The organism is Microlunatus spumicola, from assembly GCF_039536445.1.
GTDB classification, from domain to species: Bacteria; Actinomycetota; Actinomycetes; order Propionibacteriales; family Propionibacteriaceae; genus Microlunatus; species Microlunatus spumicola.
In genome coordinates this window covers 320,770-378,440 of sequence record NZ_BAAAYR010000004.1, presented here as the reverse complement: position 1 = coordinate 378,440, position 57,671 = coordinate 320,770, and the positions used below count along the sequence as shown (strand labels likewise).

Genomic DNA, 57,671 nt, shown 5'->3' with positions numbered 1-57,671 from the left:
ACCGTCGGCTCAGTCGTGTAACGGCTGCGTTGTACACCGGGGAGGACGGGCCGAAGCGGACGCAGGTCACCGCCGAGGGACTGATCACCGACCGCGGAGTGATCCGTGATCAAGCTCCCGACATCTTGCTGACGAACTACAAGATGCTCGATCAGCTGCTGCTTCGCGCCGACGATCAACCGATGTGGCAGCAGAGTGCGACCAGCCTCACCTACCTGATCCTCGACGAGTTCCACACTTACGACGGGGCGCAGGGGACGGACGTCGCCATGCTGCTGCGGCGGCTCAGCCTGACGCTGGGCGACTTTGGACGGCCAGCGGCCACGAATGCCGCGGGGAGCGCGCTCGTTCCGGTGGCGACGTCGGCGACCCTCGGCGACAACGACGACCCGCACGTGATGATCGAATTCGCTAGCACCATCTTCGGGCGGGAGTTCGATACCGGGTCGGTCGTCACGGAGTCCCGTCAGCCGCTGGTCGAGTGGGCTGGGCGCCACCAGAAGGTCTACGCACCGCCCGAAGAAGCCTCGATCGACACCGAGGCGATCAACAAGGCTGTACGGCTCAACGGAGCCCCGAAGACCGGTCAGCAGCTGACGCGCGCGGTGATCGGTGGCCTGTACCGCGTCGATCCTGAGGCCAGCCAGCGGTGGTCGGACGTCGAGCTGAGCGATCGGGCCCGGCAGCACCCGATGGTCCAGCGACTCGTGGGGCTGACGGGTCGGGCCACGAGCGTTGGCGACGCGGCCACCGCGGTCCTCGGAGCAGAGTCGGACCCGGCCTCGGGTGCCGAGTTCGTGACCAACCTCGTGGCGGCGCTGAGCCAGCTCCGAGCCGCGCTCGGACGCGACTTCGTGAGCGTCGAAACCCACCTGTGGGTACGCGAGCTGACCCGGATCGACCGCGTCGCCGGCGGGGTGCCGCGCTTCCGATGGAGCGACGACGGCCGGGTGGTGGCAGCCGACGCCGTCGACGTCCTCGCACAGCGGCAGGCCTTTCCCGCTGTCTACTGCCGTCACTGCGGCCGCTCGGGGTGGGGCATCGAGCTCGTGCCGACCGGAAGCAACCTCGGCACCACCAACGCGCACGAGATCCGTGCCCGCCACGCAGTCGGCGAGGGCCGCTTCCGAGCCCTGATCTTCGCTGCGCGCGAGGCGCAGGCCGACGGCCAGACGAAAGGCCTGGCCTGGTTCGACGTGCGCGACCGACAGCTGCTCAGCCAACCTCCCGGGCGTCAGTCGGACCTCATGAGCGAAGGCTGGGTGCTGCCGGTCCTCCGCCTCGTCGAGAACCCCGACGCGGACTCCCGCGACGACCGCTGTCCTGCGTGCGACCGTACGGACGGGATCCGCTTCCTGGGCTCGGCCGTGGCCACCCTGCTGTCGGTCAGTCTCTCTGCTCTCTTCGGCGCCCGATCCGTCAGCAGCACCGAGAAGAAGGCCCTCGTCTTCACCGACAGCGTCCAGGACGCGGCCCACCGCGCAGGGTTTGTGGAAAGCCGGTCGCACACGCTGACCCTGCGGGCGGCCATCCATGAAGCCCTTGACCGGCAACCCGTCAGCCTGGACCTCGTCGTCGACGAGATGATCCGCCAAGCCGGTGAGGACAAGTTCCGGCGCTACCGGCTGCTGCCTCCCGACACGATCGGCCGCAAGCGGTTCGACGAGTTCTGGAGCAAGGCACGCCTGTCGCAGGTGCCCAACACCAGTCGGCAGTGGGTGCGTCGGAGGCTGTTGTTCGACGTCGTCTGCGAGTTCGGCGTGCACTCCCGCGTCGGTCGCACCCTGGAGGCCACCGGAGCTGCCGCGGTCGAGGTCGATGCCGGAAACGCTCAAGCTCTGCTGAACCTCGGTCGGTCGGCCCTGCTCAAAGACGTCCAACCGGAACTTCCCGATGTATCCCCGCCGAGCGACCAGGCCGTTGTCGCGTGGGTCCGCGGCGTGCTCGAGCACCTCCGGACGCAGGGCGCCATCGACCACGACTGGCTCTCCAAGTACATCGCCGACGACGGCAGCCGGTACCGCATCTGGGGAGGTCGCGCCCGCGAGCAGGGGATGCCTGCGTTCCCGTCCGGTCGTGCGGCGCCGGCGTTTCCCCGTATCGGCCCGAAGGTGACGCGGAAGGCCGAGATGCTGCTCGACGTCGTCACCAGCCCCCAGAGCTGGTTCGCGCGGTGGAGCGGCCGCGTGCTGGGCGTCGAGCCTGGACATGGAGCACGCCTGGCCCGTGCGCTGCTCGAGCGGTTGCACGCGGCCGACGTCCTGGCGGCGAAAACCACGAACACGGGCGGGACGGTCTACTCCCTTTCGCCTGCCGCGGTGACCGTGACGGCGACGACGGCCGACGCCATGGACCGCGGCGAGCACGTCCTGCGTTGCTCGATCTGCCGCACCGAGCAGTACGGCAGCGCCACCACCACGCTCCAGCTCGACGGGGCCCCGTGTGTTCTCGTGCGCTGCGCTGGCGTGCTGGAGCGCTCGCCGGAGAGCGACAACTACTATCGCCGGCTCTACGCGTCGTCGGACATGCGACGCGTCGTCGCCCGCGAGCACACTGGCTTGCTCGACGACAGCGTCCGCCTGGCGTACGAGACGGGGTTCAAGTCGAGCGACGACGACCCCAGCGCCCCGAACGTGCTGGTCGCCACCCCCACGCTGGAGATGGGCATCGACATCGGCGATCTCTCCGCCGTGGTTCTCGCGTCGCTGCCGCGAACCGTGGCGTCGTACCTCCAACGCGTCGGTCGCGCTGGTCGGCTGACGGGAAACGCCCTCGACCTCGCGTTCGTCACCGGACGCGGTCAGAACCTTCCGCGACTGGCGGACCCGTCGTCCTTGATCGACGGCGTGGTCAGGCCCCCCGCGACCTACCTCAACGCCGAGGAGATCCTGCGCAGGCAGTACCTCGCGTCGCTGGTCGACAGCATGGCCCGCGACCCGCACGCTCGGCACCCGGCGCGGGCGACAGCAGCCATGCAGACCCCGGAGGACGGCAGCTTCCTCGGAGCATTGATCAGTCTTGCGGAGCTCGATGCTGACCGTCTGCTCGGACGCTTTCTGGCGCAGTTCCGTGACCTGGACGCTTCGGTCACCGCCCGCTTGCGAGCGTGGGCCCGTGCCGATCCAGGCATCCCGCGCAGCAGCGGCTTGGCCGCGCAGGTGATGGCCGCGTCGGCTGAATGGTCACAGGCCGTCGAGTCGCTCCAGCATCGCCAGCACGCGATCGAGCTGGCCTTGCCAGAGCTTCAGCAGCGCGCCTCCGCTCCGGCGCACGGAGAGGACGACGAACGCGCGGCGCGAGCGGCCGAGGCCTCGTTACGCCAGACCAAGGCGGCTCTCGGTGCGCTTCGAGGTGCCTACTGGATCCAGGTGCTCGAGGAGTACGGGCTGCTGCCCAACTACACGCTGCTCTCGGACAACGTCACTCTCGACGTGGCCTTGAGCTGGCTCGACCCGGAGACCCAGCAGTATGACTCCGCGCCGACGCAGCACCGCCGTGGGTCTGGACTTGCTCTGCGCGAGTTCGCTCCCGGCGCGACCTTCTACGGGCAGGGCATGCAGATCGAGATTGACGCGGTCGATCTCGGCACCAACGCCGAGAGCGTGCACGAGTGGGAGCTGTGCGCGGAGTGCGGCTTCGCACGAGAGGCTCCGGACCCGTTGGGTCAGGCGTCGACCGTCTCGCCGCCGTGCCCCCGGTGCGGGAGCGCGGCCATCCAGGACGCCAGTCAGCGGTTCAAGGTGGTCGAGCTGACGCGCGTCTCGGCGCAGGCCCACCGCGACGAGGCGCGGATCAACGACAGGACCGAGGAGCGTCGCCAGACGCGGTTCTCCATCGTCTCCGCGGCGGACATCGATCCCGCCTTCGTGACGCGCCGGTGGTTCGTCGACGGGTACGGCTTCGGTGCTCGATACCTGAGGCGACTCACCCTGCGGTGGTTCAACGTCGGTCGCCGAACTGGGGTGGGACCGCAACGCGGCATTGCGGGTGAGACCGTCGCGGCGAATCTCTTCCGGCTCTGCGTGGGCTGCGGGGTGCTCGACCGCACCACCAAGTCGAACCGGCCCGACGAGCACCGAGCGTGGTGCCGCTACCGCACCGAGCTCCACGAGCACACCGAGAGCCTCGTGCTGTCGCGCACACTGGTCACCCAGGCTGCCGTGATCCCGTTGCCGTGGTCGGTCAGCCTGAGCGACGCACTGGCCGTGCCGAGCCTCGAGGCGGCGATCCTGCTGGGGCTGCGCGAGCGCTTCGGTGGTGCGCCGGACCACATCGGCGTCGTGACCACGGTCGACCCTGTGATCGGGGGTGACAACCGGACCGCGCTGCTCCTCCACGACCTGGTTCCCGGGGGTACCGGCTATCTTGCCGAGCTGGCGACGCCACAGCGTGTGTGGGAGCTCTTGCGCGCCGCGTGGAACGTGGTCTCCACCTGTCCGTGCCAGGACGAGGGGCTGAGCGCGTGCCATCGTTGTCTGCTGCCCTTCGCCCCGCCGGGACGGACAGACGTGGTGTCTCGCTCGGCGGCAGAACGGCATCTCCGGGAGCTTCTGACGCTCGGAACGGATGCCCAGGAGCCGCCGGAGGAGATGACCTGGACCTGCACGGAAGAAGAACCCGTGCCAGCCATCGCTCTCGAGTCCCACCTCGAGCTGTACTTCCGTCGAGCGTTCACCGAGCTCGTCACCTCGCTCTCGGCGGCGGTGACCGAGATCCCGGGACCGAAGGGCACTTCGGTGCAGGCGGTGTTCCCCGGATCGCGCACGTGGCTGCTCGAGCCGCAGGTGAACGTCCTGGACTCTAAGCCGGACTTCATCCTGAGCAGCACGGACACCCAGGTGCCCAAGATGGCGATCTTCACGGACGGCTACGCCTACCACGCGTCGCCGGCGCACCGAGCCACGCTCGCGCTCGACGCAGGCAAGCGCCGCAACCTGCGTGACGCCGGCTACTTCGTGCTCTCGATCACCGCCGCCGATCTCGGACCTGATCCTGCTTCACCTACGTGGTGGTCCGCCACCGCTGCGACCGCTCTGGTAGGGCGAGCGCCCAGCACCGTGGCGTGGCTGCCGCGCATCAAGGAGGGGCCGCTATCGGTCCTGCGAGCCTGGCTGCTCGACCCGAGTGCCGAGACGCAGCAAGCGTGGGCCAACGTCTTGCCGCTGATGCTGGCAGCGGCAGCGACGCCTGTGCAGATCGATATGGGACCGAACCTCGCCCAGAGCGCCCGGCAAGCACTGAGCGGCGGCCCGTTCCCTGCTGATGGCGTGAGCGCCTACTGGTGGCGGCAGGGTCCTCTTGGTGTGCTCGTCCGAAGCAACGGCGCCGGGCTGGAGATGGCTGCGGTGCTGGACGACGGAGCTGCGGCGGTGGATCACCATGACTTCAGGGCCGGCTGGCGCGACTGGCTGAGCCTTGGGAACTCCGTGCAGCTGGCAACGATCCCCGTGAGCTGGGGCACGAGCTCGTCGGAGGCGCTACCCGCGGGCGCTGCCGCGCCAGACCTGGCGACCGTAGCCGCGGCGTGGCGACCTCTGCTGTCTCTGGCTGAGACCGACCTCCAGAGGCAGCTCATCACGTACCTGGCCGAGGCCGATGTCGCACCGCCGAGTGATCTCGGCGAGGAGGTCGAAGGGGTCTTGACCGACCTGAGCTGGCCAGAGCAACGGGTGGCGGTGATCTACGACGACGTGGAGGCGGAGCTCGTCGACGAGCTCGCGGCAGCGGGCTGGCAGCTCGTGCGTCCAGAGGGCGATCTCATCCTGACAGCACTGCGCGAGGGGGAGGGCGAGCGTGTCGCCTAGCACTTTGATCATGGGCAAGCCGATCACCAAGCTCACGTCCGACCTGCGCAAGCAGACGTACGCGTTCCTCGAGAAGCTCACGGAGGACGATTCGTCGCCCGGGCTGCACATCGAGCCGATCAAGAACAGCCGCGATTCTCGCGTCCGTACGGGGCGCGTCAGCCTGCAGTACCGTGCGGTTCTCTTCCGGCTCGACGGGCCGACGCATCCGGCGTACGTCTTCGTCGGCGTGTGGAACCACGACGACGCGATCGTGCGCGCGCAGAAGTCCGAGCTGACGGTCAATCCCGTCAACGGCGTGAGCGAGATCCACTTCCTCGACGTCGACCCTCAGCCCGCGGTGGACGTCAAGAAGCCTTTGGTTGAGGCCGCTCCAGCGAGGTCGTCGGCTCCAACGATTCTCGGTTACACCACGGCCGAGCTTCGCGACTTCGGGCTCGACGGCGATCTCGCTGCGCGCGCGGCCCGTGCCACCAGCGACGACGAGATTCTCGACCTCGCTGAGCACGCTGTCGAATGGCAAGGTCTGGCCCTGCTCGACCTCTCGGCAGGAACACCGCCCGAGGTCGTTCGCGAGAAGCTCGGGCTCGACCGACCAGTCGATGCACCTGGTGGTGAGGTCACCGACACCACCATTCTCCGCGGCTTCGAGCACCCAGCCGCGAAGCTGACGTACACGTTCATCGAGGACAACGACGAACTGCGGCGCGCGATCGAGCAGGAGGACTTCGGCGCCTGGCGAGTTTTCCTCCATCCCGAGCAGCGTCGGTACGCGACTCAAGCGACAAGCGGGTCGTTCCGGCTGACGGGAGGAGCCGGCACGGGCAAGACCGTGGTTCTCCTGCATCGAGCGGATGATCTGGCGCATCGTCGCGGTGGACGAATCCTGCTGACCACCTTCACGACCAACCTCGCAGGTGAGCTCTCTCGCGGTCTCCGTCAGCTGGCTCCTGATGTCACGCAGACGCCGGCGCTGCATCAAGAGGGCGTATTCGTCTCGGGCATCGATGCGCTCGCCAGTGCCGTGATCAAGTCTGCGGGTGGTCGGATCCTCGGTGCTCGGAAGACTGTGCTGGGCGCTGAGGACGGGGGGCTAGGTCGGCGAACGAACACGGTCGAGGCATGGCAGTCCGCCGTCGCAGCGGCCGGCACCGACCTGCCACTTCCGCTTCAGAGTGTGGCCTTCCTCGATGCCGAGTACGCCGAGGTGATCCTGCCGCACCGGCTCATCGATCTCGCCGGGTACCTGAAAGTTCGACGACCCGGCCGTGGAGTACGGCTCAATCGGGGGGAGCGGACCGCGGTGTGGAGGGTCATCGAGTCGTACCGACTGAGTTCGCGGGCTGCTGGCAGCATTGACTTCCGTGAGGCTGCGGCGATAGCCGCTGCGTACCTCGACAGTGAGGCCGAGACCGGACATCGTCGGCTGTTCGATCATGTGCTCGTCGACGAGGGGCAGGACCTTTCGCCGCCGCACTGGCTCCTCATCCGGTCGCTCGCGGCCGTCGGTCCCGACGACGTCTTCATCGCCGAGGACTCACACCAGCGGATCTACGGGCGCCGCATCACCCTCAAGCAGTTCGGCATCGCGGTGGTCGGCCGCTCTCGACGCCTGACGCTGAACTATCGAACGACCGCGGAGATCCTCGACTTCGCCATGCGAGTGCTGGAACCCGGTGCCTACCGCGACCTCGACGACGAGATCGAGAAGTCGAGCGACTACCGGTCGGCCCGGGGTGGACCAGCCGTGGGTCTGCGGCCGTGCGCCAGCCTGACGGAGGAGCTGGCGACAGCAGCCGAGCAGGTGCGTACCTGGACGACGGAGGCCGGGTTGTCTGACCAGCCTCTCGAGTCCATCGCGATTCTCGTCCGTGACCAGTACAACCGCGACCGCGTCGTGACGGGACTCGCTGAGCGGGGCGTGACGGTGCGTTCCATCGATCGCGAAGGAACGGTAGGTGGCGCACCAGTTGTGATGACGATGCATCGGGCGAAGGGGATGGAGTTTCGGGACGTCCTTCTCTTCGGTATCGGTGCTGACTCGATACCGCGAGGGTTCAGCGAGTACGAGTACTCGGAGAGCGAGGTGTCCGACGCGCTCCTCCGGGAGCGCTCACTCCTCTACGTCGCTGCCACCCGTGCGCGCGATCAACTTGTGATCACGTGGGCGAAGCAGTCGAGCCCTCTGCTTCCGGCCAGCGCGTGAGGTCATCATCGCTGCGCAAGCCAAGCGCGGTCATCCATGCCCCTGGGCATCGCGTATGCATCGGGGACGGTCCGATGTGCGCGGCCCCCAGGGGAGACAGTCGTTCGGCGAGAGTTGCTCGCAACAGTGGGAACAGCTGGATTGAGGTCTTTCTTTCGCCGAATCTGAGCGCCAACGACGCAGCATTCACCACTAGTATCGGTGAGGATCCCAGCGAATCGTGACAGTAAGCCAGTCGTTGACGCCGCAAGAGTTGTTGAAGTTGCGTGAGAGTGCATGGTCGCGACGTATCGAGTCGGTGTCACTGGTAACGGAGGACCTTCCTGAGTCTCAGTTTACTGAACAGGCTTTGACCGCGTTCGGTCGCGTCTTGCGTCGGGCCGAGTTCACGCAGCATCCGCAGCTTCTGCGCAGGTGGCCAGCCGTTCAAGTGGTGTCGACCGTACGAGCGGCCGTTGACCACTATCAGCAGGGCACGTTCTGGCCTAAACTAGGCGGGCTGATCGGTATAACTATGAACCAGGGACTTCAATTCGATTGGGGGAACGCGTTTTTACGCAACCTTCGCGCCTTGGGCTTGCCTACCTTCGATCTGGTAGACGACCCGGGTGCGAAGTACGTGGGACGCGTGCTGATGCATGCTGGGATGCCGACGTATTGCCTGAACGATTACTTTGACCTGATAGCCGAGCGGCGCCGACGAATTGCACGACTCGAACCGGACGCGTTTGTGTCTTGGGCCGGAGGTCAAGCAGCTGCCGGTCGCCTGACTTCGGTTGATACTCCCGTGCGCCGGTTCATGCGCTATGGGGGGGAATACGCGGTCGACGTCACCGACCGGACCTTCGAGTTGATAGACGTTGTTTCTGCGGGAGGCGATGGGTCGGAAGTTCCGCTTCCGGATCGGTTCAGGCTGGCGGCCCAGCGATGGGCATTGCAGGAGCGAGCGCAGGAGACCTCTCGTGGAGGGGCCGAGGCGTCCGCTACCCTTCAGCCTCAGCTGGCGCTCGACCCTTACGGTCAAGGAGTCGTGCTTCGTCTGCCGCCCGTGCCCGATTCGGACGGCCGGGCGACGTGGGTCATCAGGCTTGGCAATCGCTCCGAAAGGGTTGCCGCTCGGGCAACGTGGCCGGGCAAGCAGGAGGCGCCGAGCCTCGATGTACCCGTACTGGCTCCCGAGCGGGCCGCATCGGTAAGCCTATTGGGATACGAGCAGCACCAGGCCACGATCACCGTCGTCGACGATCAGGCGCCGATCCTGGCTTTCGGGGAGGACGGAAGGTTCATCCCGGCCGGTCTGCCGCTTCCCGGGATGCCCGTGTGGCTCCTTTTTCCAGGCGATCAGACCGCTCTTGAAATAACAGGACACGGACACGTTGCCGCAGAAGGAAATCTTTCTACGGGCTGGATGGGATGGAGCTTGGTTCTCGCCGATCTCACCGGCTCCACGGCGATCTTCGCGTCTGGGAGTTCGCGAACGGTCCGGCTGTCTAGTGCGGTCCGAATCCTTGCAGGCGAGCCCCTGAAGGGGTTGCGATCTACCTCAGGCTTTCCAGTCTTCCCGCTGCGGCCGCGGGTTGAGCTCCCTGCACCCAGTGGTTCGAACGCTAGCTGGACGGTCGACATCTTGGATGCTTCCCTCAAGCAGGTGGCGAGCCGCCAGGTCACTACCAGCGAGGAGGCCGAGACGATCTGGTCGACGCTTCCAACCCATCTGGTGGGCTCCTACACCGTTCGAGTGCGTGGTCCGTGGGGCCGTGGCGCCACCCGTCAACTCGAGCTTCTGGAAGGCGTGACGCTTCGCGTCACTCCTGCCTGGCGACGAATGGCGCGCGGCGGCCTCGTACCTGCTTCCGCGACACTGGCACTGTCGCCAAGAGTGTGGGCGAGCAAGGAGCGCATCGAGTTCGGTGCTCAAGACCTCGTTGACGATGTCGAAATTCGCACGGCCGACGGCTCGGGCACCTACCTGCTCGAGCCCGGACACATGTCGATCTCCTACCAAGACACCACGAGTCCGCCGACGCCCACGGTGAATCCAGTCCGTTTGTTCACTGAGGACATCTTGGATGACCCGGGAACCCTGATGGTGCACGTCGGCGAGGCGGCAGAGCCTGTCGTGTTCGTGCGGAGCAACGGACGGGTACTTCAGCAGCTGATCCCGGGCGCGGCGCGGCGAGGCATCTATCCATTCCGGTTGAGCCAGGTCACGGATACGATTAGGACGAACCCCTACGTGTCGTTGTCCCTGGATGCTGAGGGCGTTGTGGCGGTGGCGGCCCTTCAGCCGCGTCGCCTTTTTTCCGAGGTGAGGGTTGAGGGCAGGTCCTTGCTTTTCGAGGACTGTCACGAAACGCCGGGTCTGACAGCCGCAGTGTATGCCTGCCGCGCGCCTTGGCGTGGCGCAGCCACCCTTTTGATTGCAGATGGCTGTGCCGAGCTTCCGGAACACCTACTTGATGCCGGTCCATTGCTCGTCTCCGTGGTGATCGATGACCCATGGGTGCCAGCCGCAATTCCGTCGTGGCCGCAAGTGGGATCCGCGATCTTGCTTCCAGACGAAGGATCTTTACGCGTCGAGGACGAGGAGGAGGCGGTGATCTCGGCGTGGCTGGCCGGCCTATCGGACCTGCCTACCCAGGTCAGGGACTTGTCTAAGTTATGGATAGTCCTTGCACGTCGACGGAACCTAGCGTTGGGCGAACGAAAGCCGTCAGTCCTGGAAGACTGTGTTGCACGACTGCAACGGCAACCTGCTCCCGCCCTTGCGGCCGTGCCGTTGTCCGCCCTTGAACCCGCGGATCTCCCAGCGCTGCTCATCCGCTCTGGCCTGCTGGTGCATCCGGGGGGCGTCTCCGACGTCGTCGATCCCGGTGCCGACTTCACCCGACCCAGCTCATTGATTGCGACCGCTCGCTGGGTATCGGCCCTGTTGCGGCGCGCGGGGGATCCGACGGTCCTGGATGCGCTGAACGACGACGCCGTGACCGTCTGCGGTACTGCGTTTGATGAACTTCGCGAGGGCAACGATCCGACTCCCCGAGCTGGAAGGTTTGACGAGAACGCAGCGGTCTACGCCCGGCTGGACGATCAGGCCCGTGCCTACCTACGGGCAGGGCTGAGACTTGTTCCCAAGGGGCTGTTGGACGCCGACAGCCGCGTACAAGCCTCACTTCAGCTCCTGGAGTCAAGGAAACATCCGCTACTAAAGGCGGTCGTTACCGAGTCGCACCGCAGATCTGCGCAAATCGAGGCTCTGCTTAGTAGCCTGGGGGATGCGGATGGTCTAGCCGCCTTCTGCGCTCGGAAGCATCCCACCAACCAGGGAGGATGGCGAGCGCTGTCCTCTCTCAGCCTCGGTTTTGCGCTCGTCGGTCGGCATGCTGCCCACGGACGTCACCAAGTGAATACGTGGCTTGGGCTGCACGAGGGGGAGTGGGCGGATCTCGGTAGTGTCGCTCCTGATCTTGTCACGATCGATCTCGTGCTCGCTGAACTGATTGTCTCGCGACAAGCCGTGCGCACAGCAAAGGATTTACAATGACTGCGAACATCAATGCCGTAGCGACGGCTGAGGCTATCAAGGCTCAGTATCGTCGATATCTGCAGTCGCTGATGACTGTTCGGGATCCCGTTCTCGACGCTGCGCTACATCGGGCAATCACGGATACGAGCCTATTGGACAAGGGGCCGTACCTAGAGGCTACGCCGCCCTATGCTCCAGGCGCGACGCTTCAGGACCTCGTCAATGAGGGGGTGCTTGAACAGTCGTTCTTACGACTTGCGAGCGAAGGCTTACCGATGTCCCGGCCCCTCTACAGGCACCAAGATGAGGCGGTCCGCAAGGTTGCTGGTGGACGTAATGTCGTTGTGTCAACGGGGACAGGGTCTGGAAAGACCGAATCCTTTCTGATTCCGATTCTGTCTAGCTTATTGAGGGAGGAGGCGGCTGGACGGCTGGGCCCTGGTGTGCGGGCATTGCTACTCTATCCGATGAATGCGCTCGCCAATGATCAAATGAAGCGCCTGCGAACGCTGCTGAGTCCGGTTCAGGGCATCACGTTTGGTCGCTATACCGGCGAGACAATCAACGACCCGTTAAGGGCCGAGCAGATGTTTGAGCAGCTGAATCCGGGCGAGCCGCGGCTGCGGAACGAGCTTCTAAGCCGGCAGGAAATCCGGGACACACCACCGCATCTGCTGATCACGAACTACGCCATGCTGGAATACTTGCTGCTACGTCCGCAGGACAGTATTTCGCTCTTTCCGACTGACGATGACGGAAACTGGCGCTTCATCGTGGTTGATGAGGCGCACGTATACGACGGGGCACAGGGGGCGGAGATCTCCATGCTGCTCCGCCGGCTTCGCGACAGAGTTGCGCCAGACCGCAAACTGCAGTGCATCGCGACGTCGGCCACAGTCGGCGCTGAGGGAAGTCCCAGTGCGGTGACGAAGTTCGCGCAGGACCTCTTCGGTCAACCTTTCGAATGGGTTGAAGGCGACCCAGACCGCCAGGACCTGGTCCGTGCGGCCCGGCTTGCGGAGTCGTCTGGATCTCTTTGGGGACCACTAAGCTCCGCCGACTACCTCCGACTGGTATCACATAACGACAGACCTGGCGCCGTGCTTTCGGAAGCGATAGGTCACGGCTATGTGGCTGACAATCCGTCCTCGGCGCTCCGACATGAAGCGTCGCTCACAAAGCTGCGTGCTGTGCTAACTCGTGAGCCAGCGACGCTGACGTCGCTCGCGCAACAGATCTTCCCTGAGGAAGCGGACCGAGAGGCAGGGCTAGCCGCGATGGTTGACCTAGCCAGCGGCCTGGCGTTCCAGGATGGGACTCCAGTGCTCTCGGCCCGCTACCACCTGTTTTTGCGAGCTACCGAAGGAGCCTTCACCTGCCTTTCGGACTCCGGCCCTCATGTGCAACTCGCTCGTCATGAGCGGTGCACCACGTGCGAAGCTCAAATGTTTGAGATCGGCTCATGTAAACGATGCGGGGCGGTTCACGTGTTGGGGCGAATCGAAACTCGGGCCAAGCAAGCCGTTTTGATTCCGCGGAGGGCTGCCGAGCCCGCCGTATGGCTCGTACTGGAAGACACACTCGCATTCCAAGACGAGGATGAGGAAGCCGCCGTCGACCACGTCGATGGGCTCGTGGGTGACAAGGCTAAGCTTTGCCCGGCGTGCGGGACCCTAAACGATCTGCAAGCTGCGTCATGCGCGTCGGCCCTCTGCGGGGCAACGACATTGAGGACCGTAACCCGGTTGAAGGAGCGCGGCGAGGAGATAGCGGGATGTCTTGTGTGCGGTGGGCGCGGCCCCAGTACGGTGCGAGTATTTGAAACGGGCGCGGACGCCGCAGGAGCGGTCATCGCCACCTCGTTGTACCAGAACCTGCCGGCGAGCGATCGAGCGAGCGACCTAGACCAACCCGGCGAGGGGCGCAAATTACTTATGTTCAGCGATAGCCGACAAGGCGCGGCCTATTTCGCCCCTTATTTTGAGGATTCGTACCGGCGGCTTCAGCGGCGTAGGCTCATCGCAGCGGGCTTCCAAGAAAGCCGCTTCACCGAGCCCAGAGCTGTCGACGAAGTCATTGACGAAACTCGCACGCGAGCGGCAGCTGTCAAGATGTTTGGACCGGGCTTGACTGCACAGCAGCAACGGCGGGAGATTGCCCCCTGGGTGATGGCGGAGGTGCTGAGCACGGATGATCGTCAATCGCTCGAGGGGCTTGGGCTGATCCGCATCACGCTTGACACAGAAGGCTTGGTGCCGCCGAAGCCTCTACTCGCTCTGGGACTCGACGACGCCGACGCAGTTTCGTTCTTGCAGGAGTTGATGCGGACCCTCCGGCAACAGGGTGCGGTAACGATGCCGGACAACGTTCCGCCGAACGACGAGGTGTTTGCTCCTCGGCTTGGACCGATCTATGTCCGTGGTGAGGGGCCAGAACCGCTGCGCAAGGTACTTTCCTGGCTGCCGGGCCGGGGAACCAACCGTCGCATCGACTACGTCGGTCGTTTGCTCAGGCAACTGGGGAGTGACGAGGACCCCCGTCGAGTGCTTGAGGGGGCATGGAAGTACCTGAGTAACGACATCAGGCCGATCGGATGGCTGACGCGAAGCACGGACAAGCTGCGAGGGCATGTGCAGCAGGTCGACCACCGGCTTCTTCGGCTGGAATGGCTAGGGGAGGGCGTTAGCGTCTACCGGTGCGGCCGCTGCCGACGGATGGCACCTGTCTCGGTGAGAGGCGTCTGCCCGGCGCTGGGTTGTGAAGGTCGCCTGGAGCCGTTCGTGCCTCCGACGCTGGAGAACGAGCGTGACCACTACCGCATGATCTACCGGTCCATGAATGCCGTGTCGCTTACCGCCTCGGAGCACACGGCGCAGTGGCAGAGCATCGAAGCTGCCCACATCCAGCAACAGTTCATCCGTGGCGAAGTCAACGCACTGTCCTGCTCTACCACGTTCGAACTAGGGGTCGACGTTGGTGAGCTTCAGGCCGTCATGATGCGCAACATGCCACCAACTACCGCGAACTATGTTCAGCGCGCAGGTCGGGCTGGCCGCAGGGCTGGTGCGGCCGCACTCGTCGTTACATACGCCCAACGTCGCTCACATGACCTCACGCGATACGCGAATCCCGAGACGGTACTCGCTGGCGTGATGAGGCCGCCGTACATTCCGTTGGAGAATGAGCGATTGGACCGCAGGCACGTTCACTCCATCGCGCTCGCCGCATTTTTCCGGTGGTATTTCGAGGCGACCGGAAGAATTTCTTCGAGCGCTGGGGATTTCTTTCTCTCGCAGACCGTAGATGAGGCGCCCCCTGTCGATCTGGTCCCAACATTTTTGCAACCCGTACCGACCAGAGTGAGAGAGTCTCTGCAAAGGGTAGTGCCCGAGGTGGTCCAGGAGGAGTTAGACCTTGCAGGTGATGGCTGGGTGAGAAAGCTCGTGCACCTACTTGATGAAGTTCGAGCGGAGCTCGCTGCCGATGTCAGTCTTCTCGAGCAACTCCGTGACCAGGCAGCGTCGTCTCGAAAGTATTCATTGGCGCAGCGTTATGAAAGCGTCGTTAACACCCTTCGCGGCCGTCCGCTCCTTGGCTACCTCGGGAACCGCAACGTGATTCCTAAGTACGGCTTTCCGGTCGATGTCGTAGAGTTACGCACCAATTACAGCATGGCGCAGCACGGGCTAGGTTCCCGACTTGAGCTTTCTCGTGATCTAGCGCAAGCCATTCACGAATATGCACCGGATGCCACTGTCGCAGCCGGTGGGCAAATGTGGACATCCCGCGGTATCTACAAGCTACCCGGCAAAGATCTCGTCCAGATCAGCTACCGGATTTGTGAACGATGCGGTTTATATCGCGAGTCGCATGACAACGTGGACCCCGCGTGCTCCAGGTGCGGCCACGTTGCTACTTCGGTCCTCCGGAAGTTGGTCATTCCAGAATTCGGGTTCGTCGCCGCTAAAGAGCCCATCCCTGTCGGATCGCGGCCTCCGCAGAGGTCCTGGTCGGGAGCCTCCTACGTTGTGAAACAGTCGGAGGACGCGCGGGATCGGACGATCCAGTTGCCTGGAGGTCAAATCAGCGCCACGGTGGGGCCGCGGGGTCGCTTGATGGCGGTGGCTGACGGTCCCGGCGGGGCTGGGTTCTGGGTCTGCGACTGGTGTGGGTGGGCGACGGCTGCCGCACACACCCGTAAGAAGCCGACTTCGCATGAGCATCTCTTCAAGTCTGACAAGTGCAGCGGCCCAACCAGGCTGCTCAATCTTGGACATCAATTCGAAACTGATCTGCTGCGACTCGAGGTTCAAACGGATTTAGGATCGGTTGATGAAGCAACCTGGAATTCTGTCCTATATGCATTGATTGAATCAGCTTCGGCCTTGTTGGAAATCGCAGCCAGCGACGTCAACGGAACAGTCACCGCAGAGGGAATCGGCACCTACTCCCTCATGTTGTTCGACACAGTTCCAGGCGGAGCTGGTTCGGTGATCAAGATCTACGATCATCTCGAAGAGACATTGCGAGCGGCCCTTCGTCGCGTCAGCGAGTGCGATTGCGGAAGGGAGACGTCTTGCTACGGATGTCTGCGCAGCTACCGAAATCAGCGCCAGCACGACCTGCTATCACGCGGGGCCGCTGGCGACCTTCTGAGTCTGCTGCTTTACGGGTCGCTTGAGCACAGGCCTGATGGGGCTGTTGAGTTCGTAGATCTTGTATGGGCGGACCTCCTTGGCCAGGCGACCGACGAGGTTGAACGGGCAGTGATTTTAGGGCTTGGTAGTACACATGAAGACTTACCTCGTCTTGGGTATGAGACAGATGAGGGGGTACCAGTCGGGATATCATGGCCCGACCGACAGATTGCTGTGGACCATGAACTAACCGACGAGGAGCGAGACCGGATGCACAGCGCAGGCTGGAGGCTAGTGCCGCCTGAAGCGGAGGCAGTAATAGCCCTGCTGCGTTCGTCGTAAGCAAGGTCGTTCCATCCTCCAACGTGTTGTTGGGATCCGTCGGCTGCACCCAGTTCGTCAGTCTTAGTTAGTCGCCGGCCCCGGTGATCTCCCTCCGGTTGGTTCTGAAGCGGACCTCCGTCGTGCCAGGCAGTTGAGTGCAGGTCCTGCTCAGAAAGAGCCATGCCTCACGACACCGTCGTTGGCCGCCGGCACTACCGAAAAGTCGATTGAGCACGCGCACCGCTGTTGCCTCTGCCTACCTCGACAGTGAGGCCGAGGTAGGACGTCTTCGGCTGTTCGAACACGTGCTCGTCGACGAGAGCAAGACTTACCCCCCGCCCCACGTGCTAATCATCCGATTGCTCGCCGCAGTCGGTTCCGACGACGTCTTCATCGCCGAGGACTCACACCAGCGGATTCACGGGCGCCGCATCACCCTCAGTCAGTTTGGCATCGCGGTGGTCGGCCGCTCTCGACGCTGAATTACCGAACAACGGCTGAGATCCTCGACTTCGCCATGCGGGTCTTGGAGCCCGGTGCCTACCGCGACCTCGACGACGAGATCGCGAAGTCGAGCGACTACCGGTCGGCCCGGGGTGGACCAGCCGTGGGTCTGCGACCATGCTCCAGCCTGACGGAGGAGCTGGCGACAGCAGCCGAGCAGGTGCGTACCTGGACGACGGAGGCCGGGTCGTCTAACCAGCCTCTCGAGTCCACCGCGATTCTCGTCCGTGACCAGTACAACTGCGACCGCTTCGTGATGGGGCTTGCGGAACGGGGCGTCAAGGTGCGCTCCGTCGATTGCGAAGGAACGGCAGGTGGCGCGCCAGTCGTGATGACGATGCATCGGGCGAGGGGATGGAGTTGAGAGAAATCCTTCTCGCCGGCATGGGCGCTGACTGCGCCACCGCAGGGCTCAGCGAGTATGAGTGCTCGGAGGACGAGGTGTCGGACGCACTGCCGAGGGAGCGGTCTCTTCTCTACGTCGCCTCCACGCGCGCACGGGATCAGCTCGGCGTGACGTGGGCGAAAGACTCGAGTCCGCTGCTGCCAGCAGGCTGACCAGGTAGCGCAAGCCGGCGAAGGCGGATCACTCAACCTTCGAGTTCAGTGCGTGATGAGGTCGTACACGTCTTTGGCCCGGCCCCAAGGCACTCGAGTGACCCAGGCAACCTTTGATCGATGACCGCGCAGCTCGCGGAGCTCGACGTCAAGGGCGCGCAAGCATCCTTCAACCCGGCGGAGAGCGCGCGGGTCCGATTGCGTTCGGTCTGCCTCACCACGTGAGGTTGAGACGAAGGCGGAGTCGGGCACACTATTGCGCAACAGGTCACGCTCGCGAACGAGGTCCGACCGCAACTCATCAAGCTGCGCCAGCGCCTCTCGCATCTCCTCGACGTTGGCCGGAGCGAGTCGAAGGTAGACGTGGAGCGTCGCCAGCTGAGCGATAAACGCGGTTCGCGACGACCTAGCGATCTGGATGGCGGCTCGTGACGCGCCTTTGTAAAGCCCGGAGGTACCCAGCTTTACGAGCAAGATGCCGCCTGCCATGCCCAGGCCGCCACTCGCAAGGCTTCCACCACCCAGAAGTGCGAGCCCCGCGCTCGTCGCTGCCGCCCCGGACAGGCCGAGAAACGTTGCCCCGATGAATCCACCGATAGCGGGCGCTGCTGTCCCGAGCGTCAACGCACTGACGGCAACGCTGCCGATAGCAATCGCCAGCTTCGTCGTCCCGGCGACCGACCCCCTCATCAGCTTGGTCAGCTGCTTCCGATGGCCCTTCCGAATCGCACCGATCGTGTCAGCGTCCATCCGATCGTCGAAGGTGAGGAGAGCTTCGGAGTAGCCCGCGTCATCCAGCGCGAACTTCAGGTCCTTCGAGGGCCAACCAGCACTCGTGATGGTGTCGATACAGACCCTTAGCCGTTCCTCGTCCGGGAGGAGTTGGGACAGCTCGTCCTCACAGCGAAGAAGACCGAGGAGGACCCCCGCTTGGCTTCGCCCGGCTCGAACCAGAGCACAGGCGGCCGCGAGCTCAGGATCTGCTTCCAAGAAGGTCGTCACGCGTTGCTCGAGCTCCATCACGCCGTCCAGCACCCCTCGCGTCTTGGGATCTGAACCGTGAGCGTCCTTCGCCAGCACGGTGAGGGTGACTACCTCCGCCGCGAACAGCTGCCGTGGGCTTGACTGGTCGAGAGAGCCTGTGCTCAAAGCAGATCCTCGGGGAGTTCGGATAGGGGTGCCGCAGGCAGCTCCGGGGTGCCGTCGGACGAATGGTGTCACGCTGTCACGGCGTCGACAGGAGGATCTGACATCTCGTGCCCTTCGTCGCCATCCCCTCGCTCGAGGGCAGGAAGGCTTAGGTCATGCCTGCGGCGTCCTGCTCGAGTACTCGCACTCATCGGCGTCCAGACCAGTTGGTCGAGGCGTGCGGGGACAGCGAGCCCCTCGCGAAACCCGTCTTGAAGGGGACAGGAGCACCTGCCTGGTCGAGCAAGGGGAGTGCCAGCCGCTAAGGCGTTCGTGTCGCATGGCTGTTCGCTCGCTGACCTAGCCACCCCCAGAAGCGGGCGCCGACGGCTTGTGGGCTCGGGCTCGGGGACCTACCTCGACTTGTCCTGATTTAGCTGTAGCAGGCGCGCACCGGCTGTCTGTTGTTGCTCGCCCTGGGCACACGAGCGAAGACGGGATGGACACGCTGAACTAGTGTTCAGCATCGTTCCAGTAGGTTACTGAACTTGAGTCCCATTTCGCCTCAAGTTCGTCCTCGGTGTGTACTCGGTAAAAGGCTTCTAAGACTATGCCTCGTGCGAGCGCTAGCCGACGAGTGGCCCCGCCGGTAGTGAAGTACTCCTGAAGCCATTCACGTCTAGGATCCTCACCTGAAGCCTGCCTGCTACCAATTTGGTCAAGAGAGACGACGACCTGGTCGAGGATGTCAAGCAATGCATCCGCTTCGTCCGCCGTGAGCCTTATGTCCTTCTTCTCGATCATCGCACCCTCACGGGGTTCAGGAGCTCCACGTCGCCGCGGATGAGGTTCTCAACTCGACCCATGGCCGGGTTGAACTGATCCAGAAGCTTTTCGGTTGGGACGTCGAACTCGATCACGCTGTGTCCGCGACCTGGCTTAAGACCCAGGCGAGTCACCGCCTGTACCGGCGACAACAACTTCTCTTTCGCTTTGGTTACGAAGACACTGTTCTGATCGCTCGCAATGATGCGGCCCTCCTGCATGATCTTATCCGCTGCGGATTTCCGTGTGTAGTGCCTGACCCGAGTCAAGCAGTCGTTGTGAACTAGAAGCCAATGATCGCCAGTCAGGACGTAGTAGTTGTGGAGGCCCTCGACCTCGAAGTTGTGCACCGTCGCGCTCTCGCCCGTCGCGTTGACGGACAGCACCTCAATGGTGCTGCCGTCCGGTCGAACGAGCAGGTCGCCCTTCTCGAGCTCGTCGACAGGAACGTAGCCCTTCCCTTCGACCATGAAGGGGTGCTCACTGGTCGCGGTGACCTTCTCGCCGTCTTCAACGACGACGTCGTAGGTCGGCTTGTCCTCGTGGACGTAGGCGCGGACGACTCGGCGCTTCTCGGTCTGGCTCGTGTCCGGGTTGTACGCCATCACCTCGTCGTCAGTGGTGACGTCCTCGATGGACTTACTCGACCCGTCGGCGAGAAGTACTTCCGTGCCAGCTACGAAGCACCCGTCGCTGGCAGCGGCTTCGACCTTGCCGAGGATCTTGTTGGTCGGAGCCCCGTGCCCAAGGCCCCCCGTGACTCCTTCGAGCGCTGCGTTGCCAGCTGTCGCGCGAACAAGTCCGCTCACGGTCTTCGGACCGGAGCCGGTGAGGTAGTTGCCTCCTCCGCTGAACGCGCCTTCGGCAACGTTGCTGCCGACGTTGCTGAGCACGGTCTTCGCGCCGGTGCTCAGTGCCGTCTTCGCGATTGCTCCACCGACGCCGAAGCCGACGGCACCAGCCGCACCGGAAACGGCGACCTGCCCCCAGTTGACCTCGCCGGTCGTCGCCTTTTGGATGATCGTGTCGGCGCCCGCTGAGACGAGCATCATCCCGGCCGGACCGCCGACGCCCGTCGCGATGAGGACGGCTCCGCCGACCACCATGGCGCCACCCGCGACGTACTCCCAGTTGTTCTTGAACCAGTGCCCGACGCCGTTCGCGACTGTGCTGACCGTGCTCTTCACGGCGTTGTACGTCCCGACGATGCCGTTGCTGTTGCGATAGTCGGCCAGCTGCTGATCGGTGACGGGCGACAGACCTAGAGGGTCGCTCGCATGGACCGGGTCATTAGTGGCGAACCCGTAAGGGTTGTTGTCCCAGGCTTGCGTGAGGTTGTCGATCGGGTCGACCGAGAGAAAGCCGCGGGCGGTCGAGTCGTAGACGCGGGCGCCCATCCACTCGAGGCCGTCGATGGCGAGGCCGCCGGACGGGTCGATCGCAACCGAGGGCCCAAGGGCGGTGGCGCCGCTCGCTGCCCAGGGATCAGTCCCGGTCGAACGGGCGGTGCGCCAGCCCGGAGCGGTCCAACCCCTGCCGACGCCGGTGACGGGGCCGGTGGAGAGGATTGGGGTGTCACCGGCGAGGACGGGCGCGCCGGCGTAGGCGGCGGTATCCCAGAAGAACTCGGTGCCGTCGACGGAGGCGAGCTCGCCGAGGGCGTCGGCGTGAACCGTGGTCTTACGGACCCGATCGCGGTCGTGGTGGACGACGCCGGCGAGGTAGCCGGACGGGTTCCACAGGAACTCGCGCGCCCGGCCCCGGTGGTCGCGCTCGGCGGTACGGCGCCCGGCGCCGTCGTACGAGTACCGCGTCTCGCGGCCCTCGGCGTCGAGGGTGGAGAGCATCTGCCCGGCGGCGTCGTAGACGTGCTGGACGGAGGCCTGGTCCGTCGACTCGGCGACGAGGCGGCCGTCCGCGTCGTAGCGCCAGCGGTTCGTCGAGGAGATGGTCGAGGTTCCGCTCGTCGTGCGGATCCGGGCCTCGATCAGCTGGTGGGCGCCGTCGTACGCGTAGTCGGTCGCCGTGCTGACGCTGCCGTCGCCCTTGACGATGCGGCTGATGCGGCCGTCGGCGTCGCGGTCGATCGTGGTGCGGGTCGAGCCCTCGCCGTCGGTGATCGTGTGGCCGACGACGAACCCGTCACGGTGCTCCCACGACTGGATGAGCCCGCCGGCGAGGGCGGAGATCAGTCGGCCGGCGACGTCGCGGTCGAACGCCGCGCGCCCGAGGGCGCTCGAGTCGATCGAGGTGAGGTTGCCGGCGAGGTCGTAGGCGTAGGCGGTGGTCGTGCCGTCGGGCGTGACCATCGAGGTGCGGCGGCCGTCAGCGTCGTACGTCCACGCGACGGAGCGGCCGTCGCGGGTGCGGCGGACGAGCTGGCCGCGGCGGTTCCACTCGAGCTCGTGCTCGACGACGGTGCCGTCCTCGCGCGTGGTGTCGACCGTGCGGACGGTCCGGCGACGCAGGTCGCGAGTAAGGGCGGTGACGGTGCGCCCGTCAACGGCCATGGTCGCGGGGCGGCCGGAGGCGTCGTACGTCCAGGTGGTGCGCCGGCCGTCCGGGGACTGCTGCCAGACCTGCCGCCCGCTCGCGTCGTAGCCGGCGCGTGTGGTGCGCCCGATCGGGTCGGTCTCGGCGACGCAGCGGTTCATCGCGTCGAACTCGCGCAGCGTCACGCCGCCGAGCGGGTTGACGATCTTGGTCGTGCGCCCGTTGGCGTCGTAGACGTAGGTCGTCTCGCCGCCGTTTCCGTCGATCGCGGCTACGAGCTGCCCGGCCGCGTCGTAGCGGAACCGGCGGGTGCCGCTCTGCGCGTCGCGCCACTCGACGACCTGACCGGCGAGGTCGTAGGTCCAGCGGGCCGTGCCGACACCCGGTGCGACGTGCTCGACGATGCGGCCGCAGACGTCGTACGTGGAGCGGGCGACCTCGCCGGTCGGCAGGGTCTCGGTGACGGGACGGCTGTCGACGTCGTAGCCGATCGTCGTGACCGCGCCGAGCGGGTCGGTCACGGTGACCAGGCGGCCGCAGACGTCGTAGGCGTAGCGGGTCGTCGCGCCCATGGGGGAGACGACCTCGAGCGGACGGCCGGCGGGGTCGCGGCGGATGATCGTGAGTCCGCCGTCGGCGTCGAGCGCCTCGACGGGGCGACCGCAGCGGTCGTAGGTGTAGATCGCCGCGGAGCCGTCGGCCTGACCGACCTTCGTCAGCCGGCCGAGAGGGTCGAAGCCGGTGCGCGTCGACGCCTCGCCGTCGCCGACCTCGACCTCGTTGTGGCCGGCGTCGAGGTCGACGCCCACGCGGACGCTGGTGGCGTCGATCGAGGCGATTGGGTTGCCGGCGCGGTCGTACTCCTGACGCCAGGTGCCGCCGGTCGGGTCGGTCGTGGAGGTCAGCCGGGAGAGGGCGTCGTGGGCGAACTCCCACCGCGAGCCGTCGGGCAGCTCGACGGAGGCGAGGTTGCCGAGGTCGTCGAGCTGGCGGGTGATGGCGCGGCCGAGCGGGTCGATCGTCGCGGCCTCTTCGCCGTGCGGGCCGTACTCGACGCTGGTCCGCGAACCCAGCGGGTCGGTCGTCGCGGCGAGGCGGCCGCCAGCGGTGTACTCGTAGCGCCAGACGCCCCCGTCGGGGTTCCGGCGCTCGGCGAGCAGGCCCGAGACGGGGTCGTAGGTGTAGGTCGTGGCGTGCCCGGACGGGGTGATCGCCGCCGTGACACGGCCGAGGTCGTCGCGCTCGAGGCGGGCGGTGCTGCCGAGGGCGTTCGTCGTGCCGACGAGGTCGCCGTGCGCGTCGTAGGAAAAGCGGACGACGACGTCGATCGGGTCGACGATCTCGGTGAGCAGGCCGTCGGCCCAGGCGAGGCGCGAGAGCCCGCCCTCGGGGTCGAGGATCGTCGAGGGGTTCCGCTGCTCGTCCTCGTAGGTGTACGTGGTGACGGCGCCCTGCTCGGTCACCACGGTGGTGACGCGGTCGAGCTCGTCGTAGCCGTAGGTCAGGTCGGCGCCGGAGGGGGTGACGGTCCGGACACGGCGGCCGCGGGTGTCGTACTCGTGCACCGTCGTCTGGCCGTCGCGCTCGGTGAGCAGGACACGGTTGCCCCAGCGGTCGTACGAGGTGGACTGGCGCTGCTCGTCGGCGTCGACAACGCCGATCAGGCGGCCGCGATCGTCATGGAGCCACGTGTTCGAGCGCGTGCCGTCCTCGTCGGAGACGACGGTGGTGCGCCCGGGCAGGTAGACGTAGCGCGTGGTCCGGCCGAAGGGGGAGCGCTGGGCAGTGACCCGGCCCTCGGCGTCGTAGACGTTCTCGACCTCGACGACACCGTCCGCGTCGACGACGGCAGCGATGAGGCCGTCGGCCCAGCGGTAGGTCCGGGTGCCCGCGGGCCCGGAGGCCGAGACAAGCTGGCCGTTGGTGTCGTAGGCGTACCTGACGGTGCGACCGTCGGCGCTCTGTGCGGAGGCGATGCGGTCGGTCTCGACGTCGTCCCAGTCGAGGCTGATCCACTGCCCACGGGCGTGAACGATCCGGGCGATGCGTCCGGCGTCGCGCTCGAGGGTGATGAAGCTGCGCGAGTCGAGGGGTCCGGTGCCGAAGGACCGCAGCGTGCCGCCGGAGGTGAGTCGCCACCAGGAGCCGTCGTTGCCGGTGACCAGGAGGTCGTCCGAGTCGTCGTCGCGAGCGAGCCACAGGCTCTCGTTGACGGCTCGGTCCCAGCCCTCGCCGAGGCGCGGGAAGTGGATCTGCCGGCCGTCCGGCAGCGTGAAGCGGGCGACACCGTCGTCGTCGAAATCCAGGCCGGCGTCGCAGATCGACGACCAGCCGGGACCGAAGGCGTGGTCGGCCCGGTCGAACGAGTTGTACGTGCGGCCCAGCGTGAGCATGGAGGCGGCGCCCGGGAAGGTGAGGTCGGCCTCGACCTCGAGGAAGTTGCCGGTCGCCGTGTTCACCGGGTCGTCGGCGTACCCGGTGGTCGGCGGAGCGCCGTACGCCTGCGGCGCGTCGATCTGCAGGTCCTGGCGCGAGACGTTGAGGTGGTGCGCGTTCAGCGTCGCGGCGATCGCGCTGTTGGAAAGGGTCGAGACGTCATGCTCACCGCCGGCGGCCTTGAAGGCGTTGGCGACGGTGGTCGCCCACTCCACGTCTTTGTCGTTCAGCGTGAGCCACTGCCGGAAGCCGAGGAAGACGCCGCCGGCCTCGAGGCTGCCCCAGTGGCAGCCGAACCGGAAGTCGAGATAGGCCCCTTCGAGCTGTGCCGGAAGAGGCTGCAGGCGGCCGTTGGCGCCCTGGGATCCCGTCGCGAACCTCCGGAGGTTCTCGGGGCGCGCGGAGGACGTGCCGCCGCCGCCTCCTCCGCCACCTGAGCCGGAGGCGCCGGCGGGAGGGGGCGGGGTGTCACGGGCGCGCGCAGGTGCGGGTGAGACGGTCACGGGGATCGGGTCAGCCGGCGGGCCCACGGGCGGGTCGTCGCCGCCGGTCACCGCGTCCACCCCCTTGTCCCAGAGGCTGCGGTTGTCGTGCTCCTTCTTCCACGCCTTCGCGATGTCGCGCCGCTGCTGCTCCTTGCGCGCCTCCTCGGCCAGCCGGTCCGCGCCGGTAGCGACGTCGCGCAGGCGTCCGGCCAGCTCGGTCGCGTCGGCCGCGGCGGTCAGCGCGTTCTGCGCGAAGAGCTGGGAGAAGTGGCCCTTGAAGTCTTCGGAGCCCGTGTGCACGAACCCCCACCGTTCGCCGACCTGACCGTCGACCGATGAAGCCGCCGAACGGCACGCCGTGCTCAGCGCTTCGGCAGCGCCGAAGTCGAAGGGGACGGGTTCGTCGATCGCGCCCAGGTCGGGCATGCGGGTCTCCAGAGGTAAGAGGTGAACGGCCGCGCGGTCTTTGGCGCAGAAGTGTCGAGCAGGCGGGTGTGCGTGCTGCGCGCCCTTCGGCAAGCTCAGGGAACGTTGCCATCGGGCGCGCAGCACCGACCTTCTAGGAGCTAGCTGCCGCCGCCGGCGGTCATGATGTTCGTCGAGATCTGCTGGAGCTGGCCGCGGAGCTCCTCGAGCTCGATCTTGGCCTTGTCGAGGGCCGCCTTGGTCTCGGGCCAGGTGGAGCTGCGGAAGCGGTCGGCCAGGGGGCCGTCCCAGTTGTTCGGGTCGGAGAGCGCGGTGCCCTGGGTGTTGAGGTTGTTGATCTCGTTCGTGAGCCCGCCGTTGATGATCGCCTGCATCTGGGTGATCGCCGACTTGGCCTGCTCGCTGGAGAGAACGCGTCCTGCTGGCATGTCGTACTCACTTCCTGGTCGACCTCCGTCGACCCGTTGGCTCGGTGAGACGGGCCGGCCCGACGCGAACGTCAGACGCATAGCCCGTCGAAGCCTGATCCTGGCACGACAGGGGGGCGCCTCCGCTACCTTCAGCGGAACCACGACAACACTTCAGGCGGACGGACAACACCTCGGCCCAGCCGCGACGGGTCTTCCGCGGCTAGCGTCTCTGCATGCACGGCGCCCGCCCCGGCCTCGTCCACGAGGCACCCCGATGACCACGACGGTTCCGGGCCCCGAAGCGCCGGCCCTCGACCCGCGCCGGGTGCGGCTGATCATCGGCGTGCTGCTGCTGAGCATGCTGCTCGCTTCGCTCGACCAGACGATCGTGTCGACCGCGCTGCCCACGATCGTGGGGGACCTCGGGGGGCTCTCGCACCTGTCGTGGGTGGTGACGGCGTACCTGCTGACCTCGACCGTGTCCACGCCGCTGTGGGGCAAGCTTGGCGATCTCTACGGGCGCAAGACGTTCTTCGTCGCGGCCATCGCGATCTTTCTCGTCGGCTCGGCGCTGGCGGGCGTCAGCGACTCGATGGGCGGGCTGATCGCCTCCCGGGCCGTGCAGGGACTCGGCGGCGGCGGGCTGATCGTCAGTGCGCAGTCGATCGTGGGCGATGTGGTGTCCCCGCGGGACCGGGGACGGTTCCAGGGGCTGTTCGGCGCCGTGTTCGGGGTGACGAGCATCCTCGGCCCGCTGCTCGGCGGGTTCTTCGTCGACAACCTCTCGTGGCGCTGGGTCTTCTACGTCAACCTGCCGCTCGGGGCGGTCGCACTGATCGCCACGGCCTTCGTGCTGCCCGGCGGGCTCAAGCGGCAGCGGCGGAAGATCGACTACCTCGGCACCGGGCTGCTGGCTACGGGCGTCACGGGCCTGATCCTCGTCACGACGCTGGGCGGGACGACGTACGACTGGACCTCGGGACAGATCCTCGGGCTCGGGGCGGTGGCGGTCGTGCTGCTCGTGGTCTTCGCGTTCGTCGAGCGCCGGGCGGAGGAGCCGGTGCTGCCGCCGAAGCTGTTCGCGAACCGGGTGTTCCTGACCGCGGCGGCGGTGGGGTTCGTCGTGGGCTTCGGGATGTTCGGGGCCATCACCTACCTCCCGCAGTACCTGCAGATCGTCAAGGGCATCGACCCGACGACGTCCGGGCTCGCGCTGCTGCCGATGATGGCCGGCACGCTGCTGAGCAGCATCGGGTCGGGTCAGCTGATCACGAAGACGGGCCGCTACAAGGTCTTCCCGGTCGCGGGCACCGCAGTGATGAGCGTCGGGCTCTTCCTGCTCTCGCGGCTGACCGTGGACACCGGGACGCTCTACAGCTCGTTCGCGATGTTCGTGCTCGGGCTCGGCCTCGGCGGTGTGATGCAGGTGCTCGTGATCGCCGTGCAGAACGCCGTCAGCTACGAGGACTTGGGGACGGCGACGTCGTCGGCGACGTTCTTCCGCTCGATCGGCGGCAGCTTCGGGGTGGCGGTGTTCGGCGCGATCTTCTCCAACCGGCTCGGCGTGAACCTCGAGAGCCGGCTCGCCGACCAGCCTCTGCCGCCCGGGTTCTCGGCGGCGAGCGGCGCGTCGCTGGCGCAGCTGGGCCAGCTGCCACCGGCGGTGCGCGAGGCGTTCGTGGGGGCGTACGCGGACTCGCTGCAGACCGTGTTCCTGGCAGCGGTGCCCTTCGCGGTCGTCGCCTTCGGACTGACCTGGCTGCTGCCCGAGGTGCCGCTGCGGGGCACGACCCAGGCCGTGGACCCGGGGCAGCGCTACGGGATGCCGACGGACCGGACGTCGCTCGAGGAGGTCGAGCGGGCCATCGCCGTGCTCACGCGCCGCGAGAACCGGGAGGACGTCTACCGCCGCCTGGCCGCGCGCGCCGACGTCGAGCTCTCGCCGCAGGCGTGCTGGTTCCTCTACCGCGTCCAGGAGCACGCGGACGACCCGGACGCGCTCGCCGACGTCGTCGACCAGGCGCCGGTCCGCCTCGGCCGGATCGTCCAGGACCTGACGTCGCGCGGGCTGCTCGACGCGAACGTCGGTTCCGACGGGCGGCTGCGTCGGGCGCAGCTGACGGAGCAGGGGCGCGGGGTCCTCGCCCGCCTCACGGACGCGCGTCGCCAGGGGCTGGCCGAGCTGCTCGGCGGGCACACGGTCGATCAGCACCCGGAGCTCGCCGACCGGCTCCGCACGCTCGCCCACGAGCTGCTGGCCGACGACGACACCCTGCTCCGAGAGGCGACGCCGGCCGCGGCGCGGTGACGGTCGGAAGATGTGCCCTTCAGTCCGCTCGCCCGCGGTGCGTGCAGCGGCCCGACCAGGTTCAGAGCGGCGCCCGAGACGGTTCTGCTGTATCTACTCCTTGGAGCAGTCAGCATCCCCAGGGCGCTCGGCCAGGGCTGCGAGCCACTCACTCTCGAACTCGCGCGTATCGATGGGGGTTGTCGTGAACTCGTCCTGGGCATCGATCGCGTCCGGGAACGGCATCAAGCCCTCGGACAACCCGGTGTCACCCGTCTGCCTGTCCGGCCCCGCCCACTGAACGCGGCCGTCCGCGTACTTCTGGACCTTCCGCACCTCGAGGCCGTGCTCGATCTCGATCAGGTACACGACCGGATCGCCCGGATTGGCGTGGTGTCAGTAGGCCTTGAGGCATCTCGTCATCTCAGCTCGGCCACGTCATCGAAGCAGCGTCGAACGAAATCCAGGACGGTCTGCTCCGTCGTGGACGTCCCGTGGACCTCGCCAACGGACGGGGGACGAAGAACGCTCCTGAGCGGAGTCGAGCCTGAAGAGCTCAGTGGCCTTCGTCTTCCGGCGGGAAGTCGGCAAGGGCTTCCAGGAGCCCGTCCAGGTAGTCGACGTCCCCCTTGTCGAGGGTGCCGGCGGGGATCTCGAAGAGTGGCGCCACATCGGCCTTCGTCATGAACGGCGGCAGAAAGAGGGTGCTGATGGCGTTCAGCTGCGCTTCTCGGACAGGCCCCGGCTCCTCGCCAGTCGCCATCAACGACAGCACCCTGACTACCAGGCGCTTCTGAAAGTCCGACATCGCCGAAGCCCAGTCGACGGCTGTCTCCGCTGCCTCCTCGCGGGTCTCGGCCAAGTCCGAGACCACCTGAGTGAGCAACCAGCCCACGTACTTACCGCTGACTGACATCGGAGACCTGGGTACTGCGACGGCCACGAAATGTTCGTGGCGGTTGCGGCCTCAACTCGGTACCTCCTGCTGATTGCAATCCTGCGGGTCGGCCTCGGCGCGTTGACGACGGACCAGGGTCAGAAGCCGGCCTCCGGGTCGATGACGCCGAGCAGGGGCTCGCCAGCGACGAACCGGCGGACGTTCTCGGTGACCCGCTCGGCCAAGGCGGCGTCGTGCGCCTCGGGCGGGTTGGCCACGTGCGGCGTGATCAGCGCGTTCGGCAGGGTCCAAAGGGGGTGCCCGTCGGGCAGCGGCTCGGGGTCGGTGACGTCGAGGGCGGCGCCGCCGATGCGGTTCTCGGTGAGGGCGGTGACGAGCGCGTCGGTGTCGACCAGGCCGCCGCGCCCGACGTTGACCAGCCAGGCGTTGGCGCGCATGGCGTCGAGCTCGGCGGCGCCGATCATGCCGCGGGTCTCCGGCGTCAGGGCGGCGAGCAGGACGACGAAGTCCGCCTCGGGCAGCGTCTCGCGGTAGTCGGCGCGCGCCACGGTCATGTCGGCGCCCTCGGCCGGGCCGGAGTCGGTCACGGCGAGCACCCGGCAGCCGAAGGGCGCCAGCATCGGGAGCAGGCAGCGGCCGATGCCGCCGTAGCCGACGAGCGCCACCGTGCTGCCCGCGAACATCCGCCCGGGGTGCCGCTCCCAGGTGGTGGCCCGGGCGGCGACCGGCAGCTCCTTGGCGCCGGCGAGCATCAGCGCGAACGCGTGCTCGGCGACCTGCGGTCCGTACGCGCCGGCCGCGCTGGTCCAGACCGGATCGGTGGTGATGAGGCCGTTGGACGTCCAGCGCTCGACGCCGGCGTGCGGCAGCTGCACCCAGCGGGTGCGGTCGGTGACCAGCGCCGTGCTCTGGGCCGGGTCGTCGGTGTCGCTGTGGAACACGACCCCGACCGCCTCGTCGCGCCCGACGACCTGCCCGCCGCCGTCGCGCACGGCCTGCTCGAGGCGGGGGTCGGGGTCGGGTCCGACGTGGATGCCGGGGGCCTGGTCGTCAGTCGCGGGGGTCACCGGTCCAACGTAGGGGAGCGAGCGGGTGCCTTCGTGGGCACGTTCAGCGGACTGCCGTCCGGGACGGACCCGGCGGGCCGAACCCGGCGCAGAATTCAGCGGGCTGAACGGCCCGTTCCGCTCGACGGAAGGAGATGGTCTGGTGTCAGGCGACGAGGAGGTCGACGTGGTGACAGAGGTCCGGGCCGAGGAGGCTCGGCTCGACCCGACGGGGGACCAGGACAGCCGTCGGGGAGGTGCCGCCGCGGAGTCGGGGGTCACGGCACCCTCCCCGGCGGCGTACCGGGCGGGCCTGGTCCTCGAGCTGCTCGCCAAGCGCAGCGAGCCGCTCCCGCTGACGGCTCTGGCGACCGAGCTCGAGCTGGCCAAGTCGTCCGTGCTCAACCTCCTGGTCAGTCTCGAGGCGTCCGGGATGGTCCGCCGGACCCCGGCCGGCTGGGTGCTGGGGTTCAAGGTGCTGGAGCTGAGCCGGGCGGCGCTGACCTCGACGGAGGTCGTCGCCGAGTTCCACCGAGCGACCTCGGCGTCGCGGGAGCTGAGGCGCGAGACCGTCGTGCTGGCGGTGCTCGACGGGACGGACGTCGTCTACGTGGCCCGCCACGACGGGCAGCAGCCCGTGCGCTACGTCAACGAGATCGGCACCCGGAACCCGGCCGCCGTCACCGCGCTCGGCCGGGCGATGCTCGCGGGCCTGCCCGACGAGGAGCTGGACCGGCGCCTCGGCGACACCGCGCAGCTGCCCATGCGCACGCAGCGGTCGCTGCGGACCGTCGACCAGCTGCGCGCGGACCTGCGCGAGGTCCGCCGGCGCGGCTACAGCATCGACGACGAGCAGGGCGTGCCGGGGATCCGCTGCTTCAGCGTGCCGGTCGGCTCGCCGGGCTCGCCCACCGCGGTCAGCGTCAGCTTCGTGGCCGACCGGCAGACCCTCGAGCTCGAGACGGCGGTCGTCGCCGGCCTCACCCGCCTGGCCGCCCGGCTGCGGCGCGCCGAACCTTCCTGACCCCGCACCACCTCGCGCAGCGCGACCTTCCCCAGGAGAGCCCTCTTGACCACCACGTCCACCGACCGGGCCGCGACCTCGGCCGCGCCGATCACGCCGCTGGAGGGCGACACCGTCGCCCGCGTGACCCGCCGGCTGCTGCCGCTGATCATGCTGCTCTTCCTCGTCGCCTACCTCGACCGGACGAACATCTCCGTCGCCGCGCTCACCATGAACGCCGACATCGGGCTGACGGCGACCGCGTACGGGGTGGGGGCCGGGCTCTTCTACGTGACCTACATCCTCGTGGAGGTGCCGAGCAACCTGGCGCTGAACCGCTTCGGCGCCCGCGTCTGGATCGCCCGGATCATGATCACCTGGGGCATCGTCGCCGGCTGCATGGCGCTGGTGCAGGGGGACCGCTCGTTCATCCTCGTGCGGATGCTGCTCGGCGCGGCGGAGGCCGGCTTCACGCCGGGGATCATCTTCTACCTGTCGCTCTGGTTCCCGAGCCGGCACCGGGCACGGGCGACCGCGCAGTTCTACGTCGGCTCCGCGCTGGCGACCTGCCTCGGCGCGCCGATCAGCGGCCTCATCGTGAGGATGGACGGCGTCGGAGGGCTCGAGGGCTGGAAGTGGCTCTTCATCCTCGAGGCGATCCCGGCCGTGCTGCTGGCCTTCGTCGTGCTGCGCTACTTCACCGACACGCCGAAGGACGCGGCCTGGCTGCCCGACGAGAACCGGACCTGGCTGATCTCGGCGCTCGCCACCGAGCGGAAGGCGCTGGAGACGCAGCGGACCTTCTCGGTCGGGCAGGCCCTGACCAACCCGGGGATCCTGCTGCTCGCCCTCTTCCTGTTCTTGTACTCGTTCAACAGCATCGGGCTGACGCTGTGGATGCCGCAGGTGATCAAGGGGACGTTCGGCAACCCGAGCAACTTCACCACCTCGCTGCTGACGGCGATCCCGTACGCCTTCGCGGTCGTGCTCATGCTGGTCGTCGGGCGGAGCGTGGCCCGGCGGGGGCACGCCCACCTGCACATGGCGATCCCGATGGCCGGCGCCGGCGTGCTGCTCGCGCTCAGCGTGGTGGCCGGGCCGACGTTCCTGGGGTTCGCGCTGCTCGCGGTGTCCACCGGGCTCGCGTGGTCGGCGATCCCGGCGCTGTGGCAGAGCGCCACGTCCTTCACCACCGGGGTCGCCGCCGCCGCGGGCGTCGCCCTGATCAACTCGCTGGCCAACGTCGCCGGGCTCGGCGTCACGCCGCTGATCGGGAAGGTCAAGGACCTGACCGGCGGCTTCTCCGCCTCGCTCCTGATCATCGCGGCAGCCATGATCGCGGCGTCGGTCGTCGCGCTGGTCTCCCGGCGGTTCACCTCGCCCGGCCGCCTGGCCGCCGAGGTGCAGGAGCACGCGGAGACCGAGCTGCCGGGCACCCGGCGGTAGGGCCGCCCAGCGGGAACGCCTGATCCGGGGCGGGCTCCCGCCCTCAGGGCAGGAGCGCGAGCTTGCCGCCGGGGTGGCCGGACCGCAGGAGGTCGAGGGCGGCGCGGGCGTCGGCGAGGGGGAAGGTCCGGGCCATCGGGACGACCAGGTCGCCCCCGGCGGCGAGGGCCACGAGGTCGGCGCGGACCCGGTCCCGGAACGCGGCGCTCTCCGGCATCGCCCCGCCGATCATGCGGATCCCGTCGGACTGCGCCCGACCGGCGGCGGCGATCGTCACGATGCGGGCCCGGTCGGGCACGAGGGCGAGCGAGGCGTCGATGGCCTCGTCCGTGCCGACCGCGTCGAGCCCCGCCGCGACCCCACCGGGCGCCGCCGCGCGGACGCGGTCGACGAGCCCGGGGCCGTACGCGACGGGGATGCCGTCGAAGCGGCGGACGACGTCGAAGCTCTCGGGGCTGGCCGTGCCGATCACGCGGACGCCGTGGCGGCGGGCCTGCTGGAGCACGCTGACGCCGACCGCGCCCGACGCGCCGTGCAGCAGGATCGTCTCGCCGCCCTGCGCGCGCACGACGTCGAGCATCTCGGCGGCGGTGGTCCCGACGAGCAGCAGGTTGGCGGCCTCCGCGAACCCGAGCTCCGCGGGCTTGGCGAAGACGTCGCGCGCCGGGACGGTGACGGCGGAGGCGTAGCCGCCGCTGATCCGGAAGGCGAGCACCTCGTCGCCGACCCGCGCCGTCCCCGACCCGATCTCGGTGCCCTCCCCGACCGCGGTGAGCACGCCGGCGACCTCGAAGCCGACCGGCGCGGGCAGCGCGCTCGGGTCCTGGCCCTGGAGGACGCGCTTGTAGTCGGCCGGATTCATGCCGGCGGCGCGGACCTCGATGGTCACCTCGCCCGGTCCCGGGGCCGGGGGCGTCACCTCCTGCAGCTCGAGGCCGTCGAGGTCGCCGTAACGGGTCGCCACCCAGTGCTGTGCCACGGCACCATCTAACTGGGTCGTGCCCGACCGATCAGGAGCGGCTCCCGTCGCTGGACGGGCCGGCGAGGCGCGGCGAGGGTGCTCAGTCCTCCGGCTCGAGGGCGTCGTGGACGGCGTCGAGGTGGCCGAGCGCCTTCACGACGGTCAGGAAGGTGCCGAGCCCGACCGAGGGCTCAGCGTTCTCCACGCGCCGGATGGTGGCGCGGCTCAGGTTGGAGCGTTCGGCGAGCTGGTCGACGCTGAGGTCCTGGCGTTCGCGGAGGGCGGCGAGCTGGGCGCCGAGCTGCGCGGCTGCGCGTCCGGTGCGGACGGGTCGGGGTCGGGAGGCCATGGCGTGACGAGGCTACGGGGCCGGCGTGGACCCGGTCCGGCGGACGACGAGGTAGCCGGAGGGCGCGTCCTCCTCGTCGGTGGCCGGTCGGCCCGCCCAGAACACCGTCTCGAAGCCGGCGCGCGTGAGCCCGTGCTCCATCGTCGGCGCGGACAGCCACCAGACGTCGAACGCGATCCCCAGCCCGGTGGTCAGGCCGCCGCGGCGGGCGGAGTCGTCGCCCAGCTTCCAGGCGGTGACGAGGTGGCCGCCCGGCCGCACGACGCGGGCGAGCTCGGCGAGGGCGGCGGGCCGCTCGTCGGGCGGCAGGTACATCAGCGAGTACCAGCAGACGACACCGGGCAGGGAGGCGTCGGCGTACGGGAGGTGGCGCAGGTCGGCGACCTCGAAGGTGAACCCGGGTTGGTCACGTCGTGCCACCCGGACCATCTCCCGCGACAGGTCCACGCCGCTCGGGCGGAGGCCGACGAAGGCCAGGTAGGGCTCGAGCCGTCCCGTCCCGCAGCCGACGTCGGCCACCTCGGTGCCGAGGCCGGCCTGCGTGACGAGCGCGGCAAAGAGGTCGAGCACGCTGCGGTCCCGCGGGCTGGCCTCCAGCGCGCCCGTCAGCCGTTCGACGTAGAAGGCGGCCAGGACGTCGTGCGCGTCGCGGAGCTCGTCGGTCGCCGGGTCGTGCCCGTGCCCCGGCTGGCGGGCGCCGCTCACGACGGGGTCAGGCCGGGAGGTCGTACGCGACGCCGGTCAGGTCCTGGCTGACGTCCCACAGCCGGATGCCGCTGGCCGCGTCGCGTGCCCGGCCGCTCATGCCCACACGGACCGGAGGCCCCTGGACCTCGCCGACCCCGGACGGGCCGAAGTAGTCGCCGGGCACGACGTCCGGCATGGTCGCGGCGTAGAGGCTGGGCAGCGCCCCGGCGGACGCGGGCTGGCCGACGGCCTGGCTGGCGGCCTTCGCGAAGCGCGCCAGCGGACCCCTGCTGCCGGCGAACCCGGTGTAGAGCTCGGTGTCGGACCCGCCCGGGTGCGCGGCGGCCGCGGCGACGGTCGAGCCCGCACGGTTCAGGCGGCGGACGAGCTCGCGGGTGAAGAGCAGGTTCGCGAGCTTGCTCTGCCCGTACGCGAGCCAGCGCTGGTAGTGCCGCGTGGACTGCAGGTCGTCGAAGGCGATGCGGCCCATCCGGTGACCCAGGCTGGAGACGTTGACGACCCGCGCGGCCTGCGCCTGGCGCAGCGCGGGTAGCAGCAGGCCGGTCAGCGCGAAGTGGCCGAGATGGTTGGTGCCGAGCTGACGCTCGAAGCCGTCGGCCGTGGTCTCGTACGGCACGGCCATGACGCCGGCGTTGTTCACGAGGATGTCGAGCGGGCCGTGCCAGGACTCGCCGAAGCGGCGGACGGAGGCGAGGTCGGCGAGGTCGAGGAGCGCGAGGTCGGCGGTTCCGGGGCCGTCGCCGAGCTGGGCGCGGACCTGGTCGACGGCCGCCTGGCCGCGTTCCTCGTTGCGGCAGGCCAGCGTGGTGAACGCGCCGTGCCGGGCCAGCTGGAGCGCGGTCTGCAGCCCGAGGCCGCTGTTCGCGCCGGTCACCACGGCCCGCAGGCCGGTCAGGTCGGGGATCTGGTCCGCGGTCCAGCCGCTGCCGTTGCTCACGTGTCCGAGGGTAGAGCCCGCTCCCGCGCCGGTGCAGGGCTGAGCAGGCGTCGCCAGCCGGCCCAGGCGACGAGGGCCGCGACCACGAGGAGCGCCAGCGTGGACCACGGTGGCGTGTCGAGGACGGTCAGGTTCGTGACGGTGGCGCCCACCATCAGCAGGGCCAGGCCCGTCGCCGCGAGCGCGCTGAGCCGGGGGACCAGGACCCCGACCGCCCCGGCGACCTCGAGACCGCCGACGACGTAGCGCAGCCACTGGCCGCTGCCGATCTCGCCGAACATCCAGACCATCGCCGGATCACCCGCCAGCTTGGAGGCGCCCGCCCCGAGGAAGACGAGGGCGAGGAGGCCCCGCCCGACCCAGGTCGCGACGGCGAGGGCCCGCGGGTGCGCCGCGGGTGCTGCTGCTGTGGTCATGGGGGCTCCTCGGCTCCAGGGTTGCTGGTGCGTGAGGAGACCGGGCCCGGGCCGGGAAGTCATCGCCCTTCGGCGGGCTCGGTCCTATAAACGGCTGGGGGAGTGCCGACGGCTCAGACGGCGCCGGCCCCGCGGGCGTTGTAGACGACAGCACCGGTGGACGCGACGTGGTCGGCGTACGCCTGCCAGGTGGCGACGGCCTCGCGGCGGAGGACGTCGGTGGTGACGTCGATGCCGCGGGCGCGGAACTGGTCGCGCCAGTCGGCGACCATCGGGCCCTCGTCGAAGCCGGTCAGCTGCTCGAGCTCGGGGCCGTCGCCGGCGACGACGAGGGAGCGGACGCCCGACCAGAGCGTCGCGCCGTAGCACTGGACGCAGGGGCGCCAGTTCACGACGAGCTCGTGGGCGGGCAGGTCGTCGCCGCCGAGGTCCCAGCTGCCGACGCCGGCCTGGGCGAGCCCGAGGGCGACGACCTCGGCGTGGCCGGAGGAGATGCCGGAGGCGAGGACGACGTTGACGCCGACGGAGACGAGCCGGCCGGAGTCGCGCTCGACGACGACCGCCGCGAACGGACCGCCGTTGCCCTCGAGGAAGTTCCGTCCGGCGAGCGCGTGCACGAGGCGCATCCGGTCCTCGAGCGTGGGCAGGACCTCGGGGACGTCGGCGATCTCGTCGCTGACCCAGGCGGGGAGGGTGAAGCCGAAGCTGGTGGCGACCATGATCAGGAGGCTAGTGCAGCGGCAGCGCGGCCGGCTCCGGACATGACGAGAGTCAGCCACTGCCTGCTCGGGGGTTCAGGTAGCGGCTGACTCTCGAGGGAGACATCGCCTGGGGCGAGGGTTCATTACACCATGGGTGAAGTGACCTGCTTCACAAAGCGTGCCTGCTGAGAGTCCTAGGTCGCGAGCCGATGACGCCCCCTGAGCCTGTCGAAGAGCCTCGAAGAGGTTGGTGTCTTCTAGACCGTGGAGGAGCCAACCCCTGCGGGGCCCCCTTCGGCAGGCTCAGGACACCGCTTCGACAGGCTCAGGGGGCGTTCATCGTGTTCCGGTTCAGCGACCGCCGGAGAGCAGGACGTCCTTGGCGAGGCGGGCGAGGGTGACGGCACCCACCGCGCGGAACGGGTGCAGGGGATCCGGGTCCGAGGAACCCGTGGGCCCGCCGAGCTCGGTGTGGCCGAGGGCGCTGAGGACGACGTACGCGTCCTCGCGGCTCCAGCCGTGCTGCTCCACCATGAGCGTGTAGAGCGACTCGTACGCCATCACGATCGAGTCCTGCACCGGGTCGCCGAGGCCGACGCAGACCCACTCGTCACCGGTGTCGACCTGCGGCCCGCGGATCGTGCGGCCCTTGACCAGGTCGACGCTGAGCGTCGCCGTGCCGGCGATCTCGATCGCGACGAAGGTCGACTCGGCCCGCGCCATCACGGCGTGCAGGTCACCGACGCTCAGCAGGGCACCCGGGACCTGGACGGGGAGGTAGACCGTGCTGCCGACCTTCGCGTCGGTCAGGTCCATGTTGCCGCCGGTCGGGTAGGTCGGCATGACCGTCGAACCGTCGACGGCGGCCGGGGCGACACCGAGGCAGCCGATCATCGGGGCCGCGGCGCAGTCGAGGGTGTCGGTCAGCTGAACCCTCCCGTCGCGCACCGGCACCCGGCGCACGAAGAACTCGGGCCCCATGACCTCCGACAGCGCACCCGCCCCCGGGATCGAGACGGACCAGCCCTGCTCCGCCACGTCGATCGCGTGGATCGTCACGGCGAGGACGTCGCCGGGCTCGGCGCCCTCGACGTACACGGGCCCCGTGACCGGGTTGATGGTGGCGGTCACCTTCGCCAGGTCACCGAACTCCTCCATCTGCGCGTACGCGAGGTCGTCGGTCTCGAAGGTGATCCGGTCGCCCGCACCCGGGGTCACCCGCAGGACGGGCTCCCGGGTCGGGCTGAACGACGGCGTACCCAGGTGCTTGCCGAGGAAGTGCTCGCTCACGCCTTCTCACCCGCCGTGCGCAGGTCGCCGTCGCTCTCGGCCACCGTGAACGGGTCCGCGGCGTGCTCCGACAGGACGCCGGTGCCCTTGCGGACGTAGTACAGGAGGACCAGGGCGCCGATCGCGAGCCAGATGACGCCGCCGATCTTGGCCGAGGCGTCGGCGTTCCACAGCACGAACCCGATGATCAGGAAGCCCAGGACCGGCGAGACCCAGTGCAGGAACACGTTGCGGCTGCGCTTCTTGATCGCGTAGTAGCCGACGACCGAGACGTGCAGCAGCAGGAAGCTGGTCAGCGCGCCGAAGTTCACCAGGGTGGAGATGATGTCGATCTGGCCGACGAACACCAGGCCGAGCACCAGCGTCAGCCCGGCGACCACGAGGATCGCGCGCTGCGGGGCCTTGCTCTTGGGGTCGATGTGGGCGAGGAACCGGGGCAGCCGGCCGTCGCGGCTCATCGAGAACAGCAGGCGCGACGTGGCGCTCTGCGCGGCGACCGCGTTCGCGATGCCGACGGCGAGGGCGTTCATCGCGAGGAACGCGACCATCCACCCGCTGCCGCTGATCGAGCCGACGATCCCGAAGAACGCGTTGTTGACCTCGTCGTCGCCGAACTGCGTGGTGCCGGGGACGAGCATCGCGGCGAGCCAGGTCTGCGTCACGAAGAAGACGGCCACCAGCACGAGGCCGGTGATCATGGCGACGCCGGCGGCCTTGCGACCGCCCTTGGCCTCCTCGCCGAGCGTCGCGATGCCGTCGAAGCCGAGGAAGCTCAGCACGGCGATGGAGAGCGCCGCGGCCGCGAGCTGCGGGGTGAAGAGGTCGGCGTTGAAGAGCGGCGTCGTGGTGAACACGGCGCCGTTCGTGCCGCGGCTGATGGCGACGATCGCCATGATCACGAAGATCACCACGAAGACGAGCTCCGCGGCCAGGAACAGCCGGTTCACGATCGCGGTGAAGGAGATGCCGACGTAGTTGACCGCGGTGTTGATGATCAGGAAGACGATGATCCACAGCGGCTTGGGCACGCCCGGGAAGATCCCGGACATCGACTCGGCGGCGAAGACGTAGAGCAGCGTCGGCACCAGCAGGTAGTCGAGCAGGATCGTCCAGCCGGCGAAGAAGCCGAGCACGGGGTGCAGCGCGCGGCCGACGTAGGAGTAGACGGACCCGGCGATCGGGAACGCCTTGCTCATCTGCGCGTACGAGAGCGCGGTGAAGATCATCGCGACCAGGCCGATGATGTAGACGAGCGGCACCATCCCGGACGCGGCGTTGAACACCACGCCGAAGATCGCCCAGGGGGCGATCGGGACCATGAACACCAGCCCGTAGACGATCAGGTCGGTGGTCGAGAGGGTGCGGTTCAGCTCCTGCTTATAGCCGAACTCGGCGAGGTCAGAGGAGCCGGTGTCGTTCCGGGTGGCCATGGGTGTCCTTCGGGATATGAGGCTGGGCGAGCCCTTCGGCAGGCTCGGGGAACGTCGACGGTGCGCTCGTGCTCAGGGACGCGGTCGGTCGTGCTCGCGGAGGAAGGACCCGACGACCTCGGTGAAGGCCTCGGGCTCCTCGACGTGCGGCATGTGGCTGGACTCTCCGAAGACGTGGGAGCGGACGTCGGGGATGGCGTCGACGAACGGCTGCCAGACGATCGGCCTCGCCTCGTCGTACGCGCCGGCGACGACCAGCGTCGGGACCCGGATGTCGGCGACCCGGTCGACGACCGACCACTCCTTGAGGGAGCCGACGACGTGGAACTCGCTGGGTCCGTTCATCGCGTGGTAGACGGTCGGGTCGTCGTCGATCTGGTCGAAGCTGGCGGCGACCTCGGGCGGGTTCGGCACGACGCGGCACACGTGCCGGTCGTAGAAGACCTTCTCCGCGGCCTTGTACGCCTCGGAGTCGGTCGTGCCCGCGGCCTCCTCGGCGAGCAGCGTCGCCTGCACGTCGGCGGGCAGCTGGTCGCGCAGCTCGTTGGCCGCCTGCAGCCACAGCGGCATCGATGCGGGGCTGTCGCAGATGGAGAGCGAGAGGATGCCGGCGTCGTCGGACAGCACGACCTCCGGGCCGAGCATCCCGCCCCAGGACTGGCCCAGCAGGTGGAAGCGGTCGGCGATCCCCAGGTGCTCGACCAGTGCCCGGAGCTCGGCGACGAAGAGCTCGACGGTCCAGAAGGACGGGTCGGCGTCGGGCAGGTGCGTGCTGAGCCCGCAGCCGAGCTGGTCGTAGTGCACGACCGCCCGGCCGTCACCCGCGAGCGAGGTCATCGCCAGGGTGTAGTCGTGGGCGGCACCCGGCCCGCCGTGCAGGACGACGAGCGGCGCGGGGCCGGTGCCGGCCGGGTCGATCGTGCCGGTCACGCGGTACCAGGTCTCGTGCCCCCGGAAGGGCATCGTGCCCGTCGTGACGGGCAGGTCCTGCGGCCCCACTTCTACACTGCTCATGTCGGTCTCTCCCCGAGGCTCGTACGGCAGCGGCAGTCAAACACGGTAAAGGTGTGGTCTCAATACCTTTGGACGACGCGTCTCGTTACGGTCTTGTAGCAGGTCGCCCCGCGAGCGTGACCGAGGACGTCGCCAACCGCCTCGTCACCGCGATCGCCGTCGGCGCCTTCTCGCCGGGCGAGCGGCTGCCCTCGGAGCGGGACCTCGCCACGCGGCTCGAGGTCAGTCGGGTGACGGTCCGGCAGGCGCTGCAGCGGCTCGGCGAGCTCGGCCTCGTGGTCGCGCGTCGCGGGCGCAACGGCGGCACGTTCGTCACCATGCAGGCGTGGGAGGACGTGGCGCCCGACGAGGCGCGCCGGACCCTGGAGTCCGAGCTGCCGCGGCTCAAGGACCTCTTCGACTACCGCTGCCTGGTCGAGGGCCTGATCGCGCGGGCGGCGGCGGAACGCCGGACCGAGGAGCAGCGGGTCGAGCTGCGCGAGGCGCTGGCCGCCTTCGCGACGACGGGGGAGGACATGGCGCTCGCGCGCGCCTGGGACCGTCGCCTGCACGGTCTGGTCTGCGCCGCTGCGGCGAACCCCCACCTGACCGCGCTGAGCGCCCACCTCACCGCCGCGGCGACGCTCGGCTTCGGGGCGGAGCCGTACGAGCGGGAGTTCTTCGCGACGGCGCTGCACGAGCACGAGGAGCTCGTCGGTGCGGTCGTCGCCGGGGACGCCGAGCGGGCCCAGGAGATCGCCCGCGGGCACTTCGCCCTCACCTACCTGACGATGGAACGCAGCCTGCAGCGCGCCGCCGCCCGCTGAACCCTCCGCCGTCCCCGTCCGGGTGCCCGGAGCCCCTCTGGAGCACCCTTGCCCGAGGGAGATACTTGATATGTCACCCAATCAAGCAGGGAGGGCCCTCATGGCCACCGATCGCATCGCACTCGTCACCGGCGCCAACCAGGGCGTCGGGCTCCAGGTCACCCGGGAGCTCGCCGCCCACGGCGTCACCGTCCTTCTCGGCTCGCGGGACCTCGCCCGCGGTGAGGCTGCCGCCGCCGACATCCCGGGAACGACGGCGATCCAGATCGACGTCACCGACGCGGCCTCGATCACTGCGGCGGCCGAGCGCATCCGGAGCGAGTTCGGTCGGCTCGACCTGCTCGTGAACAACGCGGGCATCTCGAGCACGGCCGGGGGCAACCGGACGCCGGAGCAGGTGGCCGCCAACGCCAAGGCCAGCACCGTGTCGCTCGACGAGGTCCGGGCGGTGTGGGACGTCAACGTCTTCGGCGTCCTCGCCGTCTACCAGGCGATGCTGCCGCTGCTGCGCGAGTCGGACGACGCACGGATCGTCAACGTGTCGAGCGGCGTCGGCTCGCTGGCCTCGAACGCCGACCCGAGCTTCCCGTACCACTCGATCTACGGCCCCGTGTACCCCGCGTCGAAGGCCGCCGAGAACGCGCTCGTGCTGGCGATGATGATCGAGCTCGAGGACACCGACATCAAGGTCAACCTGGTGTCGCCGGGCTACACGAGCACAGCCCTGAACAACTACGCAGGCACCGAGTCGCTCGAGGACGGGTCCCGCGAGGTCGTCCGCGTCGCGCTCCTCGGCCCGAACGGTCCCACGGGGACGTTCACGCGCTGGGAGGGCTCGACGATCCCCTGGTGACGGCGGCGGCGGCGCGGGCGAGGCGGGAGGCGTTCAGGACGCCTCCTCCTCCGCGTCGGCCAGCCGGCGCAGCAGGTCGCCCAGCCCGTGCGCCGCGCGGCCGGGCATCCGGGCGGACGTGGTGACGACGGGGTGCAGGGCGCCGACGGCCTTGCCGCCCGCCCGGGTGACCCGCCGGGCGAGGACGCGCTCCTCGCCGTGGACCACGGACGGGAAGCCGCCGGCCGCGGCGTACGCGGGGTACGCGACGGCCAGGTTCGCGGCCCACACGTGGTCGTGGCCCTCGGCCGTCAGGCCCGCCTGCAGCAGGTGGTCGTACGCGGCGAGCGCGCCCGGGTCGGCCACCCAGCCGTCGAGCGCGACGAAGCCGGCGACGAGGTCGGCCCCGGTGCGTGCGGCGACGTCGAGCAGCCCGACGACCCAGTCGGTCGGGACCACCGAGTCCGCGTCGGTCGACAGGAGCCAGGTGCGGGACGGGGCGAGGCGCGGACTCGCGGCCATGGCGGCCTCGACGAGCCCGGCCCGCACGGCCCCGACGGTGTCCGAGCTCTCGTCGACCAGGACCAGGTGGTCCAGGCCGGTCGTCGCCAGGTAGGCGGAGGCCCTGAGCGCGGTCGCGTCGCGGCTGCGGTGGGCCGCGAGGGCGATCCGGACCCGGGCAACCGCGCCCGTGCGCAGCGCGTGCTGCGCGGCGGCGACGACGGAGCGCAGGCAGGTCTCGACCGAGGCCTCCTCGTCGCGGGCGGGTACGGCCACGACGACGTCGAAGGGTTGGACGGGCTGGATGGGCCGGACGGGCTTCACCGGCTGGACCGGGGGGAGCGTCACGGACGCTGGTCCGGGCTCCCGAGGGCGGCCGAGGCCGCGTCGAGGTTGTGCTGGAGCGTGTAGAGCTCGAGGTCGGGGATCACGTGGGCCACGGCGTCGTCGAGGGCGAGGCCGGTCGGGCCGGTGAGCAGCCGGGCGTTCGCGAGGATGCGGTGCACGGCCTCGGCGACGGCCGTCCGGGCCTCCAGCGCGACCGGCGTGGTGTCCACCGCCGCGTCCTCCAGCAGCCGCGCCGCTGCACGGACGGCGGCGGCCGCGACGACGAGGTCGGTGCGGATCGCGCCCAGCCGTACCTGCTGCGCCGGGCTGGGGCGGGGGTGGAAGGCGAGCAGGACGTCGAGGACGCGGGCGGCGCCGCCGGTCCAGCAGGCGGCGACACCCAGCCCGCCGGCCTGGAAGCCCGGCCGCCCGAGGTAGAAGCCCTCGGGCCCGCGCCGGGCCGTGGAGGGGACGAGCAGCTGGTCGACGCGGATCTCGTACGTGCGGCTCGGGGTCATGGCGGCGGTGCGCCAGACCGTCGGGTCGACGGGGAGGCCCGAGGCGTCGAGGTCGACGAGGACGTGGCGGTCCTCGTCGAACCACACGGGGACGAGGGCCCGGTCGACGAGCCCGGCTCCTGACGCGAACCGGAGGGTTCCGGAGATCTCGAGCTTCTCGCCGTGGTCGACGACGGTGAGCCCGGTGCGGGCGGACCGCGAGGCCCAGACGCCGTAGAGGGCGCCCGATTCCGGGACCGCTCCGGCCTGGTCGAGGATGCGCAGCGCGTCGACGTGGCCCTCAGTGAGGCGGGCCAGGGGGACGTCGGTACGCCCGAGCGCGATGAGCTCCTCGACGAGCGCCGGCCAGGCCAGCGAGGCCCAGGCGACGCCGTCCGCCAGCCCGGCGACCGCGGCCCGCTCCGGCACGAGGTCGGGGCGGTAGCGGTCGTACGCCTCGGGGAGGGACCGGGCCGGCGGGAACGGCTGGGTGGTCGTCAGCGGTCCGGTCACGACCTTCCTTCCCCGCTCGCCGGACGGCGGATGCGGGTCGGGACGATCATGACCGGACGCTGACGGACCATGATCAGGACGCCGTGGTGTCCGTGTTGTTGATCGACTCGATCTCGACCTCGGCGGTGGCCTGGATGAGCGCCAGCAGCTCCGGGTCGAGACCCGGGGCGAACTCCTCCTTGCGCTCCGGGGCGATCGTGATCGGCATGCCGCCCTCGGGCATGATCTGCGTGCTCAGCTCGGTGCCGTCGTTGCTCGGCGAGGCCCCGCGGTAGAGCTTGGCCGCCTGGCTCGCGTCGTCGATGTCGAAGGTGTACTGGATGCTCTGCAGGCCCTGGTCCACGAGCTTCTTGACCTCCGGGAACTGCTCGGCGTTGGTCTTCGGGATCGGCAGCGTCTTGCCCCAGTCCACGCCGAGGGACTCGAGCGCCTTGGCGAACGCGTTCTCGTGCGCCTGGTCGCGGACGATCAGGTAGGCGATCGTCGAGCGGGCGGCCTTGTTGTCGGTCATCTGGTAGATCCGGCACTTCTGCAGCCGGCCGGTGCTCTCGAGCATGAGGTTGTAGAGGAGGTCGAGCACGAGGTTGCCCGAGTTGTAGACGTACGAGCCGCTCCACGGGTTGCCGGCCGCGTCGACGGGCAGCGCGCCCTGGGCACCCACCAGGAAGTGGTGGATGTTGCCGGTGTCCTTGGCGATGCTGAGCGGCGTCGCGCCCTTGGCACCCGGCTCGTCGATCGGGTCGCTCTTCTTGCCGTGGTAGCCCGGCGCCCCGTCGAGGAGGCGGGCGATGGTCGTGCCGATCAGCTCGACGTGGCTGATCTCTTCGGTGCCGACGCCCTGGAGCAGGTCCTTGAAGGGCTGCGAGGAGGGGTCCCCGCGGAAGTTCATCGACTGGAAGAGGTACTGCATCATCGTGCGCATCTCACCGAACTGGCCGCCCAGACCCTCCTGGAGGGCGTTCGCGGCGGCGGGATCCGGCTCGTCGATGGCGATCTCGTTGATCAGCTGCTGGCGGTGGAGGTACATGCTGCTCCTTCAGGACGTGCGTGAGGAGCGGCTGACCGTCGCTGCAGAACCGCGGGCCCAACGTAACCCGAGCAGTTTGATCCGCCCGGGGCAGGGGTACAGACGGCGTCAGCGGCCGCGTGCGGGCGCCTCGCCGCGACGACGGAACGGCGCCTGGGCCACGGAGCGCGGGAGCTCGGGGTCGACGCCGTCCGCGCCGTCCGCCCCGTGCCCGTCGGCGGGGACGGCGGGACGGGCCAGCAGGTTGGCGGCGACGTCGGTGAGCTTGAGGTTCGCGTTCTGCGACTCCCGGCGGAGCAGGTCGAAGGCGGCCTCGGGGCCGCAGCCGAGCCGGCCCATGATCAGCCCGGTGGCCAGGTCGATCGTGCGACGGGTGTCCATCGCCTCGATCCGGTCGTCCAGCTCCAGCGACGTGCTGACCAGGGTGCTCGCCAGCCCGACGCCGCCCGCCACCTCGAGCGCCAGCTCGCGCCCGTGGCGGCGCTGCTCCTCGTCGAGCCCGTCGACGGCGCCGGCGTAGACCTTCACCACGCCGACGACCTGCGCGCGGCCGTCCAGCACCGGCACCGACAGCGACGTGTGCACGCCCAGACCGGCGGCCTCGACCCCGTACGGGCTCCAGCGCGGGTCGCGCGCCAGGTCCGGGACGTAGGTCTCGCGGCCCTCCCGGAGCGCGTGCAGGCAGGGGCCGACCCCGATCGCGTACTGGACCTGGTCGACCTCCGCGGCCAGCGCCGTGCTGGACCCGACGGTCAGCGGGTCTCCGCCGGCGACGGCCGTCGTGATGGCGACCCCGGCGACGTCGCCCAGCCGCTCGTGCGTCCGTGTGGCCGCGTCCTCCAGGTAGCCCTCGACGAGGGTCAGGACCTCCGAGGAGGAGACGCCCCAGGACCGGTCGGTCGGTGAAGTGCTCGTCACCACCGCATGATGACCCGCGTCCCCGCCCGCACCCAAACCGCGCCCGTCAGGCGGCACCGCGGGTGACCGTGTCGAGCAGGAACTCCTCGTCGTCGTGGTGGATCCGCTGCGTCCACCCCCGCGCGACGAGCTGGGCGACGAGCTCGGTCTGGGCGCCGCGGCCGCTCAGCCACGCGTCGTCCGGGGCTCCGTCCCAGTGCACGGCGACGAGCTCGGCGGCCGGGGCCGCGAGCCGGTCGACGAGGGCGACGGTCGCCGCCCGGACCGGGTCGGAGAGGTAGTAGAAGACCTCGCTCAGCAGCACCAGGTCCGGCGCGAAGCCGTCCTCGTCGGGCGGGTCCGGCAGGGCCCGGTGGCCGACCGCGACGGGCAGCCCGGAGCACCGCTCGGCGGCGAGGGCGGCGGCCGTCGCGGACGCGTCGCTCGCCACCACGCGGTCGCACCGGGCGGCGAGGTCCGCGGTGAGGTGGCCGGTCCCGCACGCCGGGTCCCAGGCGCTCGCGTAGCGCGCCCGGCGCAGCCCGGCGAGGACGACGCCCCGCTTGCGCTGCTCGTAGAAGCTGCCGCCGACGTCCCAGGGGTCGGGGTCGGCGCGGTAGTAGGCGTCGAAGTCGGGCGGTCCGCTCACGGGGTCTCCTCGAGGGGCAGGACCAGCAGCTGCCGGTCGTGGTGGGCGAGCATGGCGGGCGGCACGACGGCGCCCCAGCCCGGCCGCTGCGGTTCCAGCTGGGTGGCGAAGGCACGGACGGCCGCGTCCCACGCCCGGTCGTCCGTCCCGTCGACGGCCACCGTGACCAGCCGACCGCTGAGGTCGACGTCCGGCGCGGACCAGTAGGTCATCCAGACCCGGAAGTGCCAGACGGGGATCCCGAGCCGCGCGCCCACCGCGGCCGCCGCCCGGCCCACCGCCCGGTGGTCGGGGTGCGGGTCCTGCGGGTGCGGCGCGAGCAGCACGAGGTCGTCGGTGTCCCCGAGGTCGGTGACGGTCGTGGTAACCGCGTGCACCAGGGCGTCCTCGGCCGTCTCCAGCCCGCCGTCCGGCAGCCCGTACGCGGTCCCGGCCTCGACGTCGAGGGCGGCCAGCGCCGCCCGCCACTCGACGAGGCGCGCCTCCGCCAGCCCTTCCGGGCGGACGCCGACGTCGTCGAAGCAGGCCTCGCCGGCCGTCGCCGTGACGGCCAGGGCCCGGCCGCCGGAACGTCGCCAGGCCGACAGGAGGCGGCCGGCGCCGATGGACTCGTCGTCCGGGTGCGCCGACAGCACGAGCAGCCGGTCCCGGCCGGGGACCAGGGCCCGCAGATCGGCGACCGACCACCCGTCCGTGGCCTCGAGCCGGTCGCGCCAGACGGCCGGGTCGTGGCCGGCCCCGGTGACGGGACGGCTTGCTGCGGTCACGAGGCGGAGGCGGTCCGGTGCCCGGGCACGAGCTCCTCGTACGTGGTGGCGTTGCGCACGATGCGGGCGTGCTCCTCGTCCGTGATCGCCCGGCGCACCCGGGCGGGGACGCCGGCCACGAGGGAGCGGGCCGGGACGATGGTGCCCTCGAGGACGACGGAGCCGGCCGCGACGAGCGAGCCCGTGCCGATGACGGCGCCGTTGAGGACGGTGGCGTTCATGCCGATGAGGCAGTGGTTCTCGATCGTGCAGCCGTGCACGACCGCCGCGTGGCCGACGCTCACGCCGAGGCCGATGAGCGCGGGGAAGTCGGTGTCGGTGTGGACGACCACGTTGTCCTGCAGGTTGCTGCCGCGCCCGAGGACGACCTCGGCCATGTCGCCGCGCACGACGGCCCCGTAGAAGACGCTCGAGCGGGCGTGCAGGCGGACCTGCCCGACGACGGTCGCGTTGGGGGCGAGCCAGGTCGTGGGGTCCACGACGGGCTCGCGGTCGCCGTACGGCAGCACCAGCGGCATGCGCGGAATCTAGCGCCGCCCGCGGTGACCAAGATCAGCGGCCCTTGACCCTGCGGTGCCCGCCGTCCACGCGCACGGTCCAGCCGCGCCGGTCGAGGTGCTCGAGCAGCGGGATCGCGACGCGGCGGGTGGTGCCCAGGGCCTGCCGGGCCTCGCTGGTCGTGAACGGCTGGGGGAGGGCGGCGAGCGTGCGCATGGCCTGTGCCGGACCGGTCGGCAGCAGCACCATGTCGGGGGCGAGCCGGACCACGCGGCCGACACGTTCGGCGGCGGCGAGCTCAGGCACGCCGAGGCCCCAGTCGTCGAGCTCGGGACGTTCCGGGGCGGCGAACGGGTCGGCCGCGAGGTGCGCCTCGAGCTTCACCAGGCCGGCCTCGGCCGGGCCGAGGTCGTTCCCGGCGTCGGGCCGCGAGACGCGTCCGTCCGCGTACGCGAGTCCCGCCGCCTCGACCAGCGGGGCGAGCAGCGCGCGGTCGGGCAGGGCCAGGCGTCGGCGGGCGGCGTCGGCGGTGAGCCGGGGATCCAGCGGGGTCGTGCGGGCCTGCTCGTCGACCGCCGCGACCAGCCCGGCCCGCCAGCGGTCCCACGTCGCCGGGTCGACGAGCCAGTCGCCGACCGTCCGCACCCGGGAGGCGTCCTGCGTCGGCACGCCCGCGGCGACCAGGTCGGCGGCCCGGACGGCGCCGGTGCGGCGGACGCGGTCGGCCAGCACGGCGGCGGGGTCGTCGGCGTGGGCGAGGTCGCGGGCCCGGGACGCGGCGGCCCCGCGGCGGGTGAGCGCGGGCGGGGCGGCGTCGAGGACGACCGCGGCGGCGCCGACGGCGTGCCGGCCGGGGTCGCGCAGCACGAGGCGGTCGCCCGGCTCGACCGGCAGCGGTTCGTGGAGGGTGAGGCGGACCATCGCGCCGCCCAGCGGGCGGAGCCGCACCGGCACCGCCGCGGTGCCGAGGTGCGCGACGAGCTCGGAGGGGAGGTCGGCCGTCTCGCCCTGGTGCGGCCGGACGCGCACGTCGACCACGCCGGTCCACGCCCAGGCGCCGGGGGTCAGGAGCGCGTCGCCGCGGCCGACCTCGGCGACGTCGGTGCCGCGCAGGTTCACGGCGACGCGGGCCACGGCCGGAACCGCACCCGCGTCGTCCCCGAGGCTCTGCAGCCCGCGCACCGTGACCTCGCGGTCCCCGAGCGCGAGCGTGTCGCCGACCGTGAGCGTGCCCGCGCCGAGGGTGCCGGTGACGACGGTCCCGGCACCGCGGATGGTGAAGGACCGGTCGACCCAGAGCCGGACCCGGCCGTCCGTCCGGGGCGAGGGCAGGGTCGCCGTGAGGCGGACGAGCGCGCGGCGGAGCTCGTCCAGGCCGGCGCCCGTGGCGCCCGAGACCGCGACGCCGTCGACGGTGCCGAGGCTCGACGCGGCCAGGTGCTCCTGCGCCTCCGCGAGCGCGGGCCCCGGGTCGGCGAGGTCGCTCCGCGTGACGACCAGCAGGCCGCGGGTGAGGCCGAGGGCGTCGACCGCGGCGAGGTGCTCCTCGGACTGGCGCCGCCAGCCCTCGTCGGCCGCGACCACGAACATCACCGCCGGCGCCGGGCCGAGGCCGGCGAGCATCGAGCCGATGAACCGCTCGTGCCCGGGCACGTCGACGAACGCGAGCACCGTCGCTCCCGGCCCCTCGCCGACGCGGGTCCAGGCGTACCCGAGGTCGATGGTCATGCCGCGCCGCTTCTCCTCGGCGAAGCGGTCGGGCTCCATGCCGGTGAGCGCGCGGACCAGGGTGGACTTGCCGTGGTCGACGTGACCGGCGGTGGCGACGACGTGCACGTCAGGCCCGGTCGGTGGCGGGCTCGTCGGCCTCGACCGTGCGGACCGCGACCGCACGGATCGCGTCGGCCAGCCGCGCGTCGTCGGCGGGGTCCACGCAGCGCAGGTCGACCAGGCAGCGGCCCCGTTCGGTCCGGGCCACGACGGCCCGTTCACCGGTCCGGAGCGCGACGGCGTACGCGGTCGGCAGCGCGACGGCCCAGCCCGGCAGCGTGAGCCCGGGAGCGCCGCCTCCGCCGACGGCCCCGTCGGAGGTGACGACCTCGGCGGCGACGGTTCCGTGGAGCGCAGCGGCGAGCGCGTCGCAGCGGCGGCGGAGGACGTCGGGGTCGGCGTGCAGGGCACGCCAGGTCGGCGTCTTCGGTCCGCGCAGGGTGGCCTCGAGCGCGGCGAGGGTGAGCTTGTCGACGCGCAGCGCCCGGGCGAGCGGGTGGCGTCGGAGGCGCTCGACGACCGCCGTACGCCCGAGCAGCAGCCCGGCCTGCGGCCCGCCGAGGAGCTTGTCGCCGCTGCCGGTGACCAGGTCGGCCCCGGCGCGCAGGGCCGTGTCGGCGTCGGGCTCGTCGGGCAGCAGCGGTTCGCGGGTGAGCAGCCCGCTGCCGAGGTCGGCCACGACGGGTACGTCCAGGCCCGCGAGCGCGCCGACGTCGACGGAGGAGGTGAAGCCCTCGACGCGGAAGTTGCTGGGGTGGACCTTGAGGATGCAGCCGGTATGCGGCCCGACGGCGTCGGCGTAGTCGGCCAGCTTGGTGCGGTTCGTCGTGCCGACCTCGCGCAGCCGCGCGCCGGTGGACTCGATCAGGTCGGTCAGGCGGAACCCGTCGCCGATCTCCACGAGCTCGCCGCGGCTGATGATCACCTCGCGCCCGGCGGCCAGGGCGGTGGTGGCCAGCACGAGCGCGGCGGCCCCGTTGTTGACCACGTGCACGGCCTCGGCGGCCGGGACGGCGGCGGCCAGCGCGGCGATCGCCCCACGACCGCGCCGGGCCCGCGCGCCGGTCGCGAGGTCGAACTCGACGTCGGTCGCGCCCGCGGCCTCGACGAGCGCGTCGAGGGCGAGGGGGGACAGGGCCGCGCGGCCCAGGTTCGTGTGCAGGACGACGCCGGTCGCGTTGATGACGGGCCGGGTGCTGGCGGCCTGCGCGGGGAGCGCGTCGACGGCGGCGTCGGCCACCTCGGTCGGCGCGATCTCGCCGGTCCGGGCGCGCTGCTGGGCGGCGACGACGGCCTGCTTGACCAGGTCGGGCCCGAGCCGCCCGGCCGCCGCGCGCAGCCGGGGGTCGCCGAGGACCTGGTCGGTCCGGGGCACCGAGCGCCGAGGGTCGGCCGTCATCGTCACGTCCCGATCCTAGGAGCCTGCTGAACGATCACGTCCCGGCTGCGGCGCACCAGGGCGGGCGATCTGCGACCCCCACATCTGGGGCCGTATCCCGATACGACCTCCCAGATCCGGGGACCGCACCTCGCCTGCCCTGGCACGTCCTCGCGCGGAACAGCATCGCTCAGCAGCCTCCTAGGAAGCAGTGCCCAGCGCGCCCGGAGCCTCGGCCGCGGGCAGCAGCTCGACGCGGCGGCGGGGGACCGCGGTGTCGTGCTCGCGGGCCCACGCGACGAGCCGTTCACGGACGTGGCACCGCAGGTCGAACAGCGCCGACGCGTCGACCGCGCTGACGAGCACGCGTACCCGGACCAGCCCGCCGACCGCGTCGGTGACCTGGAGGGCCTGGTTCCGGCCGTCCCACAGGTCTGTGGCGGCGAGGACCTCCCCGAGGTGCGCGCGCAGCCCGTCGACGTCGGCGCGCCAGTCGAGGTCGATCTCGACGGTGCCGAGCAGCTCGGACGTGCGCCGGGTCCAGTTCTCGAAGGGCTCCTTGGTGAAGTAGCCCGAGGGGAGCACCAGGCGACGGTCGTCCCAGAGGTGCACGACGACGTAGCTCAGGGTGATCTCGTCGATGCGGCCCCACTGGCCGTCCACCACGACGACGTCGTCGATGCGGATCGCGTCGCTGAACGCCAGCTGGATCCCGGCGAACACGTTGGCCAGGGTGGACTGCGCGGCCACGCCGACCACGACGCTGACCAGGCCCGCCGAGGCGAGCAGGCTCGCGCCCACCGCCCGTACGCCCGGGAAGGTCAGCAGGGCCGCGCCCGTGGCGACCAGGACCACGACCGCGACGGTCAGGCGCCGGATGACCAGGACCTGGGTGCGCAGGCGGCGGGCGTTCCGGTTGTCGGTGACGTCCGTGCGGTAGCGCTGCAGCCCGAGGTCCTCGAGGAACAGCAGCAGCGCGCCGACCAGCCAGGCGACGGTCCCGATGGAGGCCAGCCGGAGCGCCAGCTCGACGCCCTGCCAGAGCCCGGGGTTCACCTGCTCGGGCCGGGAGTCGCGGCAGACCGCCGCCAGCACGAGCACCACGGCCGCGAGCCGGAAGGCGGTGGCGACGTAGCGCGACAGGTTCGACACGATCGGCCACCGGCGCGAGGTGAGGACGACGACGAGGTGCGTCACGACGATGACGACCAGGGTCGCGGCGAGGGCGAGCAGCAGCGTCAGGGCGAAGTCGGGCAGTTCGACGGGCATCCCACCAGGGTGTCGGCCCCGTCAAGGTCGTGGGAGGGCGCCGGGTGGGCGGGGAGTCTGGCGGAGGCGGACGGGAATCGAACCCGCCAAGCCGAGATGCTCGACTTCACCGGTTTTGAAGACCGGGAGGGCCACCAGGCACCTGTACGCCTCCGCCGGCGACTCTAGCCGCGGCCCGGGCGCGGGCGCGGGTTCGGAGGCGCGTTGCTCAATTCCGACCCCTCGACGCCGCGGAGGGTGCGGGCTGAGCGTGGCGTCGGCGGCGAGCGGTCATCGAGGGGCCGGAAGTGCGCAGGGCTCAGCTTGGACCTCTGGCGCGTCCGGACGGTTCGGCGCAGGATCAGGTGATCTCGAGGTGAGGGGTGGCATGACCGGGACGCGGGCTCGACGGGCGTGGGTGCTCGCGCTGGTCCTGGTCGCCCTCGGCGTGTCCGGTCTGGTCCCCCTGCTGCGCGCGGACGAGGCCCGGCGGCAGGCGGCCTGGGAGTCCGGCTGCGTCGCGTCGGGCGGCGCGGTCTCGTCCGAGCCCGCGCGACGGGACAACCCGCTCGTCGTGCAGCTGCCGCGTCCGACGTACGAGTGCCGCGCCGCCACCGGGGTCCTGGTCTCGGTCCGCGACTGACCCGGGCCACCGCGCCGGGCGCACCGGGCTGACTACCTTGGGCGCCGTGACCGCGACCTCAGCGACGCCGACCGACACCGGGCACGACCACCCGATCCGCCTGACCCAGTACGCCCACGGGGGCGGCTGCGCGTGCAAGATCCCGCCGGGCGAGCTCGAGGAGGTCGTCGCCGGCCTGGTTCCGTGGACCTCGCCCGACCTGCTCGTCGGGCTCGAGACCGGGGACGACGCGGCCGTCGTCCGCATCGACGGCGACCGGGCGATCGTGGCCACGACCGACTTCTTCACCGCGGTGGTCGACGACGCGTACGACTTCGGGCGGATCGGCGCGGCTAACGCGCTCTCCGACATCTACGCCATGGGCGCCACCCCGCTGATCGCGCTCAACCTCGTCGGCTGGCCGCGCGGCGTCCTGCCCCTGGAGCTGCTGGCCGAGGTGCTGCGCGGCGGCATGGACGTCGCCCGCGAGGCCCAGGTCCACCTGGCCGGCGGGCAGAGCATCGACGACCCGGAACCCAAGTACGGCATGGCCGTCACCGGCATCGCCGACCCCGCCAGGCTGCTGCGCAACGACGCCGCGCGGCCCGGCCTGCCGGTCAGCCTGACCAAGCCGCTCGGCATCGGCGTGCTCAACAACCGGCACAAGGCGACGGGGGAGGTGTTCCCGCAGGCGATCGCGTCGATGGTCCGGCTCAACGCCGAGGCCTCCCGCGCGGCCCTCGCCGCGGGGATCACCGCAGCGACCGACGTGACCGGGTTCGGGCTGCTGGGCCACGGCTACAAGATGGCCCGGGCCTCCGGCGTGACCCTGGTGATCGACCACACGAAGGTCCCGTACCTCGACGGGGCCCGGGAGGCGCTGCGCGACGGGTTCGTCAGCGGCGGCACCCGCCGCAACCTCGACTGGGTGCGTCCCAGCCTCGGCGCGGACGGGGTGGACGAGGACGAGCTGCTGCTCCTCGCCGACGCCCAGACCAGCGGCGGGCTGCTCGTCGTGGGCGAGGTGCCGGGCGCTCCCGTGGTCGGTGAGACGGTGGCCGCGGGCGAGCATGGGATCGTGGTGCGGTGATCCGCAACGTCGTCCTCGGCCGCCTCGACCCCTCCGCTGACGAGGAGACCCGCTTCGGCCTCGACGCCGGCCTGCTCGGCCTGGCGGGGATGCGCCCCGCCGGTCTCGTCGGCCCGATGCGGATCGGCTTCGACGCCGGTCTGCGCGACGGCGGCTGGAGCTTCGCCATCACCAACGACTGGGTGGACGCGGCCGCGTACCAGGCCTACGACACCGATCCCGAGCACGGGGAGTTCCGGAAGCTGGTCGGCAAGGCCTGCTCCGAGATGGCCCGCGTGCAGTTCGAGACGCCGGACCTGCCGCTGGAGGACCGCGACCCGGCGCTGCCGGGCGGCAACCCCGAGCCCATGGGTCTCTAGCCCCGGGCCGCACGTGCAGACGTTCCTCCCGTACGCCGACTTCGAGCGTTCCGCCCGGGCCCTGGATCTCAAGCGCCTGGGCAAGCAGCGGGTCGAGGTCATCCAGATCGTCCGGGCGCTCACCGTGCCCGGCTACGCCTGGAAGTCGCACCCCGCGGTGCTGATGTGGCAGGGCTACGAGGAGGCGCTCGGGCGCTACGGCCTCGTGATGTGCGAGGTGTGGGTCGAGCGCGGGTTCGACGACACCTGCGCCGGCACGATCGTCGACGACCTCGGCGCGTGCGGGATCACCGAGATCCGCACGGAGGAGGCGCTGCGCGAGGCCGGCGCCGTGCCGCCCTGGGACGTCGAGGGTGATCCCGTGCTGGAGAGCCACCGTTCTGCGCTCGTGCGCAAGGACCCCGAGCTCTACGGCCCGCTGTTCCCCGAGGCGGACCCGGCCGTCCCGTACGTCTGGCCGGTTCGGTCGCCGAACGTCGTCCTCGCCGAGCAGCGTCGGGCCGAGAACGCCGTCCGGCGTGAGCAGCGACGCCTGGTGAAGCTGGCCGAGGAGGCCGAGAAGGCGCGCCGCCGGCGGAGCGCCGCCGCCAAGCGCGGGGCGAAGACCCGCGCGGCCAAGAAGCTGGCGGAGCAGCAGCGCGGCTGAGCCTGGTCGGACGCCTGGACGCCCCGACGCAACAAGGTGAACGGTTGTGCACCGAGTTCGGTGCACAACCGTCCACACTGACGTGACGCCTGGTCGTCAGCGCGGCCCAGCGGCCGGCAGGCTCAGACGGAACCTCGCCCCCGCGGGCGAGGGGACCAGGACGAGGGTGCCGCCGTGGGCTTCGGCGATACCGCGGGCGATGGAGAGGCCGAGGCCGGAACCGCCGGACGTCCGCGAGGCGTCGAGGCGGACGAGGCGTTCGAAGACGCGCTCGGCGTCGGCGGGCGGGACGCCGGGACCGTCGTCGGACACGTCCACGGTCACGCGGTCCTGGTCGCGCCGGACGGCCAGCGCGACGTGCCCGCGGCCGTTGGTCGCCGCGAGGGCGTTGTCGACGAGGTTGGTCAGGACCTGGGTCACCCGGTCCGGGTCGGCCTCGACGGGGTCTGCCGAGCCCGTCACCTCGACGCGCGCATCCGGGTGGGCGAGCCGGGCCACGTCGGCCACGCGACCGGCGACCCCGGCGAGGTCCACCGTCACGCGCTGCAGGTCGAGCCCCGAGTCGATCCGGGCCATGGTCAGCAGGTCGTCGGCCAGCCGGCTGGCCCGGCGGGCCTCGCGGATGACCGTGACGCTCAGCTCCTCGCGCTGCCGACGGTCGTCGACGCCGCGCAGGAGGCGTTCCGCCGCGGCCTGGACCCCGGACAGGGGCGTGCGCAGCTCGTGGGCCGCGTCGGAGAGGAACACCCGCAGCCGCTGCTCGGCGCCGCGGGCCTGACGTTCGGCGCCCTCGACCTCGTCGAGCATCCCGTCGAACGCGGACGCGGCCCGGCCGAGCTCGGTCTCCGGTCGGTCGGGTCGGAGCCGTGCGCCCCGGTCGCCGGCCGTGATGGCGCGCGCGGTCGCGGTCACCTGGTCGAGGGGCCGGAGCGCGCGGGCGACGACCGGCCGCAGGGCGAGCGCGGCCAGCGCGAGCAGGACGAGCCCCGCCACCACGAGGGTGGTCCGGACCTGGGCCAGGGTCCGCTCGACGTCGCCGGAGTCGGCGAGCAGGACGAGCGTGCTGCCGTCGCTCAGCGGCTCGGAGACGGAGAGCACCTGACCCGCCTTCCGGACGGGGCCCTTCGGTCCGTCGGCCGGACCGGGCGGCTGCGGGGCGGGTGCTGCCCCCGGAGCCGCGGGGGAGAGCGGACCCTTCGAGATCACCTGGCCGGTGCTGGTCGTCAGCGAGACCGAGACTCCGTCGCCCTCGAGGCGGTCGACCAGGGTCGAGCTCGGGACCTGCCCGACGAGGATCGTGGCGTAGCTCGCCCGGTCCTGCAGCCGCTCCCGCAGCTCGCCCTCGAGGCGGGCGCCGAGCGCGACGTCCGTGACGACCGCGAGCACGACGAGCATCGCGGCGATGAAGGCGAGGACCGTGACGGTCACCCGGTTGCGCAGGGAACGCGTCCGCAGCCCGCCGGCCGGTACGGGCGGAGGGCCGGCGCTCACCGGGGCGCCCGGAGCACGTAGCCCAGCCCGCGCGCCGTGTGGATCAGCCGGGGGCCGTGGGCCTCGGTCTTGCGACGCAGCGCGCTGATGTGGACCTGCACCAGGTTGTCGGCGTAGTCGTCGTAGCCCCACACCTGGGTCAGGATCTGCAGCGTCGACATCACGCGGTCGCGGTTCTCGGCGAGGAACACCAGCAGCCGCAGCTCGGTCGCGGTCAGGTCGACCTCGGCGTCGCCGCGGGTCACCCGGGCGGCACCGGCGTCGACGAGCAGGTCGTCGACCTGGACCGTGCCCACGGTGACGCCGGCCCGGCGCAGGACGGCCCGCGTCCTGGCGAGCAGCTCGGAGGTGGCGAACGGCTTGACCACGTAGTCGTCCACGCCGGCGTCGAAGCCGCGTACGCGGTCCTCCACCTCGTCGCGTGCGGTCACCATGATCACCGCGGCGGCCGTACGCGCGCGGATGACCCGGCTGAGCGCCGGCCCGTCGCGCCCGGGGAGCATCCAGTCGAGGACGACGAGGTCGGGGCGGAAGCGGTCGAGCTCGGCCTCGAGGCCCCGGCCGTCGGGGAGGCCCCGCACCTCGTAGCCGGCGTCGGAGAGCGAGCCGACGAGGGAGCGGTTGATGGCGTCGTCGTCCTCGACGACCAGCACCCGAGCGCCACCAGGCTTTGTAGTCACGCCAGACAGTGTGGCGTCCCCGTGCTGAAGAACGCCTCAAGAACCCGAGCCCGGAGCCCGGGCTTGAGCCTGGCTTCAGGATCCGCTCGCAGAGTCGTTCCCAGGTCGCCGCCGAGGGGCGGGACCACACCAGGACGAGGAGCACCCCATGAACCACGACGACCCGAACCAGCACGAGACGCTGGACTCGAACGACGCGCAGCAGAGCCCGTTCGTCCGCAAGCACCGCGGGCGGCGCTGGGCGATCGGGGCGGCCGTGGCCGCCGTCCTCGCCACCGGCATCGCGGTCCCGGCCCTCGCGGCCGGCGGTTCCCCGAGCACCGGTGGGACCGGGACCTCCCAGGTCCAGCCCGCCGACGTGACGCCGAGCGACGCCCCCACCGACGCGCCCACCCCGGGTGACGCGCCCAGCGGGGCCCCGACCCCCGGCGACGCCCCGAGCGGCGCGCCGGCCGCACCGCCCGCCCCGGGTGCCGGACCGGCTGGACCCGCCGGAGGGCCCGCCGGTGGACCGGGCGCCTGCGCCCCCGCCCCCGGTGGCGCGCCCAGCGGCGCCCCCGCCCCGGGGGACCAGCCGAGCGGCGCCCCGACGTCGGGCGACCAGTCCGGCAGCGCGCCGGCCGCCCCGCCGGCGCCGCCCGCCGGTGGTCAGGCTCCGCAGCCCCCGGCGCCGGGCAAGAACGCTCCCCAGCCGCCGACGCCGGGGAGCGGCAAGAACGCGCCCACCCCGCCCGCCGCGGGCCAGGACGCGCCCACCCCGCCCGCGCCCCCGTCGTCCGCGCCGTCGCAGGGCCAGACCGGCGGCAGCTGATCTCGCGCTGAGCA

At 70.2% G+C, this 57,671-nt stretch carries 42 protein-coding genes, 1 tRNA gene and 1 pseudogene (1 of these 44 running past the window's edge); 15 read left to right on the top strand and 29 right to left on the bottom strand.

The features are described 5' to 3' along the window. The 5 genes from ABD665_RS14875 to ABD665_RS14855 form a co-directional block, all read left to right on the top strand. Positions 1–5,804: the 3' portion of a DEAD/DEAH box helicase gene (locus ABD665_RS14875; protein ID WP_344742483.1), read on the top strand. Its footprint begins 508 nt before the window's first position; only the last 5,804 of its 6,312 coding nucleotides appear in the window; the start codon falls outside the window, past its left edge; the stop codon is at positions 5,802–5,804. Beyond that, positions 5,794–8,010 carry a 3'-5' exonuclease gene (locus ABD665_RS14870; RefSeq protein WP_204913415.1) on the top strand — a complete coding sequence of 739 codons (2,217 nt, stop codon included), beginning with the start codon at positions 5,794–5,796 and terminating at the stop codon, positions 8,008–8,010. Before ABD665_RS14875 ends, ABD665_RS14870 begins: the two co-directional genes overlap by 11 nt. A 220-nt stretch (positions 8,011–8,230) precedes the next feature. Then, a complete protein-coding gene (locus ABD665_RS14865; protein ID WP_204913414.1) occupies positions 8,231–11,554 on the top strand; it encodes a hypothetical protein in 3,324 nt (1,107 codons plus the stop codon). Next, positions 11,551–16,515, top strand: a complete 4,965-nt coding sequence (locus ABD665_RS14860) for a DEAD/DEAH box helicase (RefSeq protein ID WP_204913413.1) — start codon at positions 11,551–11,553, stop codon at positions 16,513–16,515. Before ABD665_RS14865 ends, ABD665_RS14860 begins: the two co-directional genes overlap by 4 nt. Positions 16,516–16,724: 209 nt before the next feature. After that, the gene (locus ABD665_RS14855; protein WP_204913412.1) at positions 16,725–16,979 is read left to right on the top strand and encodes a hypothetical protein; all 255 of its coding nucleotides are present in this window, start codon (positions 16,725–16,727) and stop codon (positions 16,977–16,979) included. A gap of 625 nt (positions 16,980–17,604) precedes the next feature. Here ABD665_RS14855 and ABD665_RS14850 read toward each other — a convergent pair. From ABD665_RS14850 to ABD665_RS14835, 4 genes are all read right to left on the bottom strand, one after another. Then, positions 17,605–18,708 carry a hypothetical protein gene (locus tag ABD665_RS14850; RefSeq protein ID WP_204913410.1) on the bottom strand — a complete coding sequence of 368 codons (1,104 nt, stop codon included), beginning with the start codon at positions 18,706–18,708 and terminating at the stop codon, positions 17,605–17,607. Positions 18,709–19,200: 492 nt separating this feature from the next. After that, a complete protein-coding gene (locus ABD665_RS14845) occupies positions 19,201–19,491 on the bottom strand; it encodes a hypothetical protein (protein ID WP_204913409.1) in 291 nt (96 codons plus the stop codon). Next, the gene (locus ABD665_RS14840) at positions 19,488–25,352 is read right to left on the bottom strand and encodes a DUF6531 domain-containing protein (protein ID WP_204913408.1); all 5,865 of its coding nucleotides are present in this window, start codon (positions 25,350–25,352) and stop codon (positions 19,488–19,490) included. Before ABD665_RS14840 ends, ABD665_RS14845 begins: the two co-directional genes overlap by 4 nt. A gap of 140 nt (positions 25,353–25,492) precedes the next feature. Further along, positions 25,493–25,780, bottom strand: coding sequence for a pyrophosphorylase (locus ABD665_RS14835; protein ID WP_204913407.1), 288 nt, complete (start codon positions 25,778–25,780; stop codon positions 25,493–25,495). A gap of 256 nt (positions 25,781–26,036) precedes the next feature. Here ABD665_RS14835 and ABD665_RS14830 point away from each other — a divergent pair, with 256 nt between their 5' ends. Next, positions 26,037–28,070: a DHA2 family efflux MFS transporter permease subunit gene (locus tag ABD665_RS14830; protein ID WP_204913406.1), complete on the top strand. Its 2,034-nt coding sequence runs from the start codon at positions 26,037–26,039 to the stop codon at positions 28,068–28,070. A 93-nt stretch (positions 28,071–28,163) separates the two neighbouring features. On the opposite strand, the pseudogene ABD665_RS14825 reads toward ABD665_RS14830, so the two are convergent. The 3 genes and pseudogenes from ABD665_RS14825 to ABD665_RS14815 all read right to left on the bottom strand — a co-directional run. After that, positions 28,164–28,433 (bottom strand): annotated as a pseudogene (locus tag ABD665_RS14825) (DUF6881 domain-containing protein); the annotation flags it as partial. Between the two features lie 172 nt (positions 28,434–28,605). Continuing rightward, the gene (locus tag ABD665_RS14820) at positions 28,606–28,911 is read right to left on the bottom strand and encodes a hypothetical protein (protein ID WP_204913404.1); all 306 of its coding nucleotides are present in this window, start codon (positions 28,909–28,911) and stop codon (positions 28,606–28,608) included. Positions 28,912–29,084: 173 nt separating this feature from the next. Beyond that, the gene (locus ABD665_RS14815) at positions 29,085–30,014 is read right to left on the bottom strand and encodes an NAD(P)-dependent oxidoreductase (protein ID WP_204913403.1); all 930 of its coding nucleotides are present in this window, start codon (positions 30,012–30,014) and stop codon (positions 29,085–29,087) included. A 166-nt stretch (positions 30,015–30,180) separates the two neighbouring features. On the opposite strand from ABD665_RS14815, the gene ABD665_RS14810 reads away from it, so the two are divergent. Continuing rightward, entirely contained in the window at positions 30,181–31,017 is an 837-nt protein-coding gene (locus ABD665_RS14810) for an IclR family transcriptional regulator domain-containing protein (RefSeq protein ID WP_204913402.1), read from the top strand. Between the two features lie 45 nt (positions 31,018–31,062). Beyond that, on the top strand, positions 31,063–32,442 hold the full coding sequence (locus ABD665_RS14805) for an MFS transporter (protein ID WP_204913401.1): 1,380 nt from the start codon (positions 31,063–31,065) through the stop codon (positions 32,440–32,442). A gap of 43 nt (positions 32,443–32,485) precedes the next feature. Here the strand turns inward: ABD665_RS14805 and ABD665_RS14800 are convergent, their stop codons facing one another. The 9 genes from ABD665_RS14800 to ABD665_RS14760 form a co-directional block, all read right to left on the bottom strand. After that, positions 32,486–33,421, bottom strand: coding sequence for a zinc-binding dehydrogenase (locus ABD665_RS14800; protein ID WP_204913400.1), 936 nt, complete (start codon positions 33,419–33,421; stop codon positions 32,486–32,488). Between the two features lie 82 nt (positions 33,422–33,503). Continuing rightward, complete coding sequence (locus ABD665_RS14795; RefSeq protein ID WP_204913399.1) at positions 33,504–33,752, bottom strand: helix-turn-helix domain-containing protein; 249 nt, start codon at positions 33,750–33,752, stop codon at positions 33,504–33,506. Between the two features lie 12 nt (positions 33,753–33,764). Next, the gene (locus ABD665_RS14790) at positions 33,765–34,457 is read right to left on the bottom strand and encodes a methyltransferase domain-containing protein (protein ID WP_204913398.1); all 693 of its coding nucleotides are present in this window, start codon (positions 34,455–34,457) and stop codon (positions 33,765–33,767) included. A gap of 7 nt (positions 34,458–34,464) precedes the next feature. Next, positions 34,465–35,397: an oxidoreductase gene (locus tag ABD665_RS14785; protein WP_204913397.1), complete on the bottom strand. Its 933-nt coding sequence runs from the start codon at positions 35,395–35,397 to the stop codon at positions 34,465–34,467. Continuing rightward, a complete protein-coding gene (locus ABD665_RS14780) occupies positions 35,394–35,813 on the bottom strand; it encodes a DoxX family protein (protein ID WP_204913396.1) in 420 nt (139 codons plus the stop codon). The genes ABD665_RS14785 and ABD665_RS14780 overlap by 4 nt, the downstream gene beginning before the upstream one ends. A gap of 113 nt (positions 35,814–35,926) precedes the next feature. Further along, complete coding sequence (locus tag ABD665_RS14775) at positions 35,927–36,532, bottom strand: tRNA-specific adenosine deaminase (RefSeq protein ID WP_204913395.1); 606 nt, start codon at positions 36,530–36,532, stop codon at positions 35,927–35,929. A 333-nt stretch (positions 36,533–36,865) separates the two neighbouring features. Continuing rightward, the gene (locus ABD665_RS14770) at positions 36,866–37,804 is read right to left on the bottom strand and encodes an acetamidase/formamidase family protein (protein WP_204913394.1); all 939 of its coding nucleotides are present in this window, start codon (positions 37,802–37,804) and stop codon (positions 36,866–36,868) included. Beyond that, positions 37,801–39,234: an amino acid permease gene (locus tag ABD665_RS14765; RefSeq protein WP_204913393.1), complete on the bottom strand. Its 1,434-nt coding sequence runs from the start codon at positions 39,232–39,234 to the stop codon at positions 37,801–37,803. The genes ABD665_RS14770 and ABD665_RS14765 overlap by 4 nt, the downstream gene beginning before the upstream one ends. A gap of 72 nt (positions 39,235–39,306) precedes the next feature. Continuing rightward, the gene (locus tag ABD665_RS14760; RefSeq protein WP_204913392.1) at positions 39,307–40,248 is read right to left on the bottom strand and encodes a proline iminopeptidase-family hydrolase; all 942 of its coding nucleotides are present in this window, start codon (positions 40,246–40,248) and stop codon (positions 39,307–39,309) included. Positions 40,249–40,364: 116 nt separating this feature from the next. On the opposite strand from ABD665_RS14760, the gene ABD665_RS14755 reads away from it, so the two are divergent. After that, a complete protein-coding gene (locus ABD665_RS14755; RefSeq protein ID WP_204913391.1) occupies positions 40,365–41,054 on the top strand; it encodes an FCD domain-containing protein in 690 nt (229 codons plus the stop codon). Between the two features lie 100 nt (positions 41,055–41,154). Beyond that, positions 41,155–41,907, top strand: a complete 753-nt coding sequence (locus tag ABD665_RS14750; RefSeq protein ID WP_204913390.1) for an SDR family NAD(P)-dependent oxidoreductase — start codon at positions 41,155–41,157, stop codon at positions 41,905–41,907. Positions 41,908–41,940: 33 nt separating this feature from the next. Here ABD665_RS14750 and ABD665_RS14745 read toward each other — a convergent pair whose 3' ends face one another. The 11 genes from ABD665_RS14745 to ABD665_RS14695 all read right to left on the bottom strand — a co-directional run bounded on the left by ABD665_RS14745 (position 41,941) and on the right by ABD665_RS14695 (position 52,133). After that, entirely contained in the window at positions 41,941–42,735 is a 795-nt protein-coding gene (locus ABD665_RS14745) for a glycosyltransferase (RefSeq protein WP_204913389.1), read from the bottom strand. Beyond that, positions 42,732–43,724 (bottom strand): acyl-CoA/acyl-ACP dehydrogenase, encoded by a 993-nt coding sequence (locus tag ABD665_RS14740; protein WP_204913388.1) that lies wholly within the window; start codon positions 43,722–43,724, stop codon positions 42,732–42,734. Before ABD665_RS14740 ends, ABD665_RS14745 begins: the two co-directional genes overlap by 4 nt. A gap of 73 nt (positions 43,725–43,797) precedes the next feature. Further along, positions 43,798–44,751, bottom strand: coding sequence for a manganese catalase family protein (locus ABD665_RS14735; RefSeq protein WP_204913387.1), 954 nt, complete (start codon positions 44,749–44,751; stop codon positions 43,798–43,800). A gap of 108 nt (positions 44,752–44,859) precedes the next feature. Then, positions 44,860–45,669 carry an ANTAR domain-containing protein gene (locus tag ABD665_RS14730; protein WP_204913386.1) on the bottom strand — a complete coding sequence of 270 codons (810 nt, stop codon included), beginning with the start codon at positions 45,667–45,669 and terminating at the stop codon, positions 44,860–44,862. Positions 45,670–45,715: 46 nt separating this feature from the next. Beyond that, a complete protein-coding gene (locus ABD665_RS14725) occupies positions 45,716–46,297 on the bottom strand; it encodes a methyltransferase domain-containing protein (protein ID WP_204913385.1) in 582 nt (193 codons plus the stop codon). Beyond that, positions 46,294–47,064 (bottom strand): PIG-L family deacetylase, encoded by a 771-nt coding sequence (locus ABD665_RS14720; RefSeq protein ID WP_204913384.1) that lies wholly within the window; start codon positions 47,062–47,064, stop codon positions 46,294–46,296. The genes ABD665_RS14725 and ABD665_RS14720 overlap by 4 nt, the downstream gene beginning before the upstream one ends. Further along, positions 47,061–47,582 carry a DapH/DapD/GlmU-related protein gene (locus tag ABD665_RS14715; RefSeq protein WP_204913383.1) on the bottom strand — a complete coding sequence of 174 codons (522 nt, stop codon included), beginning with the start codon at positions 47,580–47,582 and terminating at the stop codon, positions 47,061–47,063. The genes ABD665_RS14720 and ABD665_RS14715 overlap by 4 nt, the downstream gene beginning before the upstream one ends. A gap of 34 nt (positions 47,583–47,616) precedes the next feature. After that, positions 47,617–49,398, bottom strand: a complete 1,782-nt coding sequence (selB, locus tag ABD665_RS14710; protein ID WP_344742482.1) for a selenocysteine-specific translation elongation factor — start codon at positions 49,396–49,398, stop codon at positions 47,617–47,619. Between the two features lies 1 nt (position 49,399). Further along, on the bottom strand, positions 49,400–50,731 hold the full coding sequence (gene selA, locus ABD665_RS14705) for an L-seryl-tRNA(Sec) selenium transferase (protein ID WP_204914945.1): 1,332 nt from the start codon (positions 50,729–50,731) through the stop codon (positions 49,400–49,402). A 180-nt stretch (positions 50,732–50,911) separates the two neighbouring features. After that, entirely contained in the window at positions 50,912–51,979 is a 1,068-nt protein-coding gene (locus tag ABD665_RS14700; protein ID WP_204913381.1) for a mechanosensitive ion channel domain-containing protein, read from the bottom strand. 58 nt (positions 51,980–52,037) lie between these two features. Continuing rightward, positions 52,038–52,133 (bottom strand) — tRNA-Sec (locus ABD665_RS14695). Positions 52,134–52,346: 213 nt separating this feature from the next. Between ABD665_RS14695 and ABD665_RS14690 the strand changes: the two genes are divergently transcribed. From ABD665_RS14690 to ABD665_RS14675, 4 genes are all read left to right on the top strand, one after another. Then, positions 52,347–52,601: a hypothetical protein gene (locus tag ABD665_RS14690; RefSeq protein ID WP_204913380.1), complete on the top strand. Its 255-nt coding sequence runs from the start codon at positions 52,347–52,349 to the stop codon at positions 52,599–52,601. Positions 52,602–52,695: 94 nt separating this feature from the next. Next, positions 52,696–53,670 carry a selenide, water dikinase SelD gene (selD, locus tag ABD665_RS14685; RefSeq protein ID WP_204914943.1) on the top strand — a complete coding sequence of 325 codons (975 nt, stop codon included), beginning with the start codon at positions 52,696–52,698 and terminating at the stop codon, positions 53,668–53,670. Beyond that, a complete protein-coding gene (locus tag ABD665_RS14680) occupies positions 53,667–54,029 on the top strand; it encodes an antibiotic biosynthesis monooxygenase family protein (RefSeq protein ID WP_204913379.1) in 363 nt (120 codons plus the stop codon). Before selD ends, ABD665_RS14680 begins: the two co-directional genes overlap by 4 nt. Positions 54,030–54,042: 13 nt before the next feature. Next, entirely contained in the window at positions 54,043–54,675 is a 633-nt protein-coding gene (locus ABD665_RS14675) for an MSMEG_6728 family protein (RefSeq protein WP_204913378.1), read from the top strand. A gap of 96 nt (positions 54,676–54,771) precedes the next feature. Here the strand turns inward: ABD665_RS14675 and ABD665_RS14670 are convergent, their stop codons facing one another. Next, positions 54,772–56,166 (bottom strand): HAMP domain-containing sensor histidine kinase, encoded by a 1,395-nt coding sequence (locus tag ABD665_RS14670; protein ID WP_344742481.1) that lies wholly within the window; start codon positions 56,164–56,166, stop codon positions 54,772–54,774. Further along, positions 56,163–56,846, bottom strand: coding sequence for a response regulator (locus tag ABD665_RS14665; protein ID WP_204913376.1), 684 nt, complete (start codon positions 56,844–56,846; stop codon positions 56,163–56,165). The genes ABD665_RS14670 and ABD665_RS14665 overlap by 4 nt, the downstream gene beginning before the upstream one ends. Positions 56,847–56,994: 148 nt before the next feature. Here ABD665_RS14665 and ABD665_RS14660 point away from each other — a divergent pair, with 148 nt between their 5' ends. Then, positions 56,995–57,657, top strand: a complete 663-nt coding sequence (locus ABD665_RS14660; protein WP_204913375.1) for a hypothetical protein — start codon at positions 56,995–56,997, stop codon at positions 57,655–57,657. Positions 57,658–57,671: the final 14 nt, after the last annotated feature.

Coding starts and splice junctions, on each gene's coding strand:
- ABD665_RS14860 (WP_204913413.1), top strand. CDS start 11,551: ATGACTGCGAACATCAATGCCGTAGCGACGGCTGAGGCTATCAAGGCT.
- ABD665_RS14845 (WP_204913409.1), bottom strand. CDS start 19,491: ATGATCGAGAAGAAGGACATAAGGCTCACGGCGGACGAAGCGGATGCA.
- ABD665_RS14840 (WP_204913408.1), bottom strand. CDS start 25,352: ATGCCCGACCTGGGCGCGATCGACGAACCCGTCCCCTTCGACTTCGGC.
- ABD665_RS14835 (WP_204913407.1), bottom strand. CDS start 25,780: ATGCCAGCAGGACGCGTTCTCTCCAGCGAGCAGGCCAAGTCGGCGATC.
- ABD665_RS14830 (WP_204913406.1), top strand. CDS start 26,037: ATGACCACGACGGTTCCGGGCCCCGAAGCGCCGGCCCTCGACCCGCGC.
- ABD665_RS14795 (WP_204913399.1), bottom strand. CDS start 33,752: ATGGCCTCCCGACCCCGACCCGTCCGCACCGGACGCGCAGCCGCGCAG.
- ABD665_RS14780 (WP_204913396.1), bottom strand. CDS start 35,813: ATGACCACAGCAGCAGCACCCGCGGCGCACCCGCGGGCCCTCGCCGTC.
- ABD665_RS14775 (WP_204913395.1), bottom strand. CDS start 36,532: ATGGTCGCCACCAGCTTCGGCTTCACCCTCCCCGCCTGGGTCAGCGAC.
- ABD665_RS14765 (WP_204913393.1), bottom strand. CDS start 39,234: ATGGCCACCCGGAACGACACCGGCTCCTCTGACCTCGCCGAGTTCGGC.
- ABD665_RS14760 (WP_204913392.1), bottom strand. CDS start 40,248: ATGAGCAGTGTAGAAGTGGGGCCGCAGGACCTGCCCGTCACGACGGGC.
- ABD665_RS14750 (WP_204913390.1), top strand. CDS start 41,155: ATGGCCACCGATCGCATCGCACTCGTCACCGGCGCCAACCAGGGCGTC.
- ABD665_RS14735 (WP_204913387.1), bottom strand. CDS start 44,751: ATGTACCTCCACCGCCAGCAGCTGATCAACGAGATCGCCATCGACGAG.
- ABD665_RS14715 (WP_204913383.1), bottom strand. CDS start 47,582: ATGCCGCTGGTGCTGCCGTACGGCGACCGCGAGCCCGTCGTGGACCCC.
- selA (WP_204914945.1), bottom strand. CDS start 50,731: ATGACGGCCGACCCTCGGCGCTCGGTGCCCCGGACCGACCAGGTCCTC.
- ABD665_RS14700 (WP_204913381.1), bottom strand. CDS start 51,979: ATGCCCGTCGAACTGCCCGACTTCGCCCTGACGCTGCTGCTCGCCCTC.
- ABD665_RS14690 (WP_204913380.1), top strand. CDS start 52,347: ATGACCGGGACGCGGGCTCGACGGGCGTGGGTGCTCGCGCTGGTCCTG.
- ABD665_RS14660 (WP_204913375.1), top strand. CDS start 56,995: ATGAACCACGACGACCCGAACCAGCACGAGACGCTGGACTCGAACGAC.